Origin of the sequence: Streptomyces sp. SudanB52_2052 (assembly GCF_964272415.1) — a bacterium.
Classification (GTDB): Bacteria; Actinomycetota; Actinomycetes; order Streptomycetales; family Streptomycetaceae; genus Streptomyces; species Streptomyces olindensis.
Window position 1 is genome coordinate 1,409,785 of record NZ_OZ186796.1, and the last position, 57,164, is coordinate 1,466,948.

A 57,164-nucleotide genomic window follows, 5' to 3' on the forward strand; every position below is an offset into this window, starting at 1 on the left:
GGTGCGTGTGCCGGAGGTGATCCAGGCGTGCGGGAGCCGGGCGCCGGGGCGGGAGGAAGGCTGGTGGTGCAGCTCGGGGTCGCGGGTGAAGCCGGGGTCGGGCGTGCCGTCCGGCACGATCGCGTCGGAGGCGTAGCGCTGGTTGAGGTCGACGCCGTGCGCGTTGAACTCGTACACCTTGAAGGCGATCGCCTCCCGTAGCCGGGTGCGCTGTTTCTCGGCGGCCTCGGTGGCGTCCTTGCGGGCGGCGATGTTGGCCCACAGTTGCTCGGGGGTCTGCGGGGAGAGCCCGTCGAGGGCCTCGAAGACCGGGGCGGTCTCGCGGATCGACTGGTTGGCGCGGGTGACGATCTGCCGGCCGACCGGGGCGCGCTCGGCGGTGTAGCTGTCGAGCAGCCGCGGGTGGGCGGTGCCGTCGAGGACGAGCCTGAGCTTCCAGGCCAGGTTGTAGGCGTCCTGGATCGAGGTGTTGGAGCCGAGACCGTTGGACGGCGGATGCCGGTGCACGGCGTCGCCGGCGCAGAAGACCCGGCCGTTCGCGTACCGCTCGGCGTACATCTCGTTGACGGTCCACGCCGACGACGACTTGATGGTCACCGGGATGTCGTCGTCGCCGACGAGCTTCCGGACGACCGACTCTGCGTACTCGGTGGTCAGGTCGGGCGCGCCCGCGTCGACGTCGTACCCCCAGACGATCAGCCACTCGTTCCAGGGGCGGACGCAGCGGACCAGGCCCGCGCCGATGCCACCGACCGTCGCGCCGGGGGCGAGGACCCAGTAGAGGGTCGAGGGGCGGTGGGCGGTGTACTTCGCCAGGTCCGCCTCGAAGACGATGTTGATGCTGCCGGCCACGCCCATCTGGCCGCCCATCGGCAGCCCGGCGTCCGCGGCGACCTTCGAGCGTCCGCCGTCGGCGCCGATCAGGTACTTGGCGCGGATCTCGTACGTGTCCCCGCGCAGCCGGTCGCGGACCGTGGCCGTGACGCCATGCGCGTCCTGGGTGTGGGAGAGGTACTCGGTCTCGAAGCGCAGGCGGGTGCCGCGGGCGACGGCCGCGTTCACGAGGACCGGCTCCATGAGGTGCTGGGGCATGTCGCACATGCGGGTGGGGCTGGCCAGTTCGTGCTCGGCCTGCACGAGCGGGTCGTTGCCCCAGGAGCGGACGCGGCCCAGTTCCTCGCCCGCCAGGCTGGTGCAGAAGGTGGTGTTGCCCATCAGGTGCTGCGGGGTCGCCTGGGCGACGACGTCCTGCTCCACGCCGAGGTCGCGCAGCACCTCCATGGTGCGCTGGTTGGTGATGTGCGCGCGGGGGGTGTCGGCGAGGCTCGCGTAGCGGGTGACGACGATGTTGGGCACGCCGTAGGTGCTCAGGGCGAGCGCGGCGGAGGCACCGGCGGGGCCGCTGCCCACGATCAGGACGTCGGTGTCGACGACGGTGGACACGGGGCGCTCCTGCGGGGGGAGGGGGACATGGGGTGGACGTCGAGCGTTCATGATCATGGGGTGGTGGGGTGGGTGGCGGGTGTCTCATTACGAGACACCTCGGAGGGCCGGGCCGGAGCCACCGGAGACGGGGACCAGGACACGGGTGGTTGCCCGTTCAACCGAACCCGCTACGGTGTGTATGCCGTGACCACGACAGAGCCCTCCGCCACAGCCGACCCCGCAGCCACCGCCCGGCCCTCGCTGCGTGACGCCCGCCAGCGGTTCCTGTCGGGGGATCAGCTGCCGGGAGGCGTGCCGGAGGAGGTCGTCGCGGCATGGCGGCGGGCCCGGTTCTTCGGCGTGCCGCACGACCTGGCCGAGCCGGCCACGGATCCGGTACGGCCGGTGGAGTCGGCGCTGCTCGCCGCCGCCCGGCCGGTGCTGGACCGGATCGTCCCCGCCCTGGGTGCCGGCCGCTCCCTGCTCGTTCTGACCGACGAGCGGCTGCGCGTGCTGTGGACGGCGGGGAACGTGCCCGGGCTCGGTCCGTGCCCCGTCCTGTCGGAGCAGGAGGTCGGCAACAACAGCGCGGCTCTCGCCCTGCGCGCCCGGCGGCGGTCCGAGGTGCACGGGCCCGAGCACTTCCTCGACCGCTGGCAGGACGTGTCCGCCGTCAGCGTCCCGGTGCTCGCCCCGGACAACGGCCAGGTGCTCGGCACGCTGACCGTAGCGTCGCGGCCGTGCGCCGCGCGTCCGCCGCACCCGCAGGCGGCGCTCGCCGAGGCCGCCGCCGCCGCGGTCGAGACGGAGCTGCGCGCGCGGGCGGGGCGGGCCGAGCGGGTGCTGCTGGACGCGTATCTGCGGGCGGCGCGGGGCAAGGACCGGGCCGTGGCCGCCCTCGACGGCCGCAACCGGCTGATCAGCGACGCGGCGCAGGAACTGCTGACGCCTGAGGTGCTCGGGGCGCTGGAGCGTACGGCGGTCCGGGCGCGACAGGCGGAGGTCCCGGTCTTGAGGGAGGTGGCCGGGGAGGCGGGGCGGTCCGCGGAGGCAGGGAGGGCCGTGGTGCCTGAGGGGGCCGTCGTATCGGAGGGGTCGGCCTCGGTGCTGCCCGAGGGGGCCGTGGTGCCCGAAGGGCCAGAAGTGATGTCCGACATCGGCGGGTTCCCGGAGCTGCCCGACAGCGCCGGATGCACCGCGCGGATCACTCCCGTGCGTCTGGACGGCAGTGTCATCGGGGTCGTGGCCGTCCTGGAACCGCTCAAGGCTCCGGCGCCCTCGACGTCGGGCTCGCCGTCCCCACCGGTCGCCCTGGCAGGTTCCTCGGTGCCGTGGCGGCACGCCGTCGGGCGTGCGGTGGAGCTGGCGCGTTCACGGGAGCCACTGCTGCTGACCGGTGAGCGCGGGACGGGCAAGTCCGCGCTGGCACGGGAGTTGCTGGGGCCGGGCGACGCCCAGGTCGCCGATGCCGCGCAGGACGCCGGGCTCGACCGGGCGCTGCCCGCGTGGCAGGCCGACCGCCCGCTCCTGCTCCGGCACGCCGAGCGCCTCACGCAGCCCGGCGTGGCCGCGCTCAACTCCCTGCTCGACACCCACCCGGACGCCCCACTGCTGATCACCCACACGCCCGGCGCGCCGGCCGGCCCCTGTCTCCAGCGCCTGCTGGACAAACTGTCCGCCCGTTCGGTGACCTTGCCGCCGCTGCGGGAACGCTCCGAGGACATCCGGGAGTTGCTGTCGGCGCTGGTGCCCCGCCCGGCGCCGGGGCAGCCGCCGCTGACCTGGACCCTGGACGCCCTGCGCGCGTTGGAGCGGTACCCGTGGCCGGGGAACGTCACCGAGCTGGCCCACGTCGTCCGGGCCCTGGCGGAGCACCGCCGCGCCTCCGGTCCGGTCCGCCGCGCGGAACTGCCGGACGCCGTGCGGGACGGACCGGCCGCGCGGCCCCTCAGCCCGATGGAGCACGCCGAGCGCGCCGCGATCCTGGAGGCACTGCGCCGCCACGGCGGCAACAAGGCCCGCGCGGCGGCGGCGCTGGGGATCGGCCGGGCGACGCTGTACCGGAAGCTGCGGGGGTACCGAGGGTGAGGGGCCGTTTGACGGACTCCACCGCCAGGGGCGTGGGTGTGACCATCAGCGACCCCGGCCGGCACGGCCCGTACGGCCCGCACGGCTCGCACGTCAGAACCGGACCTGCCCGTGATCCATCCGGTTCCTCCCGAAAGGCAACCCGCGCATGAGCGACGACAACTCCATACTCGCGTTACAGCAGCCCCACTCCGAGCGGCGGCGGATGCCGGGCGGGCTTGTCGCGCTGGCGCTCGGGGGGTTCGGCATCGGGCTGACCGAGTTTCTGATCGCCGGTCTGCTGCCCCAGGTGGCGTCGAGTTTCTCCGTGTCCGAGGCGGCTGCCGGCTGGCTGATCTCCGGGTACGCCCTGAGTGTCGCGGTCGGAGCCATCGCGCTGACCGCGGCCACGGCCCGGCTGCCCCGCAAGCAGGTGCTGATCGGCCTGGTCGCGTTGTTCGTCATCGGCAACCTGCTGTCCGCGGTCGCGCCGAACTACCCGGTGATGCTGCTCGGGCGGATCGTCGCGGCGCTGTGCCACGGTTCGTTCTTCGGGATCGGCTCGCTGGTCGCGCGCGGTCTGGTCGCGCCGGAGAAGAAGTCCCAGGCCGTGGCGATCATGTTCGCCGGACTGACGCTCGCGAACGTGCTGGGCGTGCCGTTCGGGGCGCTGGTCGGTGAGCGGTGGGGCTGGCGGGCCGCGTTCTGGGCGGTGACCGCGATCGGTGTGCTCGCGCTGGCCGGTATCGCCGCCCTGGTCCCCGCGTGGGCGGGACAGGCGCCGCCGGGGAGGACGCGGGACGGCGCCAGCCCGGTACCGCCCCTCGGCCTGGCGGCTCAGTTCCGGGCGTTCCGGTCCTGGCAGGTCTGGCTGACCCTCATCGCCACGGCGCTCGGTTACGGCGGGATGTTCGGCGCGTTCAGCTACATCGCCTACACGTTCACCGAGGTCAGCGGCTTCACCCCGGCCGATGTCGCCTGGCTGCTGATGGTGTACGGCGTCGGTCTGGTCGTCGGGAACCTGGTCGGCGGGCGCGCGGCCGACCGCGATCGCGACCGGGCCCTGGTCCTCGCCCTGCTGGCGCTCACCCTCACCCTGATGCTGTTCGGCCTGCTGGCCGAGAGCGCGGTCGCCTCGGTGGTCCTGGTGTTCGTGCTGGGCGTGACGGGGTTCGCCAGTGTGCCGGGGATGATCACTCGCGTCACCGACTACGCCCACGGGGCGGCCTTGGCCGCCAGCGCCAACGTGTCGGCGTCCAACGTCGGCAACGCGCTGGGCGCCTGGCTCGGGGGTCTGGCCATCAGCGCGGGCCTCGGCTACACCTCACCGCTGTACGTCGGCGCCGGCATCGCCCTGGTGTCCACCGTCGTCATGGTGATCGCCGCGCGCCGGGTCGCCGGGCGTGACGGATCGGGTACGTAGCGCGCGTCGACCGCACGAGAAAGGGTGCCGACCATGATCTGGTCGGCACCCTTCGTGTCACTGGTGTCCGAGGGGGGACTTGAACCCCCACGCCCGATAAAGGGCACTAGCACCTCAAGCTAGCGCGTCTGCCATTCCGCCACCCGGACCAGGTGTCCGCCGCCTTGCCAGGGGTGTTCCCCGCGGCGACAGGGACAACAATACCAAGGTTTCGGAGTGCCTTTCACCTGCGTTTCCGTCCGCCGGGCGGGGGTCCGGGACCTCGGCGTCCGATGCGCCTAGGGTCGCACCATGAGTGACTGGATGGTTACGCCGAGCCCTTCCGCGGGGCGTCGCCCGCGTGCGCTGTCGCCGCTCAGGGAGCATCTGCGGGACACGTTCTGGTTCGCCCCCACCGCGGCGATGGCGGGTGTCTTCGTGGTCTGGGTGGCTGCGCAGGCGCTCGACACGGCCCTGGTCGACGCGCTCAAGAAGGACGGCGACTACGAGACGCTCGACGAGCTGCTGCGGTTCTCGGAGGACGCGAAGGCCGTGGTGAGCGCCGTCGGCTCGGCGATGATGACCTTCATCGGTGTGGTCTTCAGCATCTCGCTGGTGGCCGTGCAGATGGCGAGCGGGCAGTTCACGCCGCGCGTGGTGCGCCTCTTCGTGCGGAGCCGGATCACCAAGGCGACCTTCGCGGTCTTCCTGGCGACCTTCGTGCTCGCCCTGCTGGTCCTGACCTCCTTCGACACGGCCGACGACCCCCGTGCCGTCACGTCGGTGCCGCTGGTGCAGTCCGTCCTCACGCTCTGCATGGTCGCGCTCAGCCTGCTGCTCTTCGTGCTGTACGTGAACACCACCCTGCGGCTGATGCGGATCAGCCAGGTGATCGCGCGGATCGCCACGGAGTCCTTCCGGGTGGCCGCCTCGATGCCCGCGCCGGAGGGCGGGCAGGACGCCGCCCCGCTCGGTTCCGCGACCGCGTGGGTGGCGCACGAGGGCCGGGCGGGGGTGCTGCGGGACGTGCACATCGCGCGGCTGGTGCGGGTGGCGCGCACGCACGGGGTCGTGCTCCGGCTGATCCCGCGGATCGGGGACTTCGTGGTGCCCGGTACGCCCGTGCTGGCGGTGCACGGCGGGCCCGCTCCGCCGCGCAGGGCGCTGCGCTACACGGTCGCGGTGGGGGTGGAGCGGACCTACCACCAGGATCTCGGCTTCGGACTGCGGCAGTTGTCGGACATCGCGCTGCGCGCCCTGTCGCCCGCGATCAACGATCCGACGACCGCCGTCCAGGCACTGGACCGTGTCGTGCAGTTCCTTGCCGCGCTGAGCCGGCATCCGCTGGAGGCCGTGAAGCACCGGGACCGCGGTGGAACGGTGCGGCTGGTGCAGCCCGTGCCGGGCTGGACGGAGCTGGTGGATCTCGGGTTCACCGAGGTGCGGGGGTGCGCCGCCGGGAGCCCGCAGGTGTCACGGCGCATGCTGGCCGGACTGGACGACCTGCTCCTGCTCGCGCCGCCGGAACGGCGCGAGCCGCTGTTGCGCCACCGCGAACTGCTCCGCCACGCGGTCGACCGGGCCGCGCCGACCCCGGCGGACCGCGCGTTCGCCCTGCGCCCGGACCGGCAGGGCATCGGCTGAGCCGCACATCAGCGGTACGAGCCGCACCTCGGCGGCGCGCCCTCCCCCAGCCCGACCGCGGCCACACGCCGGGAGGCACACGCCGGGAGGCACGCGCCCGGACGGCCGCCGCGTCGAACGCACCGTGTGGCGGCCGGTGTCGGAAGCACCGCGTGGCGGCCGGTCCCGGACGCACCACGTGGCGGCCGACCACACACGCACCCCCCTTTTCTCACGGCACGAGCTGGTACTCCGGGAAGTTCCCCGGAAGTCGCTCCCCCTCCGGTCCCCGCGTCACCGCGCGCACCAGCAGTTCGCCGCCGACGAACGCGCCGCGCCAGGACGCGCCGAGTCCGCCGAACAGCTCGTCGCGGTCGCCACGCGAGCGGGGCCGGCCGTGGCCGACCTTGAACGCCCGGATGTGCGGGACGAGCCGCTCGTAGGTGGCCCGGTCGTCCGTGGACAGCGTGGCCACCAGCGCGCCGTTCGAGGCGTTCATCGCGGCCAGCAGTTCCGCTTCGGTGTCGACCAGCACGATCGTGTCGACCGGGCCGAACGGCTCCGCGTGGTGCAGCGGGGAGGACGAGGGCGGGTTGAGGAGGGTGACCGGCTGGACGTAGGCCGAGGTGTCCTGGCCGGGCAGGAAGCGGGCGTCGGCCGCACTGCCGCGGTGCAGGGGCACGGCACCGCGCTCGATCGCCTCGGCGACCTGGTCCTGCAGTTCCTTCGCCTTGGCCGCGTTGATGACCGGCCCGAAGTCCAGCTCCGGGTACGGGTCGTCCTGCTTCTCGACGGCGAGCGGGTGGCCGACCCTGAGCGTGCGGACCGCCGGGAGGTACGCCGCCAGGAACGCGTCGAACAGCTGCCGCTGGACGACGAACCGCGGGTACGCCGTGCAGCGCTGCTTGCCGTAGTCGAAGAGCTTGGGGATCACCGCGGTGAGCGCGTCCCAGTCCGAGTGGTTCCAGATGCCCCAGGTGTTGAGTCCTTCCTGTTCGAGTACGTGTCGCTTGCCGAGGTCGGCGACGGCCGTGGCCACCGCGGCGCCGGTGTCGCGGCCGCCGACGAAGGAGACGCAGCCGATCTCAGGCGCCCGCACCAGGGCCTGGGACAGCTCGCCTCCGCTGCCGCTGACGAGGGTCGCGGGGATCCCCTCGCGGGCGGCGAGCGCGCAGGCCAGGGTGAGACAGGCGACACCGCCGTCGGTCGGGGTCTTGGCGATGACCGCGTTGCCTGCCAGTGCCTGCACCAGCATTGCGTGAACGAGCACACTCATCGGGTAGTTCCAGCTGGCGATGTTGGACACCGGTCCGTCCAGCGGGGCCCGGTCGGCGAGCATCGGCTCGATGCCGTCGACGTACCAGCGGACGCCGTCTATGGCCCGGTCGACGTCCGCCTGGGCGAGCCGCCAGGGTTTGCCGATCTCCCAGACGAGCAGCAGCGCGAGCAGCCGCCGGTGTTCGGCGAGTGCGTCGAGGGCGGCCGCCACGCGGGCCCGGCGCTCCTCCAACGGGACGTGTCGCCAGGCCCGGTGCTGGTCGAGGGCGGCGCGCACGGCCTGCCGCGCGGTCGTACCGTCCAGGCGGGGCGGGCCGGCGATCGGGCTGCCGTCGACCGGGCTGACGGCGGGCAGGACCCGGCCGTCCGGCTGCCAGGCGGCGTTCCAGAGGTTGAGGACCCGGTCGTCGCGGAAGGCCTCGGGGGCGACGGTGAGGCAGCGCCGCCACGCGTCGGGCCAGGACGTACCGGATTTGGGGGTGAGGGTGGGTGCTGGTGCCATGGGGTTGCTCCGCTCTCGGTGCACGGTCGGAGGCGGGAAGAACCTCGGAAGCGGGAAAAACCTCGGAGTTGGAAACCTCGAGTCGGGAAAACCTCGAGTCGGGAAGACCTCGCGGGCGGGAAGACCTGGCTCGCTACCGCTGCCCTTCGAGCCGCGTCAGCACGAGTTTCGCGGTCTCGGTCGGTGTCCTTCCCACGCTCACCCCGACCGCCTCCAGGGCTTCCTTCTTCGCCTGGGCCGTACCGGAGGAGCCGGAGACGATCGCGCCCGCGTGCCCCATGGTCCTGCCCTCGGGCGCGGTGAACCCGGCGATGTAGCCGACGACGGGCTTGGTGACGTGCTCGCGGATGTAGGCCGCGGCGCGTTCCTCGGCGTCGCCGCCGATCTCGCCGATGAGGACGATCAGTTCGGTGTCCGGGTCGTCCTGGAAGGCGGCGAGGCAGTCGATGTGCGAGGTGCCGACGACCGGGTCGCCGCCGATGCCGACACACGTCGAGAAGCCGATGTCACGCAGCTCGTACATGAGTTGGTACGTCAGCGTGCCCGACTTGGAGACCAGCCCGATGCGGCCGGGCTTGGTGATGTCGGCCGGGATGATGCCCGCGTTGGACTGGCCGGGGGTGATGAGACCCGGGCAGTTGGGGCCGATGACGCGGGTGCCCTTGTCCCTGGCGTGCGCGGTGAAGGCGACGGAGTCGTGGACCGGGATGCCCTCCGTGATGACGACGGCGAGGCCGATGCCGGCGTCGGCGGCTTCGACGACGGCCGCCTTGGCGAAGGCGGGCGGCACGAAGACGACGGTGACGTCCGCCCCGGTCGCACGCATGCCGTCGGCGACCGAGCCGAAGACGGGCACGGCACGGTCGTCGAAGTCGACGGTGCGGCCCGCCTTGCGCGGGTTGACGCCGCCGACGACGTTCGTGCCGGCCGCGAGCATCCGCCGGGTGTGCTTCATGCCCTCGCCGCCGGTCATGCCCTGGACGAGGACCTTGCTCTCCTTGGTGAGGTAGATGGCCATGGTGTTCCCTCTCCTCAGGCCGTGGTGGCGAGTTCGGCGGCACGGGCGGCGGCGCCGTCCATGGTGGTGACCTGCTCGACGAGCGGATGCGCGTGCTCGTCGAGGACGGCCCGACCGCGGGCCGCGTTGTTGCCGTCGAGGCGCACTACGAGCGGCTTGGTCAGCCGGACGCTGTCGAGCGCCTGCACGATGCCGTCGGCGACCGCGTCGCAGGCGGTGATCCCGCCGAAGACGTTGACGAAGACGGACTTCACGTCCGGGTCGGAGAGGATGACCGACAGTCCGTCCGCCATGATCCGGGCGCTCGCGCCGCCGCCGATGTCCAGGAAGTCGGCGGGCCGCGCGCCGCAGCCCGCGACCACGTCGAGGGTGGACATGACGAGGCCCGCCCCGTTGCCGATGATGCCGACCTCACCGTCGAGCTTGACGTAGTTGAGGCCCTTGGCGGCGGCCACGGCCTCCAGCGAATCGTCGTGCTCCACGTCGTCGGCGCCCCACCGGGTCTGCCGGAAGCGGGCGTTGTCGTCGAGGGTCACCTTGCCGTCCAGGGCGAGGATCTGCCCCTGCCGGGTGCGCACGAGCGGGTTCACCTCGACGAGGAGGGCGTCCTCACGGACCAGGACTTCCCAGAGCCGTACGAGGACGTCGACGGTCTGCGGCGGCAGTCCGGCGGCCTCGGCGATCTCCCCCGCCTTCGCGGAGGAGACGCCCAGGGCGGGGTCGATCGGAATGCGGGCCACGGCCTCGGGACGATCGGCGGCGACCTCCTCGATGTCCATGCCGCCCTCGGCCGAGGCGATGGCGAGGAAGCGGCCGGCCGCGCGGTCGAGGACGTAGGACACGTAGAACTCGGTCTCGATGTCCACGGGCTGGGCCAGCATCACCGTGCCGACCGTGTGGCCCTTGATGTCCATGCCGAGGATCTGACGTGCGGTGAGCTCGGCGGCGGCGGGGTCGGCGGCGAGCTTCACCCCGCCCGCCTTGCCCCGCCCGCCGGTCTTCACCTGGGCTTTCACCACGACTCGGCCACCGAGCCTGCGCGCGATGTCGCGTGCCTCCTTGGGCGAGTCGGTGACCTCGGCCCTCGGCACCAAGATGCCGTGTTCTTCGAAGAGTTCCCTTGCCTGGTGTTCGTACAGGTCCATTTCGGCTCCTGACTGAAAGTGCCGCACGCCCCCTGGACACCACCCACCGGATGCGGGATAACAAGCTTCATACAGTATTCGTCGACTGTATGCAATGTACCGCGAGCCGCTCCAACCCCCTACGAAGGGACAGGACTTCGCCATGCCCGACGACACCCAGGACGTGATCTCCGGTGGTCATCTCGTAGCCAAGGCGCTCAAGGCCGAGGGGGTCGAGCGCATCTACACGCTGTGCGGCGGCCACATCATCGACATCTACGACGGCTGCGTCGACGAGGGCATCGAGGTCGTCGACGTCCGCCACGAGCAGGTCGCCGCCCACGCCGCCGACGGCTACGCGCGCATCACCGGCAAGCCCGGCTGCGCGGTGGTCACCGCGGGTCCCGGGACGACCGACGCCGTCACCGGTGTCGCCAACGCCTTCCGCGCGGAGTCCCCGATGCTGCTGATCGGCGGCCAGGGGGCCCTCACCCAGCACAAGATGGGGTCCCTGCAGGACCTGCCGCACGTCGACATGATGAACCCCATCACCAAGTTCGCGGCGACCGTGCCGGACACGGCGCGCGCGGCGGACATGGTGTCCATGGCGTTCCGCGAGTGCTTCCACGGCGCACCAGGCCCCTCCTTCCTGGAGATCCCGCGCGACGTCCTCGACGCCAAGGTGCCGACCGACAAGGCACGCGTGCCCCAGGCCGGTGCCTACCGCGCCTCGACCCGCTCGGCCGGCGACCCGGAGGCGATCGAGAAGCTCGCCGACCTGCTCGTGCACGCCGAGAAGCCGGCCATCCTGCTCGGCAGCCAGGTCTGGACGACCCGGGGCACCGAGTCGGCCATCGAGCTGGTGCGCACGCTGAACATCCCGGCCTACATGAACGGCGCGGGCCGCGGCACCCTCCCGCCCGGCGACCCGCACCACTTCCAGCTGTCGCGCCGGTACGCCTTCTCCCACGCCGACGTCATCGTCATCGTCGGCACGCCCTTCGACTTCCGCATGGGCTACGGCAAGCGGCTGTCGCAGGACGCGACCGTCGTGCAGATCGACCTCGACTACCGCACGGTCGGCAAGAACCGCGACATCGACCTCGGCATCGTCGGCGACGCCGGACTCGTGCTGAAGTCGGTGACCGAGGCGGCCTCCGGACGCGTCAACGGCGGGGCGTCGAAGCGCAAGGAGTGGCTGGACGAGCTGCGGGCGGCCGAGCAGACCGCTCTGGAGAAGCGGCTGCCCAGCCTGAAGTCGGACGCCTCACCGATCCACCCGTACCGCCTGGTCAGCGAGATCAACGACTTCCTCACCGAGGACTCGATCTACATCGGCGACGGCGGCGACATCGTCACCTTCTCCGGGCAGGTCGTGCAGCCCAAGTCCCCGGGGCACTGGATGGACCCGGGTCCCCTCGGCACGCTCGGCGTCGGCGTCCCCTTCGTGCTCGCGGCCAAGCAGGCGCGGCCCGACAAGGAGGTCGTCGCACTCTTCGGCGACGGCGCGTTCTCCCTGACCGGCTGGGACTTCGAGACCCTCGTCCGCTACGACCTCCCCTTCGTCGGCATCGTCGGCAACAACTCCTCCATGAACCAGATCCGCTACGGCCAGGCCGCCAAGTACGGCAAGGACCGCGAACGGGTCGGCAACACCCTCGGCGACGTCCACTACGACAAGTTCGCCCAGATGCTCGGCGGTTACGGCGAGGAGGTCCGCGACCCCGCCGACATCGGCCCGGCCCTCAGGCGCGCCCGCGAGTCGGGCAAGCCGTCGCTGATCAACGTCTGGGTCGATCCCGACGCGTACGCCCCCGGAACCATGAACCAGACCATGTACAAGTGAGGTGCCCCGATGACAGGTAGCAAGGCCCTCGAAGGCATCCGCGTCCTGGACATGACCCACGTCCAGTCCGGGCCCTCCGCGACCCAGCTGCTCGCCTGGCTCGGCGCGGACGTCGTCAAGCTGGAGGCGCCGACCGGCGACATCACGCGCAAGCAGCTGCGTGACCTGCCGGACGTCGACTCCCTCTACTTCACGATGCTCAACTGCAACAAGCGGAGCATCACCCTCAACACCAAGACCGAGCGCGGCAAGGAGATCCTCACCGAGCTGATCCGGCGCTCCGACGTCATGGTCGAGAACTTCGGACCGGGCGCGGTCGACCGGATGGGCTTCACCTGGGACCGCATCCAGGAGATCAATCCGCGTATCGTCTATGCCTCCATCAAGGGGTTCGGCGAGGGCCCGTACACCAACTTCAAGGCGTACGAGGTCGTCGCTCAGGCCATGGGCGGGTCGATGTCGACCACCGGTTTCGAGGACGGACCGCCGCTGGCGACGGGGGCCCAGATCGGGGACTCGGGGACGGGCGTGCACGCCGTGGCGGGCATCCTCGCCGCGCTCTACCAACGGGAGAGCACCGGGCGCGGGCAGCGGGTCAACGTGGCCATGCAGCACGCTGTACTGAACCTGTGCCGGGTGAAGCTGCGGGACCAGCAGCGTCTGGCACACGGGCCGCTCGCTGAATATCCCAACGAGGACTTCGGCGACGAGGTTCCCAGGTCCGGGAACGCGTCCGGCGGCGGCCAGCCCGGCTGGGCGGTCAAGTGCGCGCCGGGCGGCCCGAACGACTACGTGTACGTCATCGTGCAGCCCGTCGGCTGGCGGCCGATCAGCGAGCTCATCGGCCGGCCCGAGCTGGCCGACGACCCCGAGTGGGCGACGCCCGAGGCCCGGCTGCCCAAGCTGAACAAGATGTTCCAGCTGATCGAGGAGTGGTCCTCGACGCTGCCCAAGTGGGAGGTGCTGGAGCGGCTGAACGCCCACAACATCCCGTGCGGGCCGATCCTGTCCACCAAGGAGATCATCGAGGACCGGTCGCTGGTGGCCAACGAGATGGTCGTCACCGTGCCCCACCCCGAGCGGGGCGAGTTCGTGACCGTCGGCAGCCCGCTCAAGCTGTCCGACTCGCCCGTCGAGGTGACCAGTTCACCCCTGCTCGGCGAGCACAACGAAGAGGTCTACGTCGGCGAACTCGGCCTCGGCGACGAGGAAGTGCGCCTGCTCAAGTCGAACGGAGTGATCTGACGTGATGGCCGAAGACCGGGTCCTGCGGGTGCGGTCCCTCCTGGAATCCGTGCGGGCCGAGGGCCGGACCGCGCTGACCGCGCCCGAGGGCAAGGTGATCTCCGACGCGTACGGGATCGCCGTACCGGGCGAGGAACTGGCGACCGACGTCGACGAGGCCGTGGCGTTCGCCGCGCGCTTCGACGGGCCCGTCGTCATGAAGATCGTCTCGCCGGACATCCTGCACAAGACCGACGCGGGCGGGGTGATCGTCGGCGTCGAGGGCGCGGCCGACGTCCGGGCCGCGTTCCACACCATCGTCGACAACGCGCGTGCGTACGACGCGAACGCCCGCATCTCGGGTGTGCAGGTGCAGGAGTTGCTGCCGAAGGGGCAGGAGGTCATCGTCGGGGCGGTCACGGATCCGACGTTCGGGAAGGTGGTCGCCTTCGGGCTCGGCGGCGTGCTCGTCGAGGTCCTCAAGGACGTCACCTTCCGGCTCGCGCCGGTCGACGCCGACGAGGCGCTGTCGATGCTGGACTCGATCCGGTCGGCGGAGATCCTGCGCGGGGTGCGCGGCCAGGCGGGCGTCGACCGGTGGGCCGTCGCCGAGCAGATCCGGCGCGTGTCGGAACTGGTCGCGGACTTCCCGGAGATCGCCGAGGTGGACCTCAACCCGGTGATCGCGACGGCGGAGGGGGCCGTCGCGGCCGACATCCGGGTCATCCTCGCGGAGTCGCAGCCCGCGCCGCGCCGGAAGTACTCCCGCGACGAGATCCTCGCCTCGATGCGCCGGCTGATGCAGCCGCGCGCGGTCGCCGTCATCGGCGCCTCCAATGAACAGGGCAAGATCGGCAACTCCGTGATGCGCAACCTCGTCGACGGAGGTTTCGCGGGCGACATCCATCCGGTGAATCCCAAGGCCGATGACATTCTGGGCCGCAAGGCGTACAAGAGTGTCACCGACGTTCCCGGTGAGGTGGATGTGGCGGTCTTCGCGATCCCCGCCAAGTTCGTGGCCTCGGCCTTGGAGGAGGTGGGACGCAAGGGCATCCCGAACGCCGTGCTGATCCCCTCCGGGTTCGCGGAGACCGGCGAGCACGAACTCCAGGCGGAGATCGTGGCGATCGCCGAACGGCACGGCATCCGGCTGCTGGGACCGAACATCTACGGCTACTACTCCACCTGGCAGGACCTGTGCGCCACGTTCTGCACGCCGTACGACGTCAAGGGCGGGGTCGCGCTGACCTCGCAGTCCGGCGGCATCGGGATGGCCATCCTGGGCTTCGCGCGCACCACCAAGACGGGCGTGTCGGCGATCGTCGGGCTCGGCAACAAGTCGGACCTCGACGAGGACGACCTGCTGACCTGGTTCGGCGAGGACCCGCACACCGAGTGCATCGCGATGCACCTGGAGGACCTCAAGGACGGGCGCGCCTTCGTGGAGGCCGCACGGGCGACCGTGCCGAAGAAGCCGGTGGTGGTGCTGAAGGCGGGCCGAACGGCGGCGGGCGCGCGGGCGGCCGGTTCGCACACCGGTGCCCTGGCGGGCGACGACGCCGTGTACGACGACATCCTCCGGCAGGCCGGGGTCATCCGGGCGCCCGGGCTGAACGACATGCTGGAGTACGCGCGCGCGTTGCCCGTACTGCCCGCTCCCCAGGGCGACAACGTCGTAATCATCACGGGCGCCGGCGGCAGCGGCGTGCTGCTCTCCGACGCGGTGACGGACAACGGCCTGTCACTGATGGAGATCCCGCCCGACCTCGACGAGGCGTTCCGGAAGTTCATCCCGCCCTTCGGGGCGGCGGGCAACCCGGTGGACATCACCGGGGGCGAGCCGCCGTCGACGTACGAGGCGACGATCCGCCTGGGACTGGAGGACCCGCGCATCCACGCGCTGGTCCTGGGTTACTGGCACACGATCGTCACTCCCCCGATGGTCTTCGCGGAGCTCACCGCGCGCGTGGTGGCCGAGTTCCGCGAGCGCGGGATCGAGAAGCCCGTCGTGGCGTCGCTCGCCGGGGACGTGGAGGTCGAGGAGGCCTGCCAGTACCTCTTCGAGCGAGGGGTCGTGGCGTATCCGTACACGACGGAGAAGCCGGTGGCCGTGCTCGGCGCGAAGTACCGCTGGGCGCGGGAGGCGGGGCTGCTGGGGGGCGGTACATGAGGTGAGGCAGCGGGGGGCCGGCCGACGGTGCGCGTCGGCCGGCCCCGGGACCCGCACGCGCACGAAAGGCATGGGACAGGGGGCGCTGGCCAGATCTTTCGACGCAAGGGGTGCGACACGACATGACAACGACCGATCTGCCCACCACGGTTCCCTACCGGGAGGTCACCGACGCGAACGGCCGCGTCTACCGCCTCGGTGAGACCGACATCGACATCATGGGGCGCAAGCGCAAGTGGATGGTGATCCTGCCCTGGATCGGCATGATGGGCATCTCCTCCGCCGAGTACGCGTTCGCGTCCGCCGAGGAGACCCTGCACACGGCGCACAGCTGGAACAGCATGCACATCTTCTGGATGATGACCGTGTGGGTCTTCTTCCAGGCAGCGGTGGCCTTCCCCGCGGGAAAACTGCGTGAGAGCGGAAAACTTCCGGCCCGCTGGGCGATGATGCTCGGCGCGACGGGCACCCTGCTGGGCTACCTGTCGCTGGCCTTCGCACCGCACGTCGTCTTCGCCTACATCGGCTTCAGCATGTTCAGCGGCATGGGCGCGGGCATGGTGTACGCGACCTGCGTCAACATGGTGGGCAAGTGGTACCCGGAGCGCAAGGGCGGCAAGACCGGCTTCGTCAACGGCGGTTTCGCCTACGGCTCGGTGCCCTTCGTCTTCCTCTTCAACGGCTACATGGACCTCACCAACTTCCGCTGGGTGCTGGTGTCGGTGGGTGTGTTCCTGGCCGGGATCGTCGCGTTCTCCGGCTACTTCTTCAAGGACCCGCCGAAGAACTGGTGGCCCGCCGACATCGACCCGCTCAACCCGCCGGCCGACCCGCGCGCGGCCCGCTCGCTGCGCATGAACCCGCCGGCGGTGCGCCAGTACTCCCCCAAGGAGGCCTGGAAGACCGGCCGGGTGGCCCTGATGTGGTTCTGTCTGGCCTGTACGTCCGGCGTGAACATCTTCGGCATCGCCTTCCAGGTGGAGATCGGCGAGGAGGCCGGGTTCGCGGGCGGGATCGTCGCCACGGCCATGTCCCTGAAGGCGATCGTCAACGGCACCGGCCGCGGTGTCATCGGCTGGCTCTCCGACCTGTACGGCCGCAAGCGCTGCCTGCTGGTGGTGTGCGTCATCCTGGGCCTGTCCCAGTACGGCATCCTCTGGTCGGCGAACGCCGAGAACCTCCCGCTGTTCCTGGTCTTCTCCTCGATCTCCGGCTTCGGCGGCGGTGCCATCTTCCCGATGTTCGCCGCGCTCACCGCCGACTACTTCGGTGAGAACAACAACGCGTCCAACTACGGCATGGTCTACAGCGCCAAGCTCGTCTCCGGTCTCGGCGCCGGCATGGGTGCCGTGGTCGTCGGCGCCTGGGGGCACTCCGGTGCCTTCATCCTGGCCGGTTCCATCTCCCTTTTCGCGGGCTGTGTGGCGCTGTTCCTGAGCCCGCCGGGACGCGACAAGCAGAGCCGCCGCATCGCCCCGAACCCGCAACCGCTCGGCGAGGACACGACCTGACATGACAGCAGACCCGCACGCGGCATCGTCCGCACCTTCGACGCCGCACACCGTCCCCAGCGTCGCATGACCGACTTCCACGGCCGCGTCCACCGCCTCGGTGGGACCGGCGGGCCCGTTCCGGTCCGGGCGCGGCCCGTGCCCTGACCCTGCCCCATGTGAGGAGGCCCCTCTCCGGCCGGGGAGGGGCCTCCTCATGCCGTTGCGACGGTCAGCACTTCTCCCTCAGCGAGTGCAGGTGCGCGCTGGAGCGGCGCGCGAAGGTGAAGGACTCGGCCGGGTTGTCGTGCTCGGCCTGCCAGTGGTGGGCCATGCGGTGGCCGCGCAGCCGGGTGACGGCGGAGATGAACCGCTGGTAGTCGATGTCGCCGTCGCCGACGTCGACCATGCGGTAGCCGTACGGGTTCGACGGGTCGCTCTCGCCGTCCTTCACGTGGAAGAGGGGGTAGCGGTCGGGCTGCCGGAGGACGTAGTCGAGGGGTTCGAACGGTGCGGGCGTGCCGTCGGGCCGCTTGGAGAACCGGAACTGGCCGACGTACGCCCAGTAGATGTCCATCTCCAGGTAGACGAGGTCGGGGTCGGTCTCCTTGAGCAGGACGTCGTAGAGGCGGACCTTGGGGTTGTCGGTGGCGAAGGAGAACTCCTCGGAGTGGTTGTGCTGGTAGAACTTCATGCCCCGGGCCCTGGCGGCCGCGCCGTAGGTGTTGAAGTCCTCGGCGGCGCGCTTCCAGGCGTCGACGGTCGAGCCGTAGCGGAACGGGCCGGCGGCCGTGCCGATGTGCTTGAGGCCCAGGGCCTGGGCGTCGTCGAGGACCTTGGTGAGGTTCTGGGCGAAGGTGTAGGCGTTCGGGTCGCTGGAGTAGTAGCCGACGTGGCTGCCGATCGGGTTGAGGCCGTGGCTGCGGGCCAGCCGCTTGAGCTGGGCGAGCGTGATGGGTCCGGCCGAGCCCTGGGTGTAGCCGGCGAACTCGACCTCGTCGTAGCCGTACTTCTCCAGTTCGGCGAAGACGGGGCCGAAGCCGAGGGTGGAGACCTTGTCGCGCAGGCTGTAGAGCTGGATGCCGAGGCGGCCGGGCGGCAGGACGGGCCGGCCGCGGCCCTTGGTCCCGGCGGCGGTGCCGGTGGTGGCGGATGCCGGCGCCGCGGTGGCGGGGGCCGCCGCGCCGAGCAGGGCGGCGGCGGTGGCACCGGCGGCCACGCCGAGCATGCCTCGTCTGCTGAGGCGGTGGGTGAGTTCGGGGTCGGGCTGGGAGAAGCGGCTCATGCGGGGAACTCCTCGTGATCGCGGGGCGTTGTCAGTGGTGAGTGCTTCACTTGTGACCAGTCGGGACCGAGGGCTACGGCCTCAGCCGAGACCGGCGAGTCGGAGCAGCAGTGACTTCACATCGGTGGCCGCGACGCGGTCGCCGACAGCGCGGGGGGTGGAGCAGATGAGGAGCGGACCGTCGTCGTCGCTCTGTGGAAGGCGGCCGTGGCTGCCGCGAATAGGCGAGGGGTCCAGGGGCACGACCGCCATGCGGTAGCGCATGCCGAGTTTCTTGCGCGCCAGCGCGGTGGCCGCCTTGACCTTGACGTAGGGGTCGAGGGGATCCATGAAGAGTTCGACCGGGTCGTAGCCGGGTTTGCGGTGGATCTCGACGAGCTGCGCGAAGTCGGGCGCGCGGTCGTCGTCGAGCCAGTAGTAGTACGTGAACCAGGCGTCGGGTTCCGCCACGGCGACGAGTTCGCCCGCGCGCGGATGGTCGAGGTGATGGGTCTTCTTGCCCTCGTCGTCGAGGAGTTGCTCGATGCCGGGCAGGCCGTCGAGGGCGGCGCGCGTGGCGTCGAGGTCCTCGGGGCGGCGCACATAGACGTGGGCGATCTGGTGGTCGGCCACCGCGAAGGCACGGGACGCCATCGGGTCGAGGTACTCCATGCCGTCCTGGGTGTGCACCTCCAGCAGGCCGGCGCGGCGCAGGGCGCGGTTGATGTCGACGGGCCGGTTCACGCGGGTGATGCCGTACTCGGACAGCGCGACGACCGTGCGCCCCTCGGCGCGGGCCTCGTCCAGGAGCGGCACCAGCGCGCTGTCGAGATCGGCGGCCGCTTTCAGGGAGCGCGGGTCGTCGGGACCGAAGCGCTGCAGGTCGTAGTCGAGGTGAGGGAGGTAGCAGAGCGTCAGATCCGGGTGCCGGGTGCGGATGATGTGGCGGGTCGCGTCGATGATCCACCGGCTGGAGACGAGATCCGCTCCGGGGCCCCAGAAGTGGAACAGGGGGAAGGTGCCGAGTTTCTCGGTGAGTTCGTCGTGCAGGGCGGCCGGCCGGGTGTAGCAGTCGGGTTCCTTGCGGCCGTCGGCGTAGTAGATCGGACGGGGGGTGACGGTGATGTCGGTGTCGGCGCCCATGGCGTACCACCAGCAGATGTTCGCCACGGTGTAGCCGGGGTGGGCGCGGCGGGCGGCGTCCCAGAGCTTGTCGCCGGCCACGAGCCCGTTGTGCTGGCGCCACAGGAGAACGTCGCCGAGTTCGCGGAAGTACCAGCCGTTGCCGACGATGCCGTGCTCCGAGGGCATGGTGCCGGTGAGGAACGTGGACTGGGCGGCGCAGGTGACGGCGGGCAGGACGGTCCCCAGGGAGGCGCGGGAGCCGGACTGGCCCAGTGCCTTGAGGTGAGGCATGTGGTCGAGGAGACGGGGGGTGAGGCCTACGACGTCCAGGACGAGGAGCGGGGTGGGCCGGTCGGCACCGGCCGGGGCCGGGTGCTCAGGGGCGCTCATGGCAACTCCTTCAGGCCGAGGTCCGTCAGCAGGTCGCGGGCCAGGGTGAGTTCGGCGGCGATGCCCTCGGCGAGCTGGGCGCGGCCCTTGGGGCGCAGCTCGGGCGGGAGCGCCTGCCAGGTGTAGGTCTCGACCTCCAGGTGGCGGGTGAGCGGGGCCGGGCCACCGACGAGCCGGGTCAGTGCGGCTTTCAGGACCGGGAGTGTGGAGGTGAGGGGTGCGGCGGGGGCCGCGTGCAGGGGGACGTGGAAGTGGGCGCGCCAGGGTGAGGCGTCCGGCAGGGCGTGGCCCGCGAGGGCCTCGTCGAGGTCGTCGGTGGCGCGCAGGCCGGCCGCGGTGGAGGTGCGGGTCTGGTGCAGGAAGCGGGGTTCGGCGAAGGCGGCGAGTGCCTCGCGGACCTCCGGCAGATGGGGGTGTTCGGCGTGCAGGGCGGCGGAGAGCTGGGATTTGACGACGGGGACGCGGGCGTCGGCGAGCGCGTCCAGGGCGGTGTGCGGGTCTTCGAAGGAGGTGGCGAGATGGCAGGTGTCGACGCAGATGCCGATGCGGTCGTGGCCGATCGCGGTGAGCGGGGCGATGGCGTCGCGGGTGGTCTCGACGACGCAGCCGGGTTCCGGTTCCAGGCCGACGCGGAGGGAGCGGCCGGTCAGCTCCTCGATGGCGTCGAGGCGTTCGGCGAGGGTGCGCAGTGCGGTGCGGGCGCTCCGGGCGCGCTCGTCGTCATAGGCGGTGCGCCAGGCGAGGGGCAGGGTGGAGATGGTGCCCTCGGTGACGTCGTCGGGGAGGAGTCCGGCGAGGACGCGGGCCAGGGCGGTCGTGTGCTCGAGGCGTTCCGGGTCGGCCCAGTCGGGCTTGTAGACGCGGTACTTGACCTCCTCGGCGCCGAAGCCCTCATAGGGGAACCCGTTGAGGGTGACGACCTCGAGGCCGCGCCGATCGAGCTCGGTGCGCAGCCCGCGCAGCGCGGACGGGTCGGTGACGAGGGCGTGGGCGGCGTCCTTGGCGAGCCACAGCCCGATGCCGAGCCGGTCGCGGCCGAGGCGGCGGCGGACGGGTTCGCAGTGGTCGCGGAGCTGGGCGAGGACCCCGTCGAGGGTTTCGGCGGGGTGGACGTTGGTGCAGTAGGCGAGGTGGACGGTGGTGCCGTCGGGGTGGCGGAAGCGCATGGCTCACGCCTCCGCGGCGGGGACACGGGCCGGCACTTCGGGGCCGGGGTCCGGCTCGTGCGGGTCCTTCGGAACCCCGCGCAGGATGGAGTTGCCCTCGTGCGTGGCCTCGGTGCCGGTGACGTCCAGGCTCAGTCGGCCGCTGAGCCCGTAGAAGGCGACCGGGTTGCGCCACAGCACCTGGTCGACGGTGTCCTCGTCGAAGCCCTCGGCGAGCATCAGGTCACCGACCTTGCGGGTCTTGAGCGGGTCGCTCTTCCCCCAGTCGGCGGCGGAGTTGACCAGGACCTGCTCCGGCCCGTAGGCGCGCAGGATCGCGACCATCCGCTCCTCGTCCATCTTGGTGTCCGGATAGACGGAGAAGCCCAGCCAGCAGCCGCTGTCCCTGGCCTCCTTGACGGTGGTCTCGTTGAGGTGGTCGATCAGGACGCGTTCCACGGGCAGGGCGGACTCCCGGACGACGTCGAGCGTGCGGCGCAGGCCGGCGAGCTTGTCGCGGTGCGGGGTGTGCACGAGGGCGGGCAGACCGTGGTCCGCGGCCAGCTGGAGCTGCGCGGCGAGGGCGGTGTCCTCGGCAGGTGTCATGGAGTCGTAGCCGATCTCGCCGACGGCGACGACGTTGTCCTTGACGAGATACCGGGGCAGTTCGTCGAGGACGGGCACACAGCGCGGGTCGTTCGCCTCCTTGGGATTGAGAGCGATCGTGCAGTGGTGGGCGATGCCGTACTGAGCCGCGCGGAAGGGCTCCCAGCCCAGGAGGGAATCGAAGTAGTCGCGGAAGGAGGCGGGCGAGGTGCGCGGCTGACCGAGCCAGAAGGAGGGCTCGACGACGGCGCGGACACCGGCGGCGTACATGGCCTCGTAGTCGTCGGTGGTCCGGGACGTCATGTGGATGTGGGGGTCGAAGATGCGCATCAGGACTCCTTGCCGTGGGGGTGGTCCGTGCCGGGTGCCGGGTTCACGGACTCGGTCAGGTCCAGGACGCGGTGCAGGTCCTCGGGGACGGGGCGGCCGGCGGCGGTGCGTTCGGCGGCGTAGTCGCCCAGCATGCGGGCGAGTTCGCCATCGCCGCGGGCACGCCCGGCCAGGTCCGCCACGTGGTCGACGGGGACACCGGTGAACAGGCACTTCAGCACGGCGTGGCGCCATGCGTGGGGGTCCAGGTGTCGCGCGGCGTACGGGCCGACGGCGGCCGTGAGGAGACGGGTGTCGTTGGTGCGCAGGGCGTCCTCGACGAGCGGGAGTGCGCCGGGGCCGGAGACGAGGTGGGGCAGGGCGTGCAGGACGGCCCGGCGCTCGTCGGCGGTGCCCTGGAAGTAGACCCGGGTCAGGGCGTCGGTGCCGGCGCGGGCCGCGTGGAGGATGAGCACGCGGGCGGCGTCGGCGTGCGCGGCGCCGCAGCGGCGACCGGCCTCGGCGAGGCGCAGTTCCCACACGGAGATGGGCCCGTGGATGCCGGGGTGCGCGGCGGCCTCGTCGAGGGCGTGCTCCAGCCAGGCGTGGGCGGCGGGGTCGAGATGGGTGGCGAGGTGGTGACGCAGGTCGGCGAGCGAAGGGACGGTGGTGAGGGTGGATGGTCCGGCGGGGGTGTCCCGGGCGTCCTGTATGGCGGGGCTCTCGCGGTCTTGGTCGGTGCCCTGGGTGTCCTGGGCCTGCCGGCTGTTCGCGGTGCCCTGGTTGTCCTGGGCGCTGCCGGCTCTCGCCGTCGGCGTGGCGCGGGGGTGGGTCATCTGGTGCTGCTCCCCTCAGGGGTGGCGGAGGGAGCGCCGTGGGGTGGCGCGGCCTGCTGGAGGGCCGGAGCGGGCCGCGGCGACGCGGTGGCCGCGGTCCGCTCGGCGTGGCGGAGGAACGGGAGGGAGTGGGCGGCGAAGTGCGGGCCGGCGTGGGAGTGGCGGGGCAGTTCGACGACGGTCAGGCCCTGGTAGCCGGTGGCGGCGAGGGCCGCCAGGACCGGCGGGAAGTCGATCTCCCCGTCCCCGAAGGGGAGGTGCTCGTGGACGCCGCGCCGCATGTCCTCGATCTGTACGTGCCGCAGCCAGGGGGCGGCGTCGCGTACGCAGTCGGCGGGAGAAAGAGGTTCGAGGCACTGGCAGTGGCCGATGTCGAGGGTGAGGCCGAGGGGCCGGGGGTCGCCGAGGGCGCGGCGGAGGTGGTGGAAGTCGGCCAGGGTGGCGAGGAGGTGGCCCGGCTCCGGTTCGATGGCCAGGGCGATGTCCGCGGAGGCGGCGGCGTCCAGGACGGGGGTGAGGGTCTCGGCGAGGCGCTTCCACGCGGTGTCCGTGTCGGTGCCCTCGGGGACGATGCCGCTGAAGCAGTGGACCGCGTGGGCGCCGAGGTCGGCGGCCACTCGCACGGCCCGGACGAGGAGGTCGACACGGCGGGCGCGGTCATCGGCGTCCGGGTCCAGCAGGGACGGGCCGTGCTTGCGGCGTGGGTCGAGCACATAGCGGGCGCCCGTCTCCACGGTGACGCCGAGGCCGAGGGCGTCCAGCCGCCGGGCCACCCGGCGGGTGCGGGCGGCGAGGTCGGGGGCGAGCGGGTCGAGATGCATGTGGTCGAGGGTCAGGCCGACGCCGTCGTAGCCGAGGTCGGCGAGGAGGGCGAGCGCGTCGTCGAGCCGGAGGTCGGCGAGGCCGTTGGTGCCGTAGCCGAAGCGGAGGGGGGTGGGAGCGTCGGATGCGGCGGGTGTCGTGGCCGCCGGGAGGTCGGCCGACGCCTGGGGTACCTCGTGGCTCATGTGACGCTCACCTTCTTCGCGAACTTCGCCCCGAGCGGGGCGAGGGCGGCGATGACAAGTGCGCCGGCCGTGCCCCGGGCGCGCGCGGTGAGGGCGGCCTGGAGGGGAATCGTGGCGCGGATACCGGCGCCGACGGCGCGTTGGGTGAGAGGAGGTGACGGGTTCAGGGCGGCGTGGACGTAGGGGCGGGCGGTGGTCGCGGCGTAGGCGGCCGCGCAAGCGGTGGTGAGCAGGGCCGCCACGGACGGGTGCCCGGGGTGATGTCGGGCGGGGCCGGGGCCCATCAGCCCGTGAGCGGCTGCCGGCCGGCGGCCGGTCGCCGACCCCGCGGGCCGGTGCGCCACCAGACGGGTCAGCAGGGCCGTCGTCGCGAGGGCCGCCAGCGGGGCCAGGGGGGAGCCGCCCCGGGCCTCATGGCGGGAGACCGTCGTCACAGCGACGGTGTGGGTGCCGAGGAGGGCGGCTGAGGGCAGGGCCCGGCCGGTGTGGCCGGTGGTGGCCGCGGCTCCCAGGAGGAGGTCCAGGCCTCGGGCAGTGCCCATGGCCACGGGTCCGGCCGGGGTGTGCTTCAGGCCGAGGTCGTACGCCCAGACGGTCGCGGCCAGGGGCGCGGCCACGGTCAGTGCCGGTCGTCCGGCGCGGGCGGCCAGGGCCAGTCCGGCCGCGGTGAGCGCACAGGCGGCCGTGAGTGCGGCGGACGGCCGGATGCGGCCGGAGGGCAGGGGGCGGTGTGGGCGTTCGACGGCGTCGACGTCGCGGTCCGCCCAGTCGTTGAGGGCCATGCCGGCTTCGTAGAGGCAGAGGGAGGAACCGATGGCGAGCAGGGTGCGGGCGCCGGGCCGCGCCCCGGACGCGGCCGCGCCGGCCAGGGCGTCGCCGGGGACGCTGAACAGGGCGGGCAGGCGCAGGAGTTCGGCCCAGGCGCGCCTGCGACGCGAGCGGCGGCGGGCGCACGCGCAGGGGCGAGCCTCAGCCTCAACGGCAGCCGCAGCCTCGGTCGTCGTGGTGCCCCCGGCGCATCCACAGGAGTTCGCGCGCAACCTCACAGCGCTTCTCCCGATGTGTCGGACCCCTCACCCGGCCGCCCTCCCCCGCCCCCGCCCCCGGCCTGCCCCAGGCCGCGCCCGAACCGGACCAGTGCCTCGTACTGCTCGGACAAGCCCGCGGGCCCCTCCCCCACCGGGTCCTTGAAGTAGAACCCGAGAGCGCCGAGCGGGCCGGACAGGCCCGTTTCATGGGCGCGGGCGGTGAGGCGGGCGAGGTCGAGCACCAGGGGCGCGGCGAGCGCCGAGTCGCAGCCCTGCCAGATGGTCTGGAGGATCATGCGGGTGCCGAGGAAGCCGTCGAAGGCGATGTGGTCCCAGGCGGTCTTCCAGTCGCCGAGGGCGGGGACGTCGTCGATGTGGACCTCGCCCTCGGGGACGCTGCCGAGGGTGTCGGCGAGGACGCGTTCCTTGCCGGCGTTCTTCGCCGCCGCGGCGGCCGGGTCGGCGAGGGCGGCGCCGTCTCCGCCGCCGAGCAGGTTCGTGCCGGACCAGGCCCGCACGTGCAGGGCCCGCTGGGCGAACATGGGGCCCAACACGGCCCGCAGCAGGGTCTGGCCGGTCTTGCCGTCGCGGCCGGCGTGGGGCAGTCCGCTGTGTTCGGCCTCGCGGGCGGCGACGGGGTGGTGCATGCCCTCGGAGGGGGTGAAGTTGACGTAGGGGCAGCCCGCGCGCAGGGCCGCCAGGGCGTACAGGGTGCTGGCCGGCAGCGGGGCGCCGGGGCCCTGGGAGGCGGGTTCGGTGGAGGCGACGTTCACCACCACGGTCCGCTCCAGCGCGTGCCGGCGCGTGAAGTCGCGGATGTCGTGGGCGAAGGCCGTGATCAGGTCGGCCTCGGTGCGGGTGTCCCCGGGTGTGGGGCCGCCGGGCCGGATCTCCCGGTCGGCGGCGGCGAGTTCCGCGGCGACGGCGGTCGCGACGCCGGGGGGCAGGACGCCGCCGGCGGTCAGGGTCTCGGCGCGTTTGGGCAGGGGGCAGTCGAGGGTGTCGTGGCCGCCGAAGACGAGGTCGGACAGGGCGGGAAGGCCGCTGCCGGTGAAGGCGGGGGTCTCGGTCACCATGCCGGTGGGCGGGTGCAGCCCCGCGGTGACGGCGGCGCACCCCGTGACGACGGTGGTGGCGACGGAGCCTCGGGCTCCGATCAGCCACACACCCACACGGGGTCGGGAGAGGAACGCGGACATGGGCAGCCTCCTGGTCGTGCGCGAACCCGGGGGGAGGGGGGAGACGGCGGGCGGGGGTCCGGCGTCCCCCGCCCGCCGCCGTTCACTGGCCCTGGACGGGCAGTTCCTTGAGCTGGATGTTGCGGAAGGAGACCTGGTCGTCGGCGCCGTGGTTCTGCAGGCCGATGTAGCCGTCGGTCAGGCTCCGCTGCGGGTCCTTGTTGGTGAAGTCATTGATCTTGACTCCGTTGAGGAACACCTGGAGGCGTTCGCCCTGGACCTTGATCTCGTAGGAGTTCCACTGGCCGGGCGGCCGCAGAACCTGGTCACGCGCCTTGATGTTGGCCGACTTGAAGGAGTAGACGGAGCCCGTGGTGCGGTCGGGCGCGTCCGTGGCGTCGATCTGGATCTCGTAGCCCTTGTTCACCGCGGACCAGGGGTCGTCGGAGGCCGGGAAGCCCACGAAGATCCCGGAGTTGTCGTCGCCCCGCATCTTCCAGTCGAGCTTGAGTGAGTACGACTTCAGCTCCTTGGCCTGGTACCAGAGCAGGCCCATGCCGCCCTCGGTCTCCATCACGCCGTCCTTGACGACGAACGTGCCGGGGCCGGCCTGCTTCCAGCCGTCCAGGGTCTGGCCGTTGAAGATCTTCCGGTAGTCCTTGCTCGGCTTGCAGTCCGCCTTCACCTGGCCGGTGGCGTACTGCAGGCCGCCGAGCAGGTGGGCGCGGAAGGCTTCCTCGGCGTAGGACTCCTTGGTGTGACCGCCACCGGTGTAGAAGGAGCGGCCGCCGCCGTAGCTCTGGCACCAGGCGATCGGGTGGTCGCCCTTCATGGTGCCGCCCTGGTAGGTGGTCTCGTCCAGGGTGGCGAGGACCTTGGCCTGCTCGCGCGGGTTGGTGCGGTAGTTGTACCACTCGTCGGTGCGCTCCCAGGCGTCGTCCAGGTGCGCGGTCGACGGGTGGTCGTGGTCCTCGACGCGGACGGTGGCCTTCTGGATGGCCGGGTGCGAGTGGAAGTAGGCGCCGACGAGGCCGCCGTAGAACTCCCAGTCGTACTCGGTGTCGGCCGCCGCGTGGATGCCCATGTAGCCACCGCCGCCCGCCACGTAGTCCTCGAACGCCTTCTGCTGCTCGGCGTTGAGCACGTCGCCGGTGGTGGACAGGAAGGCCACCGCGTCGTACTTGGCGAGGTTGGTGGTGGTGAACTGCCGGGCCTCCTCGGTGGCGTCGACCGTGATGCCGGCGGGGCCGCCGAGTTCCTTCAGCGCGGCGATGCCGGCCGGGATGGAGTCGTGGCGGAAGCCGGCGGTCTTGGAGAAGACCAGGACCTTCTTGCCGTTCTTGAACGGTTCCTTGGAGAACTCGAAGTCGTCCACGTCGAACAGCGCGCCCTCGCCGCCCTTGAAGACCAGGTAGATGTCGGTGGTCTTCTTCGGCAGGGACCGCAGCGGCACGTCGACGTTCTGGAACGTCTCCCAGCCGCCGGTCGGCGGGATGTAGGCCGAGCCGTGCAGCGGTCCCTCGGGCGAGCCGGTACGCAGCTCGACGAAGCCGCCCGCGCCGCCGGAGGAGGCCCGCACGGTCATCTTCTTCTGGCCGTCGAACCGGTAGGGGGTGAAGGAGATCCAGTCGCCGTCGTCGATGTCGCCGACGGTCTTGCCGCCGTTGGCGCCGGTCTTGTCGATGACGGACACGCCCGACTGGGTGGTGAAGTGCTCGCCCTGGCGGTGCAGCGGCTGCAGGACGGTGCGGGCGGTGCCCGTCAGCTCCTCCTGGCCGTTCGCGCCGCCGTCGGTGTAGGCGGCGCCGACGACGCCGTAGATGTTGGCGTTGGGGTCGTGGCCGCCGTCACCGGGGGGCGGCTTCAGGGTGCCCTCGCAGCCCATCTCGCTGGTCAGCTCGTGGGCGTGGGAGTCGTGGCCGAGGCTGTAGACGACCTTGACCTTGGAGCAGTCGACGGTCTCCTCGGGGTCGGTGACGGTCACCTTGAACGGCACGGGCTCGCCGAACTCGGCCAGGCTGCCGTTGCCCGGGATGTCGATCCGCACCTTGGGCTCGGTGTTGCCGACCACGATCCGGACGCTGGCGTTGCCGGTGTTGCCCTCGGGGTCCTTGGCGGTGAAGGTGGCGCTGTAGGTGCCGACCTTCTTGTACCGGTGGGTGGGGTTGAGGCCCTCGCCCTTGGTGCCGTCGCCGAAGTCCCAGCTGTAGGTGAGGTTCGTGGAGTCGGCGTCCTTGGCGGAGCCGGTGAAGGTGACCTTCAGGCCGGCCGCTCCGGACGTCTTGTCGGCGCTCACCTCGGCGATCGGGGAGAAGCCGTCCTCGGCGTTCTCGATCCGGTACAGCGCGGAGTGCTCGTCGCCCTGGAACCAGGAGACGCCGTAGTCGAGGACGTACAGGGCGCCGTCGGGGCCGAACTCCATGTCCATGATCTGGGTGCCGGTCCACGGGAAGTCGTTGATCTTCGCGACGGACCCGTCGTCGTTCTGCTCGATCCGCTTGATCCAGCGGCGGCCGAACTCACCGGCGAAGAAGTCGCCGTCGTAGGCCTCGGGGAACTTCACGCTGGAGTCGAGCTCGGGGTCGTAGCGGTAGACCGGGCCGGCCATCGGGGACTCGGAGCCGGTGCCGAACTCGGGCACGGAGCCGCCGTCGTACGGGATCCACGCGGCCTGCGCGGGCGGCAGGTCGACCAGGCCCGTGTTGTGCGGGGAGGTGTTCTTCGGGGCGGCGCAGTCGAACGTCTCGCCGGACTCCTTGGTGGCGAAGTCGTAGTCGACGTAGGCGTCGTTGTTCCCGGTGCAGAACGGCCAGCCGAAGTTGGCCGCCTTGGTCACCTTGGCGAACTCGACCTGTCCGGCCGGGCCGCGCTTGGGGTCGGCGGCGCCCGCGTCGGGGCCGTAGTCACCGACGTAGACGATGCCCGTCTTGTCGTCGACGCTCATCCGGAACGGGTTGCGGAAGCCCATCGCGTAGATCTCCGGACGGGTCTTCTCGGTGCCCGGGGCGAAGAGGTTGCCCTCCGGGATCGTGTAGGAGCCGTCCTCGGCGACCTTGATGCGCAGGATCTTGCCCCGCAGGTCGTTGGTGTTGGCGGAGCTGCGGCGGGCGTCGAAGGCCGGGTTGCGGTTCGGCCGGTCGTCGATCGGGGTGTAGCCGTCGGAGGCGAACGGGTTGGTGTCGTCGCCGGTCGACAGGTAGAGGTTGCCGTCGGCGTCGAAGTCGATGTCGCCGCCGACGTGGCAGCAGGTGCCGCGGGAGGCCGCGACGTCGATGACCTTCTTCTCACTGGCCAGGTTCAGGGTGCCGTTGGCGTTCAGCGTGAAGCGGGAGAGACGGTTGACGCCGTCGAACTTCTTGAAGTCCTCGGCGGTGCCGGTCTCCGGTGCGTCGCCCGCGGGGGTGTCGAGCGGCGGGGCGTAGTACAGGTAGATCGCCCGGTTGTTCTTGAAGTCGGGGTCGACGGCGACGCCCTGGAGGCCTTCCTCGTCGTGGGTGTAGACGGGGATCTTGCCGGCGACCTTGGTGACGCCGCCCTGGTCCGTGCGGCGCAGCGTGCCGTCGCGCGAGGTGTGCAGGACGCTGCGGTCCGGGAGCACGGCGAGCGACATCGGCTCGCCCATCTCGGGTTCGCCCTTGGCGAGCGGCACCTGCTGGAACTGCCCCTCGGCGGCCGCCGGTTCGTCGTGCTCCGGGTGACCGGGGTGGGCGCCGGCGACGGTGGCCGGGGTGCCCACGGCCAGGAGCAGACCGGTGAACAGGGCGATGGTGGTGCGCAGTTTGGAGCGTCTGGGGGTGCGGGTGCTTCTGAGGCTGGTTCTGTGCACGAAGTCCCTCCGGGAACGGGTGGGCCGTACGGGTGGGTACGAAGACGTGCGGTGCGGACGCCGGGGTGCGCCGTCACCCCGGAGGTGCGTGTGTCCTGAACACTTCAAGGACGGTAACCGCGTCCGTCCGGGGCGAACACCCCTTGTGCCAGGATCGGTTCAGCTTTCTCCCAGCACAGGACAAAGCGGTGTCCGGGCAGGTCGGAGTCGGGACCGGCAGGGGTGCCGGTCCCGGTCCCCGACCTGGGCCGGGTGTGCGGTTCAGCTGTTGAACGCGGCGTCGAAGGACGCGCTGGGCGGCTCGAAGTCGAAGGCCTTGAGGCGGGTCAGCGCCTCGGGCGCCCCCTGGAGCCGGTCCATGCCGGCGTCCTCCCATTCGACGGAGATCGGGCCCTGGTAGTCGATGGACCGCAGCATCCGGAAGACGTCCTCCCAGGGGACGTCGCCGTGCCCGGCGGAGACGAAGTCCCAGCCGCGCCGCGGGTCGCCCCAGGGCAGGTGGGAGCCGAGCCGGCCGTTGCGTCCGTCGAGGCGCTTGCGGGCCTCCTTGCAGTCGACGTGGTAGATGCGGTCGCGGAAGTCCCACAGGAAGCCGACCGGGTCGAGGTCCTGCCACACGAAGTGCGAGGGGTCGAAGTTGAGGCCGAAGGCGGGGCGCCGGTCGACGGCTTCGAGGGCTTTCTGGGTGGTCCAGTAGTCGTAGGCGATCTCGCTGGGGTGGACCTCGTGTGCGAACCGCACGCCCTCGGCGTCGAAGACGTCGAGGATCGGGTTCCAGCGGTCGGCGAAGTCCTGGTAGCCGCGTTCGATCATCGCGTCGGGCGCGGGGGGGAACATGGCGACGAGGTGCCAGATGGCGGAGCCGGTGAAGCCGATGACGGTGTCGACGCCGAAGGCCGCCGCGGCCCGCGCGGTGTCCTTCATGCGCTCGGCGGCCCGCTGCCTGACTCCCTCCGCGTCTCCGTCGCCCCAGACCGCGTCCGGCAGGATCGCCTGGTGGCGTTCGTCGATGATGGCGTCGCAGACGGCCTGGCCGACCAGGTGGTTGGAGATCGCCCAGCACTTCAGGCCGTACTTGTCGAGGAGGGCCCGGCGACCGTCGAGGTACCCCGGATCGGACAATGCCTTGTCGACTTCGAAGTGGTCTCCCCAGCAGGCGAGTTCGAGGCCGTCGTAGCCGAAGTCGCGGGCCAGGCGGCAGACCTCCTCCAGGGGCAGGTCCGCCCACTGGCCGGTGAAGAGCGTGAAGGTGCGCGGCATGGAAAGGGGCCTCCTCAGACCGCGATCGGAGTGTAGACGGAGTTCTTCTCGGCGCTCTCCTCCACCGCGGCGAGCACCCGCTGCACCTGGAGCCCGTCGGTGAAGGAGGGTTCGGGGCGGCGGCCCTCGGCGATGGCGTGGACGAGGTCGCGGGCCTGGTGGACGAAGGTGTGCTCGTAGCCGAGGCCGTGGCCCGGCGGCCACCAGGCCTCCAAGTAGGGGTGGTCGGGTTCGGTGACGAGGATGCGGCGGAAGCCCGCCTCCGTGCCCGGCTCGGTGCCGTCGTGGAAGGACAGCTCGTTGAGCCGCTCGAGGTCGAAGGCGAGCGAGCCGCGCTCGCCGTTGAGTTCGATGCGCAGGGCGTTCTTGCGGCCGGTGGCGTAGCGGGTGGCCTCGAAGGTGGCGATGGCGCCGGAGGGGAAGCGGGCCGTGAACAGGGCCGCGTCGTCCACGGTGACCTCGCCCTTGCCGGCGGCCGAGACGGAGGACAGCCCGCTGGTGGCGCCGGTGGGCAGCGGCCGCTCCCGCACGAAGGTCTCCGTCAGGGCGGACACCCCGGCCAGCGGCTCCCCCACGAGGTACTGCGCGAGGTCGACGATGTGCGCGCCCAGGTCGCCGAGCGAGCCCGAGCCGGCCTGCTCCTTGCGCAGCCGCCAGGTCAGCGGGAACTCGGGGTCGACCAGCCAGTCCTGGAGGTAGGTCACGCGCACGTGCCGCAGCCGGCCGAGCCGGCCCTCGGCGACCATCCGGCGGGCCTGGGCGGTGGCCGGCACCCGGCGGTAGTTGAAGCCGACCATCGCCACCTGCCCCCGCCCGTACGCCTCCTCGGCCGCCCGGGCCATCGAGGTGGCCTCCTCGACGGTGTTGGCGAGGGGCTTCTCGCACAGGACGTGCTTGCCGGCGGCCAGGGCGGCCAGGGCGATCTCGGCGTGGCTGTCGCCGGGGGTGCAGATGTCGACGAGGTCGATGTCGTCCCGGGCGACGAGGGCACGCCAGTCGGTCTCGACGGACGCCCAGCCGTGCCGGTCGGCCGCCGCCTGCGCGGCGGACCGGTCCCGGCCGCAGATCACGGCCTGCACGGGGTCCAGCGGCAGGTCGAAGACGCGGCCCGCGGTGCGCCAGCCCTGGGAGTGGGCGGCGCCCATGAAGGCGTAGCCCACCATCCCCACGCGCAGGGGTGGCTTGCCTGCCTCGGTCCCTTCTGGCTGCGCTTGCGGCTGTCCCATACGGGTGTCCTCCTCGTCCTGGTCGGTGTGGCGCACGTGGGGGGTGCGGGCGGGATCACTTGAAGCCGGTGGGCATGTACTGGTCGACGTTGGTCTTGTCGACGACGGCCGAGTAGAGCGTGATGGACGCGGGGATCTCGAACTCGGCCATGCCGCCGATGCCCTTGCCCTGGCCGAGGGCGCGGGCCAGGTCGATCGCGGAGGCGGCCATGGTCGGCGGGTACAGCACCGTCGCCTTGAGGACGCCGTCGTCCTGCTTGATGGCCTGGAAGGCGGAGAGCGCTCCCGCGCCGCCGACCATCAGGAAGTCGTCACGTCCGGCCTGCTCGATGGCGCGCAGCGCGCCCACGCCCTGGTCGTCGTCGTGGTTCCACAGCGCGTCGAACCTCGACTGCGCCTGGAGCAGCTGGGCCATCTTGGCCTGCCCGGACTCCACGGTGAACTCGGCGGCCTGGCGGGCGACCTTCCTGATGTTGGGGTAGTTCTTCAGGGCGTCGTCGAAGCCCTGGGTGCGCTGCTTGGTGAGCTCCAGGTTGTCGAGGCCCGCGAGTTCGATGACGCGGGCGTTCGCCTTCCCCTTGAGCTTCTCGCCGATGTAGTGGCCGGCGTTGAGGCCCATGCCGTAGTTGTCGCCGCCGATCCAGCAGCGGTAGGCCTGCGGGGTGTTGAAGATCCGGTCGAGGTTGACGACCGGGATGCCGGCGCGCATCGCCTTGAGTCCGACCTGGGTGAGGGCCTTGCCGTCGGCGGGGAGCACCACCAGGACGTCGACCTTCTTGTTGATGAGGGTCTCGATCTGGCCGATCTGCTGGGCGGTGTCGTTGGAGCCCTCGGTGATCTCCAGGGTGACGTCGGAGTACTTCTCGGCGCGGCTCTTGGCGTTGTCGTTGATGGCGTTGAGCCAGCCGTGGTCGGCCTGCGGTCCGGCGAAGCCGATGGTGACCTGCTTGCCGGGCTTGTCGTCGGCGGCCGGCTGGTTGTTGCCGGCCGGCTCGTCCTTGGAGTCGGACGGCTCGTTGCTGGTGCACCCCGTGAGGAGGGCACCGGCGGAGACGGCGGCGGCCCCGAAGAGCAGTCCTCTGCGGCTCGTGATCTCTGGCATGGCGGTGAACCCTTTCCTCAGGTCGTGCTCGCGGTACGGCGTTGGACCAGCACGGCGGCGACGATGATCGCGCCCTTGGCGATCTGCTGGACGTCGCTCTGCAGGTTGTTCAGGGCGAAGATGTTGGTGATCGTGGTGAAGATCAGGACGCCGAGGACGGAGCCGGTGATGGTGCCGCGGCCGCCGGTGAGGAGGGTGCCGCCGATGATGGCGGCGGCGATGGCGTCGAGTTCGTAGAGGTTGCCGTTGGTGTTCTGGCCGGAGCCGGACAGGACGATCAGCAGGAACGCGGCGATGCCGCAGCACAGCCCGGACAGCAGGTAGAGGTAGAGCCGCTGGCGGCGGACGTCGATGCCGGCGAGCCGGGCGGCCTCCGGGTTGCCGCCGACGGCGACCGTGCGGCGGCCGAAGGTGGTGCGGTTGAGCACCAGCCAGCCGATGACCGTGACGACGGCGAACACCATGACCAGCGGCGGGATGCCGAGGACGTAGGCGTCGCGTTCACCCAGGTCCAGTACCGAGGGCACGGTGACGATCTGCGTCTTGCCGTCGGTGATCTGCAGGGCGAGTCCGCGGGCCGAGGCCAGCATGGCGAGGGTGGCGATGAACGGCACCATCGCCCCGTAGGCGATGAGCACCCCGTTGACCAGTCCGCAGCCGACTCCGACGACGACCGCCGTGAAGAGGATCCCGGCGAAGCCGTACTCCTGGGTGGCGACGGTGGTGGCCCACACGGAGGCGAGGGCGACGATCGCGCCGACCGACAGGTCGATGCCGCCGGAGACGATGACGAAGGTCATGCCGACGGTGACGACGCCGATGACGGACGCCTGGGTGAGGACGAGTTGCAGGTTGCGGGTGTCGAGGAACTCGTCGGGCTTGGTGATGCCGCCGATGAGGATCAGCGCGGCGAGCACGCCGAGCAGGGACAGGGTGCGGACGTCGGCACGGAACAGCAGGCCGCGCCAGGCCGGAGGCTGAGCCTGGGGCACCTTGTCGGTGCTGCTGTCCCGGGGCGGGGAGACGGGCTGCGTCATGACGCCGGGCTTCCTTCCATGACCAGGTCGAGTACGCGGTGTTCGTCGAGCTCGCGCGCGGGTGCCGTGTGGACGACCCGGCCCTCGCGCAGCACCAGGACGCGGTCGGCGAGGCCGAGCACCTCGGGCACCTCGCTGGAGACCAGCAGCACCGCGAGGCCCTCGTCGGCAAGCCGGCGGATGACGGCGTAGAGCTCGGCGCGGGCGCCGACGTCGACGCCGCGGGTGGGTTCGTCGAGCAGCAGCACCTTGCAGCCGCGCAGCAGCCAGCGGGCCAGGACGGCCTTCTGCTGGTTGCCTCCGGAGAGGGTGCGCACGGGCACCGACGGGTTGTCGGGCCGGAGCGACAGCTCGCGGGTGGCGGCCCGGGCGGCGCCGAGTTCGGCGCCCCGGTCGATCCAGCCGCCGCGCGAGAAGCGGGACATGGAGGAGACCGACACGTTGCGGGTGACGGACTCCAGCATCAGCAGGGCCTGCGCCTTGCGTTCCTCGGGGGCGAGCCCGAGTCCGGCCCGGACGGCGGCCCGGACGCTGCCCGGCTTCAATGGCCGTCCGTCGACCAGCACCTGACCGGTCGTCGGTTTGCGGGCGCCGTAGACGGTCTCCAGGATCTCGGAGCGGCCCGAGCCGACGAGCCCGGCGAGGCCGACGATCTCGCCCGGCCGCACGTCGAGGTCGAGCGTCTCGAACTCGCCCTGCCGGGACAGCCCCTGGACCTTCAGCACGGGCTCCGCGGCCGGCGGGGAGTCGGGCCGGTCCGGGAAGACGTACTCGACGTTGCGGCCGGTCATCAGGGCGACGACCTCGCGGGTCGGGGTCGACTTCGCGGGGAGCCCGTTCGCCACGGCCCGGCCGTCCTTCAGGACGGTGACCCGGTCGCCGATGCGGCGGATCTCCTCCAGGCGGTGGGAGATGTAGACGACGGCGACTCCGGCGGCGGTGAGGTCGCCGACGATGCGGAAGAGGTTGTCGACCTCGTCCGGGTCGAGGGCCGCGGACGGCTCGTCCATCACGATGAGCCGCACGTCGTGGGAGAGCGCGCGGGCCATCGACACGATCTGCTGCTGCGCGGCGGAGAGTTCCCCGACCAACCGGCCGGGGTCGATCTCCGCGTGGCCGAGTCGTTTGAGCAGGGCGGCCGTCGACTCCTTCGCCGCCTTGCCGCGGACGACGAAGCCGGCGGTGGTCGGCTCGTGTCCGAGGTGGACGTTCTCGGCGACCGACAGGTGCTCCACCAGGTCGAGTTCCTGGTAGATGGTGGCGATGCCGAGGCGCATGGCGGCGATCGGCGAGCGCAGGGTGACGTCCTCGCCGCGCCAGCGGATGGTGCCGGTGTCGGGCTGGTGGGCGCCGGCCAGGACCTTGATGAGGGTCGACTTGCCGGCGCCGTTCTGGCCGAGCAGGCAGTGCACCTCGCCGGCCAGGACGTCGAGGTCGACGCCGTCGAGGGCCCGGACTCCGGGGAAGGACTTGGTGATGCCGGACATGCTGAGCAGCGGTGGTTCTGGTGCCATGAGGTCCCCTTGGCGGACGTGCGGGCCGGTTCAGGGCAGGGCAGGGCAGGGCTCGGTACCGAGAGCGTGGTGCCGACGTGCTGAGGTGCGCTTACGCGGGAGAGAACAGGTGGTCGCTGATGAGCCGGGCCGCGCCGATGACGCCGGCGGCGGGTCCCAGCTCCCCCAGGACGATGGGGAGGTTGCCGGTCGCGAGCGGCAGCGACTGGCGGTAGACCTGGGTGCGGATCGCGGCGAGCAGGGTGTGGCCGAGGCCGGTCACCCCGCCGCCGATCACCACCAGGCCGGGGTTGAAGAAGCTGACCAGACCGGCGATGACCTGGCCGGTGCGGTTGCCGCCCTCGCGGATCAGCTCCAGGGCGGTGGCGTCACCGGCGGCGGCCGCGGCGGCGACGTCGACGGCCGTCAGGTCGCCGTTGGTCTCCAGCCGTGACGCCAGTTCGGCCGAGAGCCCCTGCTGGGCGGCCTCCAGGGCGTCGCGGGCGAGGGCCGCCCCGCTGAAGTGGGCCTCCAGGCAGCCCCGGTTGCCGCAGGCGCAGGGACGTCCGTCGGGCACGGCCTGGATGTGCCCGATGTCGCCGGCGCTGCCCGTCGTACCGCGGTAGACCTCACCGCCGACGACGATGCCGCAGCCGATGCCCGTGCCGATCTTGACGCAGAGGAAGTCGGCGACGGTGCGGGCGACGCCCGCGTGCTGCTCCCCCATCGCCATCAGGTTCACGTCGTTGTCGACCATGACCGGGCAGCCGAGTTCCTGGCTGAGCGCCTCCCGCACGGGGAAGCCGTCCCAGCCGGGCATGATCGGCGGTGCCACCGGGATGCCCTCGGGGAAGCGGACCGGGCCCGGGACGCCGATGCCGGCGCCGTCGAACCCCTCCGCGAGCCCGGAGGCCCTCAGCTTCGCGGCCATGGCCAGGACCTGCTCGAAGACCGCGACCGGGCCCTCGCGCACGTCCATGGGGTGGTTGATGTGCCCGAGGGTCTCCAGCTCGGCGTTGGTGACGGCGACGTCGACCGAGGTCGCGCCGATGTCGACGCCGAGGAAGCGGAGTTCGGGGTTGAGCCGGATGTTGTGGGAGCGGCGGCCGCCGCGCGAGGCGGCGAGTCCGTCGGCCACGACCAGCCCCGTCTCCAGCAGCCGGTCCACCTCCACGGCGAGCTTGGACCGCGAGAGGTCGACCTGGTCGCCCAGCTGGGCACGGGAGTTGGGGCCGCCGTCGCGCAGCAGCTTCAGCAGTCGGGCCTGGTGGGCGTTTCCGGGTCGTGCGGTCATACGTCTCACGAGCCCCTCCCCGCCTCGATCGGCCTGTGCGCGCCGGTTTTCCGCCACATCGGTGGCTTGCTTTCGGAGGGAACGTAGCAGCGGCTGCCGAGGGTGGGAAGAAGTCGCGCAGGAATTGCCCCCTACTTTTTCCACTCACAGGACAAAGACGGGGGGTGTGTCCCTTACCTCGCAGGTAATCGACCGCGGGCGCGAGCCCGGGGCAGGCTGGCCCCCGTCCTGGTCGTCCCGTCGGGAGGTCCCGTATGTCCGACACCCCTGCCCTGGAAGCCCTGGTGCGGGCGGTGCCCTTCGCCGGTGAGCTGGGCATCGCCCTGGAGGAGGCCGTCCCCGCCCGGGTCAGGGCCGCGCTCGCCTGGGCCCCGGAGGTGTGCACGGTGGGTGGCGCTCTGCACGGCGGCGCGCTGATGGCGCTCGCCGACACGGCCGGCGCGGTGTGCGCGTTCCTCAACCTGCCGCCGGGCGCGAGCACCTCGACGGTCGAGTCGAAGACGAACTTCTTCCGCGCCGTACGGTCGGGCACGGTGCACGCCGAGGCGCACCCCGTGCACGTGGGCCGCTCCTTCATCGCCGTCCGGACGGACCTGCGCGACGAGAACGGCACCCTGGTGGGCCAGACCACGCAGACCCAGGCGGTGCTGACGGACACGGGCCGCACCGACGCCGGTGCGGCCCCCGCCGGATGAGACCCCTGCCGGACAGCGCCTCGCCGGACAGGGCCCCGCCGGATAGAGCCCCGCCGGATAGAGCCCCGCCGGATAGAGCCCCGCCGGATAGAGCCCTAAGAGCGTGCCCGCGCGTGGTACGAGCGCCGTGTGTGCTCGGTGTGTTCGCGCATCAGCTGGGTCGCCCGCTGCTCGTCCCGGGCGGCGACGGCCGCTATGAGTTCACGGTGTTCGATCCAGGACTGGTGGCCGCGCTGGCGGGCCACCGGCGTGTAGTACCAGCGCACGCGCCGGTCGACCTGGGCGGCCAGTTCGGCGAGGACGGCGTTGCCGGCGAGTTCCATGATCTTGGCGTGGAAGCGGGCGTTCATGGCGACGGCCCCGTCCACGTCGTCGGCCTCGACGGCCTTCTCGCCCTCCGCGCACAGGGCCTCCAGGGCGGAGATGCCCGCGCTGTTCGCGCCCGCCGCCGCGAGCCGGGCCGCCTCGGCCTCCAGCAGCGTACGGACCGTGAGGAGCTGGTCGGCCTCCTCTTCCGTCGGCTCGTGCACGAACGCGCCCTGGGCGGGCCGTAGATCGACCCACCCCTCGGTGTTGAGCCGCTGCAACGCCTCGCGCACCGGCTGCCGAGAGACCCCGAGGTGTCCGGCCAGCTCGCTCTCGACGAGGTGCTGTCCGGGCTGCAGCGCACGGGTGGTGATGAGTTCGAGCAGCGCCTCGTACACGCGGTCGCGCAGCGGTCCCGGGCGTTCCAGCTTGGGTACCGCCCCCTGGGGCAGGCCTGTCGACAGCATCGCGGTCCCCTCCTCGGCAGGGCCGTGCACAGCGCGGCGGAAGCCGGTGTCGCCGCAGAGTCAGTATTGATTGTCTTTCGTCTACAGTCTACGGCGCACAGGAGCCAGGGCTTCGGGGAGTTGACCGCGTCACACCGGGGGCGGAACCTGCCCGTTCAGGGGCAGCGGACGACCTGACCGGCGTAGGAGAGGTTGCCGCCGAAGCCGAACAGCAGGACCGGGTCGCCGGTGGTGACCGCGCCCCGCTCCACCAGCTTGGACAGGGCCAGCGGGATGCTCGCGGCCGAGGTGTTGCCGGACTCGGTGACGTCCCGCGCGACGACGGCGTTCACGGCGCCGATCTTCTCGGCGAGGGGTTCGATGATGCGCAGGTTCGCCTGGTGCAGCACGACCCCGGCCAGGTCCGCGGGCTCCAGTCCGGCCCGCTCGCACGCCCGGCGCGCGATGGGCGGCAGCTGGGTGGTCGCCCAGCGGTAGACGCTCTGCCCCTCCTGGGCGAAGCGCGGCGGCGTGCCCTCGATCCGCACGGCGTTGCCCATCTCGGGCACGGACCCCCACAGCACCGGTCCGATGGCCGGCTCGTCGGCGGCCTCGACCACGGCGGCCCCGGCCCCGTCCCCGACGAGCACGCACGTGGTGCGGTCGCTCCAGTCGGTCACCTCGGACATCTTGTCGGCGCCGATGACCAGCGCCCGGCTCGCGCCCCCCGCGCGGACGGCGTGGTCGGCCGTGGCCAGGGCGTGGGTGAAGCCGGCGCACACCACGTTGAGGTCCATGGTGGCGGCCTGCGGGATGCCGAGGCGGGCCGCGACCCGGGCGGCCGTGTTGGGCGAGCGGTCGACGGCGGTGGAGGTGGCGACCAGCACCAGGTCGATGTCGGCCGGTGCGAGTCCGGCCGCCGCGAGAGCCTTGGCGGCGGCGTACGCGGCCAGTTCGTCGACCGGTTCGTCGGGGCCCGCGATGTGGCGGGTGCGGATCCCCACCCGGCTCCTGATCCACTCGTCACTGGTGTCCACCAGGCCCGCCAGGTCCTCGTTGGTGAGCACCTTGGCGGGCTGGTAGTGGCCGACGGCGGCGATGCGCGAGCCGTTCATGTGGGCGGGTCCCCCTCGTTGCCTTGGGTAGCGGATCCACCAGTCTGATCAGTGACTCGCGGGTACGACGGCAGCCAAGGTGACAGGAAACGGACGCCCGTGTTGTCACCTTCCGTCAGCGCCCCCGGCACGCGGCGGGCCCTCGGGCACCTGGCCGGGCACCTAGCCGGTGAACAGCTGCGTCGCCTTCCGGACCAGTTCGTACAGCCCGTAGGCGAGCGGTACGCCCACCCATGTCCAGGCGAAGGCGATGAGCCACCGCCGGTCCGGGCTAAGCGGACTCTGACTGCTGGGGCTGGACATGCGGGGCCTCCTTCGGTGCCGGGACGTGGTGACGCGGGTGGACGGGCCGGACGAGTTCGTTGGCGACGAAGCCGACGACGAGCAGCCCGATCATGATGACGAAGGACAGTCCGTACAGGGACGCGCCGTGCCGGCCCGCCTCCTCCTGCCGGTCGGCGATCCAGTTCACGATCAGCGGGCCGAGGACCCCGGCCGTGGACCAGGCGGTGAGCAGCCGCCCGTGGATGGCGCCGACCTGGTAGGTGCCGAACAGGTCCTTCAGATACGCCGGGACGGTCGCGAACCCGCCGCCGTAGAAGGACAGGATCACCAGCGCGCACAGGATGAACAGCGGCTTGGAGGAGTCGCCGAACAGGGCGATGAGGGCGTACATCAGGGCGCCGACGCCGAGGTAGACGCGGTAGATGTTCTTGCGTCCGATCAGGTCGGAGGTCGACGACCAGCCGATGCGGCCGGCCATGTTCGCGGCCGACAGCAGCGCGACGAAGCCGGCGGCGGCCGTCACCGACACCGGTGTGGAGGTCTCCGCGAAGAAGTCGGTGATCATCGGCGCGGCCTTCTCCAGGATGCCGATGCCGGCGGTGACGTTCATGCAGAGCACGATCCACAGGCACCAGAACTGCGGGGTGCGGATGGCCTGGTTCGCGGAGACCTGCGGTCCTGTGAGGGCTTGTCGCGCGGTTTCCCGCGTCCCCGGGGCACTGCTCGGAACCCGGACCAGGAGCACACCCAGCAGCATGAAGACGGCGTACGACAGGCCGTGCACCAGGAACGCCAGCGCGATGCCGGAGCTGTCGGAGCCGAAGGACTCCAGCATCTGGGCGCTCCACGGCGAGGCGATGAGCGCGCCGCCGCCGAAGCCCATGATGGCGATGCCGGTGGCCATGCCGGGCCGGTCCGGGAACCACTTGATCAGGGTGGAGACGGGCGAGATGTAGCCGATGCCGAGGCCGATGCCGCCGACGAAGCCGTAGCCGAAGACGATCAGCCAGTACTGCTCCAGGGCGGCGCCCAGAGCGGAGAGCAGGAAGCCGGACGAGAAGCAGACCAGGGCGACGGTCATCGCCCAGCGCGGGCCCTTGCGCTCCACGAGCGTGCCGCCGAACGCGGCGGACAGGCCCAGCATGACGATGCCCAGCTGGAAGGGCAGCGCGCTCTGCGTGCCGCTGAGGCCGAGCGCGGATTCGAGCGGCGGTTTGAACACGCTCCAGGCGTAGGCCTGGCCGATGGAGAGGTGTACGGAGAGAGCGGCGGGCGGGACGAGCCAGCGGCTCCAGCCCGGGGGTGCGACGGGGGGACTCATGAACCCCGGACGGTAGGGATCCGCAACGGAGTTGAGAAGGCGGCGCGTCGACCGTATGCGGTGAGCGGTATCCGGGATGCGCCGAACGGTCGGCGCACGGCCCCTTGCCGCCCCAACCTCCATACTGTAGACAATATTTCGTCGACACAAGCCGTACGTGAGCCAGACGCGAACCGCGCGGCCGCCCTCAGACAGTCACCTCCGCGGTATCCCTCAAACCGAACGGAGTGTTCCCGTGAAAGTCGCAGTTCTCGGCGCCGGTGCCATCGGCGCCTACGTCGGCGCCGCGCTCCATCGCGCGGGCGCCGACGTGCATCTCATCGCCCGTGGACCGCATCTGGCGGCCATGAGGCAGTACGGAGTCCGGGTGCGCAGCCCGCGCGGCGACTTCACCGCGCACCCCCACGCGACCGACGACCCGGCCGAGGTCGGCCCGGTCGACTACGTCTTCCTGGGCCTGAAGGCCAACGCGTACGCGGCGTGCGGGCCGCTGATCGCGCCGCTGCTGCACGACACCACGGCCGTCGTGGCGGCCCAGAACGGCATCCCCTGGTGGTACTTCCACCGGCACGGCGGCCCCTACGACGGCCACCGCATCGAGAGCGTGGACCCGGACGGCGCGGTCAGTGCGGTGCTCGCGCCCGAACGGGCCGTCGGATGCGTGGTCTACGCGGCGACCGAGCTCGAAGGCCCGGGGATCGTACGGCACTTGGAAGGCACCCGGTTCTCCATCGGCGAGCCCGACCGCAGCCGCTCGGCTCGCTGTCTGGCCTTCGCCGAGGCCATGCAGGCGGGCGGCCTGAAGTGCCCGGTCGAACCGGATCTGCGGGGCGACATCTGGGTCAAGCTGCTCGGCAACATCTCCTTCAACCCGATCAGCGCGCTGGCCCGCGCGACCATGCGGCAGATGTGCCTGCACGGCGGCACCCGCAGGGTCATCGAGATCATGATGACCGAGACGCTGGCGGTGGCGAACGCCCTGGGCTGCGAGGTCGGGGTCTCCATCGAGCGCCGGCTCGCGGGCGCCGAGCGGGTCGGCGACCACCGCACCTCCACGCTCCAGGACCTGGAGCGCGGCAAGCCGCTCGAACTCGACGTGCTGCTCGCGGCGGTCGTCGAACTGGCGGAGATCACCGGCGTGGAGGTGCCCACCCTGCGCACCGTGCACGCCATCTCGGACCTGCTCGCGCTGAGGAGCGCCGCATGAGGAAGCGTGAACCGAAGACCTACACCCGACTCACCCACCCTCTCGTGCGGGACTCCCGGGACGAGCCGTTCCGGCGGGCGACCTGGGAGGAGGCCCTGGACCGCGCGGCCCGGGGGCTGGAGCGCAACCGCGGCGCCTTCGGCATGTTCAGCTGCGCCCGCGCCACGAACGAGATGAACTACGTGGCGCAGAAGTTCGCCCGGGTCGTCATGGGCACCAACAACGTCGACTCCTGCAACCGCACCTGCCACGCCCCGAGCGTGGCCGGGCTGTCGGCGGCGTTCGGCTCGGGCGGCGGGACGTCGTCGTACGAGGAGATCGAGCACACCGACGTCATCGTGATGTGGGGTTCCAACGCCCGGTTCGCGCACCCGATCTTCTTCCAGCACGTGCTGAAGGGCATCAGGAACGGCGCCCGGATGTACGCGGTCGATCCGCGCCGGACGTCGACCGCCGAGTGGGCGGAGAGCTGGCTCGGGCTGAACGTCGGCACGGACATCCCGATGGCGCACGCGATCGGCCGCGAGATCATCCACGCGGGGCTCGCCAACGAGGCGTTCATCGAGCGGGCGACGACCGGCTTCGAGGAGTACAGGGCGCTGGTCGAGCCGTGGACGCTGTCGCTCGCCGAGAAGGTGACGGGCGTCCCGGCGGCAGCCATCAGGGAGCTGGCGCACGCCTACGCCCGGGCCGAGCGCGCCCAGTTGTGCTGGACGCTCGGCATCACCGAGCACCACAACGGCACCGACAACGTCCGCGCCCTGATCAACCTGTCCCTGCTCACCGGGCACGTCGGCCGGTACGGCTCGGGTCTGCAGCCGCTGCGCGGGCAGAACAACGTGCAGGGCGGCGGCGACATGGGCGCGATCCCCAACCGCCTGCCCGGCTTCCAGGACATCCTCGACCCCGACACGCGGCTGAAGTTCGAGTCGGCCTGGGACACCGTCATCCAGCCGCACTACGGCCTGAACCTCACGGAGATGTTCGAGGCCATGGAGGACGGCTCGCTCAAGGCCGTCTACTGCATCGGCGAGAACCCGGCCCAGTCGGAGGCCGACAGCGAGCAGGCCGTGCGGCGGCTGAAGGCGCTCGACTTCCTGGTCGTGCAGGACATCTTCCTGACGAAGACGGCGGAGCTGGCGGACGTCGTGCTGCCCGCGACGGCCGGCTGGGCGGAGACCGAGGGCACGACCACCAACAGCGAGCGGCGCGTCCAGCGCGTCCGCAGGGCCGTCACCCCGCCCGGCGAGGCCCGCGAGGACATCGACATCATCTGCGATCTCGCGGCCCGCCTGGGCCACGACTGGAAGTACGCGGACGCCGAGACCGTGTGGAACGAGCTGAGGTCCGTCTCGCCCGACCACTTCGGCATGACGTACGAGCGTCTGGAGGAGCACCAGGGCATCCAGTGGCCGTGCCCCAGCACCGAGCGGCTCGAACCGACCTTCCTGCACGGCCGGTTGTGGGACCCCGTCCCCGCGCGGCGCGGCCGGCTCGCGCCGTTCGGGATCGTGCAGCACGACCCGCCCGTGGACCTCACCGATGAGCGGTACCCGATCCGGCTCACCACCGGGCGGCGGCTCGATTCGTACAACACCGGTGTGCAGAGCGGCGGTTACGCCTCCCCGCTGCGGCGCGGCGAGTACGTCGAGCTGAGCCCGGAGGACGCGGAGCGCTACGGGGTGGTCGTCGGCGAGGAGGTCCAGGTCACCTCGCGGCGCGGGTCGGTGACGGCGCCGGTGTGGGTGGACCCGGCGCTGCGGCCCGGGCTCGCCTTCATGACCATGCACTTCCCCGACGAGGTGGACACCAACCAGCTGACGATCGAGGCGAACTGCCCGATCGCGGGGACGGCGGAGTTCAAGGCGTCGGCGATCCGGATCGAGAAGCTGCCCATCGCGACCATCGTGGGGTGACGCACCGTGGACCTGCACTTCGGCGACAGCAAACCGACGGACGAGGAACGGGCGGCCGTGGACGCCCTGCTCGGGCCCCCGGAGTCCTCCTGGGAGGGCGCCGCCCGCGATGAGATGCGGGCTGCCGATCTGAGGTGGGCCCGTGGCGGACGTGCGGCCCGGGACCGCCGCGACCTGCTGTTGCCGGGGCTGCACGCGATCAACGACCGGGTCGGCTGGATCAGCGACGGCGCCCTCGACTACCTGTGCCGGCGGCTGACGGTGCCGCCGGCGGAGGCGTACGGGGTCGCCACCTTCTACGCCCTGTTCTCCGTCAGGCCGCGCCCGGCGACCGTGCTGCACGTGTGCACGGACCTGGCGTGCGCGGCGGCCGGGGCGCCGGAGCTGTGCGCGGGGATCGAGGAGCGGCTGGGCCCCGGCAGTGGGGTGAGCGTGCAGCGCGGCCCGTGCCTGGGCCTGTGCGAACGCGCCCCGGCGGCGCTCGCGATCAGGGCCGGGGACCCGGTCCGTACGGCGGTGTCGGCACCGGCGACCGTCGCGGAGGCCGTCCTCGCCGCGAGCGCCCCCGACTCGGCGCCGGAGGAGCCCCCGGCCGCGCTGGCGGTCCCCCAGGCCGGGCAGGACGGCCTGATGCTGCTGCACCGCGTCGGCGTGGTCGACCCGGCGTCCCTGGACGACTACCGCGCCCACGGCGGCTACACGGCCCTGCGCCGGGCCTTCGCACTGGGACCGGCGGGGGTCATCCGCGAGGTCACCGACTCGGGCCTGGTCGGGCGCGGCGGCGCCGCCTTCCCCACCGGCCGCAAGTGGCAGGCCACGGCGTCCCAGCCGGACCGTCCGCACTACCTCGTCTGCAACGCCGACGAGTCCGAGCCGGGCACGTTCAAGGACCGCGTGCTCATGGAGGGCGACCCGTACGCGCTCGTCGAGGCGATGACGATCGCCGGGTACGCGACCGGCGCCCACCAGGGCTACCTCTATCTGCGCGGCGAGTACCCGCGCGCTCTGCACCGCCTGGAGCACGCGATCGGGCAGGCACGCGCGCGTGGGCTGCTCGGCGACGACATCCTCGGCCAGGGCTACGCCTTCGACATCGAGATCCGGCGCGGCGCGGGCGCCTACATCTGCGGCGAGGAGACGGCCCTGTTCAACTCCATCGAGGGCTACCGGGGCGAGCCCCGCTCCAAGCCGCCCTTCCCCGTGGAGAAGGGCCTGTTCGGCAAGCCGACCGTCGAGAACAACGTGGAGACGCTGGTCAACGTCCTGCCGATCCTGACCATGGGCGCCCCGGCGTACGCGGCGATCGGGACCGGGCGCTCGACCGGACCGAAGCTGTACTGCGTGTCCGGGACGGTGGAGCGGCCCGGTGTCTACGAGCTGCCCTTCGGCGCGACCCTCGGTGAGCTGCTCGCGCTCGCCGGGGTACGGGACGGGCTGCGGGCGGTGCTGCTGGGTGGGGCGGCCGGCGGTTTCGTCCGGGCCGACGAGCTGGACATCCCGCTCACCTTCGAGGGCACGCGCGAGGCCGGCACGACCCTGGGCTCCGGAGTCGTCATGGCCTTCGACGACACCGTGCCCCTCCCCCGGCTGCTGCTGCGCATCGCCGAGTTCTTCCGCGACGAGTCGTGCGGGCAGTGCGTGCCCTGCCGGGTCGGGACCGTGCGGCAGGAGGAGGCGCTGCACCGGATCGCGGAGCGCACGGGTGCCGCCGCCGCGGGCGACATCGCCCTGCTGAGGGAGGTCGGCCGCGCGATGCGGGACGCCTCGATCTGCGGTCTCGGGCAGACCGCGTGGAACGCCGTGGAATCCGCCATCGACCGTCTGGGGGCGTACGAATGACCGTCACACCGCTGGGGATCCCGCGCCGGCTGCTGGAGTTCACCATCGACGGCGAACAGGCCCGGGTCCCCGAGGGCTCGACGATCCTCGACGCCTGCCGGGCGGCGGGCAAGGACATCCCGACCCTGTGCGAGGGCGACACCCTGCGGCCGAAGAACGCCTGCCGCGTCTGTGTCGTCGAGGTCGAGGGGTCCAGGACCCTCGTCCCGGCCTGCTCCCGCAAGGCCGAGCCGGGCATGGAGGTCCGCACGGACACCGAGCGCGCCCGGCACAGCCGGAAGATCGTCCTGGAGCTGCTGGCGTCCTCCGTCGACCTGTCGACCACGCCCCGGGTCGCCGAGTGGCTCAAGGAGTACGAGGCCAAGCCGGACCGCTTCGGCCCGGACGCGGCCCGGCTGAACGAGGAGCCGAGGGTCGACAACGACCTGTACGTGCGTGACTACGACAAGTGCATCCTCTGCTACAAGTGCGTCGACGCCTGCGGCGACCAGTGGCAGAACACCTTCGCGATCTCGGTCGCCGGGCGCGGTTTCGACGCCCGGATCGCCGTGGAGCACGACGCGCCGCTGACCGACTCGGCGTGCGTGTACTGCGGCAACTGCATCGAGGTGTGCCCCACGGGCGCGCTGTCCTTCAAGTCGGAGTTCGACATGCGCGCGGCGGGTACGTGGGACGAGTCGCGGCAGACGGAGACGACGACGGTGTGCGCGTACTGCGGAGTGGGCTGCAACCTGACGCTGCACGTGCAGGACAATGAGATCGTGAAGGTCACCTCGCCGCACGACAACCCGGTGACCCACGGCAACCTCTGCATCAAGGGCCGCTTCGGCTACCAGCACGTACAGAACCGGGGCTGATCAGGACATGGGACGAGTCACGGAACGACGCAAGGTGCTCCGCATCCGGGACGGGGCCGTCTCCAGCCGCCCGGACACCCTTGTCGCCGAGGAGCCCCTGGAGATCCGGCTGAACGGCAAGCCCCTGGCGATCACCATGCGCACCCCGGGCGACGACTTCGCGCTCGCGGCGGGCTTCCTGGTGAGCGAGGGCGTGCTGGGCGGGCAGCAGGACCTCAGGAACATCGTCTACTGCGCCGGGGCCACCGCCGACGGCTCGAACACGTACAACGTGGTCGACGTGCAGACGGCCCCGGGCGTGGTGATCCCCGACATCACTCTGGAGCGCAACGTCTACACGACGTCCTCCTGCGGCCTGTGCGGCAAGGCGTCCCTGGACGCCGTGCGGACGACGGCCCGCTGGCCCATCGCCGACGCTCCCCCGGTCCGGGTCACGCCCGAGCTGCTGGCGAGCCTGCCCGACCGGCTGCGCGCCGCCCAGCGGGTCTTCGACCGGACGGGGGGCCTGCACGCGGCGGCCCTGTTCTCGGAGGAGGGCGAGCTGCTGGACGTCCGGGAGGACGTGGGACGGCACAACGCGGTCGACAAGCTGGTGGGCCGTGCCCTGCAGAACGGGCAGCTGCCGCTGTCGCGGGCGATCCTGCTCGTGTCGGGCCGCGCCTCCTTCGAGCTGGCGCAGAAGGCCGTGATGGCCGGCATCCCGGTCCTGGCGGCGGTGTCGGCGCCGTCCTCCCTGGCGGTGGACCTGGCCGCCGAGACGGGCCTGACGCTGGTGGGCTTCCTGCGGGGCAGCTCCATGAACGTGTACGCGGGTGAGGACCGCATCGCTCTGCGGGCCGCGGCCGCCCAGGGCTGAGCAGTCCTTCCGCGACACGGCGGCGGGGCCCCGACCGGCGGGGAGCGCCCCCTGCGCCGCAAGGGGCCCCGTCTCAGTCCGCCGGGGTGCGGGGTGCCTGGTCGGCCGTGCCGGATATGCGCAGCAGCATCCCCGTGAACTGCTCGCGCTCGGCAGGTGTCAGCGGCGCGAGCAGTTCGTCGTTGGCGGCGCGGGCCGCCTTCTCGCAGCGCTTCAGCAGCCGGGCGCCCCGCGCGGTGAGGGACACCGCGTTCTTGCGGCGGTCCCTGGGGTCCGGCTCGCGCACCACCAGGCCGGCCGCCTGGAGGTCGTCGAGGATGCCGACCAGGTCCTTGGGGTCCAGCCTGATCGCGCGGCCGAGGTCGGCCTGGGCGACGGGCGCGAGGTCCCGGACGGCGGACAGCACCACGTGGTGCCACATCCGCATGTCCTCCTCGGCCAGCGCCTCGGCCACCAGGGCCCGGCCGCGGGCGGCGGCGCGGCCGAGCAGCCAGCTGGGCAGGGAGCGGATCGCGGGGAGGGGGGCTTCCGACATGGCCGCACCCTAACCAAGAAATCGTTGGTGCACCCTATGATCCTCCTATACCGTTGGGCTCCCCAACGAATCCGTGGGGATCACCGACGACTCCGGAGGTGCGATGCGCCGCGTCCGCTACGAATCCCGAGGCGGCCCCCTGTTCGTCGAGGAGGCACCGGTCCCCGAGCCCGGCCCCGGAGAGCTGCTGGTGCGCGCGGAGGCGATCGGTGTCACGCTCCCGGTGGTGCGCAAGGTCACCGAGGCGGCCGAGCCGGTCCCGCTCGGCGGGGAGATCGCCGGGGAGGTCACGGCGGTCGGCGAGGGCGTGACCCGCTTCGGCACCGGCGACCGGGTGACGGGGCTCTGCTTCGGGCACGGCTACGCCGACTTCGCCCTGCTGCACGAGGCCATGGCCTCCCCCGTGCCCGCGGACGCCGGCGCCGTCGACGCGGTCGCCCTGGTCCGCAGCGGCCTGGTCGCCCTCGGCGCCCTGGAGGCGGCGCGTCCCGAGCCGGGCGAGGCGGCCCTGGTCACGGCGGCGGCCAGCGGTGTCGGCCACCTGGCCGTGCAGCTGGCCCGGACCCGCGGCGCCGGACGCGTCGTGGGAGCCGTCTCCGACCCGGCCAAGGCCGGCTTCGTCCGCGGCCTCGGCGCCGACCACGTCGTCGCGTACGGCGACGACAGCTGGGGGGCGCCCGTCGACTACGCCCTGGACGCGGTGGGCGGCGAGCTGCTCACCCCGGCCCTCGCCGCGCTCGCCCCGGAAGGGCGGCTCGTGGCGTACAGCTCGGGCGGCGGCACGATCCAGGCGTACGACCTGCTCGTGGGCGCCAAGTCGGTGATCGGGTTCCAGATGGCCCGTGTCGCCCGCGGGAAGCCGGAGTTGTACGAGCTGTGGCGCGGGGAGCTGTGGCGGCTGTTCGCCGCGGGAGAGATCGAGCCCGTCGTGCACGGGCGGTTCGCCCTGGAGGACGCGGTGAAGGCACACGGGGAGATCGAGGCGCGGTCCAACCTCGGAAAGGTCGTGCTGATCCCCTGACGCACGCTTCTTGTGGGGGGTCTGTGCAGCCAAGTACCGTCTGTGGCCCACACATTGGACGTGGGATGTCCGAATGACCGGATGTCTGTTCCCCCGTCCCGGTGGTCCAGCCGACAGACGCATGAAGGGCAGGTCGCACCATGCCGTCAAGTCTTCGCACCCGTCTGAGATCCACCCTCACAGCCGTCCTCGCCGCCGCGGCGCTTCTCGCGCCCACCGGCCCGACCCATGCCCGGACCACCACGGCGTTACCGGAGTTCGAGCAGCAGGTCCTCTTCAAGGCCTCCCAGGACCCCGGTTACGCCTGCTTCCGCATCCCGGCGATCGTGCGGACCACGTCCGGCACGCTGCTCGCCTTCGCCGAGGGCCGCGTCCTCAACTGCGGTGACGCCGCCGACATCGACATCGTCCTCAAGCGCTCCACCGACGGCGGCCGCACCTGGGGCCCGCTCCAGGTCGTCAACGAGGGCGCCGGCGACACGCACGGCAACCCCGCGCCCCTCGTGGACCGCAGGACCGGCCGCATCCTGCTGGCCGAGACGTACAACACCGGCCGCACGGACGCCGGCAACTGCCAGATCCCCTGCGACCGCACCCCGCACCTGCAGTACAGCGACGACGACGGCCGCACCTGGTCCGAGCCGCGCGACCTGAGCGACCAGATCCTCCCCGACGACTGGAACTCCTGGTACGCGACGGGCCCCGTGCACGGCATCCAGCTGACCCGCGGCGAGCACGCCGGGCGGCTGGTCTTCGGCGTCAACACCGAGACGTGGAACGGCAGCCGGGTCTCCGCGAACCACGCGGCGCTCATCGTCAGCGACGACGGCGGCGACTCCTGGCGGGTCGGCGCCACGGACACCTGGCCCATAGCGCAGGACGGCACGTTCCGGCAGAAGCCGTCCGAGGTGACGCTCACCGAACGCGCCGACGGCGCCCTGCTCGTGAGCGGACGGGAACAGGACGGCACCGACCTCGGCCACCGGGCCCAGACCTTCAGCCTGGACGGCGGCGACAGCTTCACCACGCCCTTCCGCGCCCTCCCGGACCTCTACACCCCGCAGGTCCAGGGCGCCACGCTGCGCCTCGGCGACCGCATGCTGCTGTCCGCCCCGGCCGACCCCGACCGCCGCCGCACGATGATGGTCCGCTCCTCCTACGACGGCGGGCGCACCTGGGAGAGCGTGGACCGGGGCACGGTCGTCACGACCGACTGGTCCGGCTACTCCGACATGGCGGCGATCGACCGTACGACGGTGGGCCTGCTGTACGAGGGCGGCGCGGCCGACGCCCGCGACGAGATCCGCTTCGCCCGGTTCACCGAGGACTGGCTGAAACCCCGCCGGGGCGCCGACCCGACCACCCGTGACGCCGCGGCCGGCGCCAAGCCCGCGGCCGTACTCGGCGGTGCCGGGCGGACGGCCGGTGTGCGGGGCAGTGCGATGTCCTTCGACGGCACGGACGACGCCGTACGCCTGCCGTACCGGTCCGGACTCCCCCTGGGCGAGGGGGACTTCACGGCTTCGCTGTTCTTCCGCTACACGGCCACGACCGGCGAGCAGCCGTTCCTGTGGATGGGCGGCATCGGCAGCACCCAGCCGCAGATCTGGCTGCGCGGGGAGCCGGCGAGCGACCGGGTCCGGGCGCTGATCACCACCCGGTCGGGCGCGACGACCGTCCGGAACGCCTCGGTGTCGACCGCCGGCGCCCACAACGACGGCCGCTGGCACCATCTCGCGCTGCGCCGCGGCGGCGGCACACTGACGCTCTTCCTCGACGGCAAGGCGCTCACCACCGCGGACGTGCCGGGCTCGGTCAGCCGCAACTCCCCGTTCGGCGTGCACATCGGCCAGCGCATGGACAGCCGGGCCTACTTCACCGGGGCGATCGACGACGTCCGGGTCTGGAACCGGGCCCTGTCCGACCGGGAGTTGGCCTCCGGCGCGTCGGGGGCGGCCGCCAAGGGCACGGTGCTGTGGCTGCCCATGGACCAGGTGAGCGGCAGCAACTAACGTCACGGAACGTGCCCGACGACGCATCCGCAGCACGAGCACGACAGCGCACGGGAACCGGGATCGGCCTGCTGCTGGTCCTGGTTCTCGGGGCCGCGCTGCTCATCGCCCTGCCGGACGACGACGCGGACCCCGACGGCGGTGCCTGCCGGGCGCGCACGGTCGGCTCCTGGCAGGCGGACGAGCGCCTCACCGCCGAGTTCGCCCGCTACGGCGACGACGCGTCCCGCGACGACGACTGGACCGGCGGCGACGGCACCCACTCGGTCCGGCTGCCGGACGGCCGTGTGCTGTGGCTGTTCTCGGACACCTATCTGGGCCGGGTGTACGGCCCGCCCAACCCGCACGGCGAGTCCTACGCCTGGCGGGACACCACCGCCCCACTGGTGCGCAACTCGGCCGTGCTGATGCGCGACGGGCGGCTCCACTCCACGCTGCCCGCCCCGCTCTTCGCCGACCCGGCGCCGAACCAGTGGCGCTGGCCGGTCGCCGCCCGCGTCGAACCCCGCTCCCCCGGCTCCGCCGAGAAGGTCGTCCGCGTGCTGCTGTGGGTGCGCACCGCCGGGCCCTCCCCGTGGATCTACGGCGTGCCCACCGCGACCGAGGTCGCCACCCTGTCCCTGCCCGAGCTGCGCCTGGAGTCGATCGTCAAGGTGCTCGACCAGCAGCTCGTCCCCGACCCGTCCCGGCGCGTGCTGTTCGGCACCACCCTGGTCGAGGAGGACGGCTGGACGTACGTCTACGGCGGCGACGACGGCCAGGCCGCCTCCCGCCCGGCCTCGCACGCCTACGTGGCGCGGGTGCCGGAGGGCCGGCTCGCCGATCCGGCGGCCTGGCGGTACTGGAGCGGCTCGGCGTGGGTGCCCGGCGCCCGGCCCCGGCCGGTGCTCGGGGACGGGCAGCGCAGGGGGGTGGGCAGCGCGTTCTCGGTCGTCCGGGACGATGGGACGTACGTGCTGTTCACGATGGCCACGGGCACGAAGGGCCTGACCACCGTGGCGTCCTACTGGGCCTGCTCGCCGGAAGGGCCGTGGCACGGTCCGGCGAAGGAGTTCAGCCCGTCGCTGCCGCAGGGCCAGGTGGCCGCCTACAACCCGCAGACGCATCCGGTGCTGAGCGGCGACGGGCGTCTGGTGCTGAGCTACGACGTCAACTGGCTGGAGACGACGGGCGCCGCCGCCCAGCTCAGCCGGAACGTGTCCCTGTACCGACCGCGGTTCGTGACGCTGCGGCTGGCTCCCGCGGGGTGACGTCGGCCACCGGGTCCTGCGCACGCCGCTTGGCGATCACCGCGCACACGATCAGCTGCATCTGGTGGAAGAGCATCAGCGGCAGCACGGCGAGGGCCGCCTGCGGGCCGAACAGCACGCTGGCCATGGGCAGTCCGGAGGCGAGGGACTTCTTCGAGCCCGCGAACTGCAGGGCGATCCGGTCCTCCCGCCCGAAGCGCAGCGCCTTGCCGCCGTACCAGGTCAGCAGGAGCATCACGGCGAGGATGACCGCCTCGACGGCGAACAGCCCGCCGAGCCGCGCGGGACTGACCTGGTGCCAGATGCCCTGGACCATGCCCTCGCTGAACGCCGTGTAGACGACCAGGAGGATCGAGCCGCGGTCCACGAGGCCGAGGACCTTCTTGTGGCGGGTGACGAAGCCGCCGATCCAGCGGCGCAGCAGCTGTCCGGCGAGGAACGGCACGAGCAGTTGCAGCACGATCTCCAGCAGGGAGTCGGCCGAGAACCCGCCGCTGCTGCCGAGCAGGGAGGCCGCGAGCAGGGGGGTGGCGATGATGCCGACGAGGGAGGAGAAGGATCCCGCGCAGATCGCCGCGGGCACGTTGCCGCGGGCCATCGAGGTGAAGGCGATCGACGACTGCACGGTCGACGGGACGAGCGTGAGGAAGAGCAGGCCCTGGTAGAGGGGGTGGGTCAGGATCACCGGCACGAGTCCGCGTGCCGCGAGGCCGAGCAGCGGGAAGATCACGAAGGTGCAGGCGAGGACCGTGACGTGGAGCCGCCAGTGGCGCAGGCCGTCCAGTGCCTCCCGGGTGGACAGCCGGGCCCCGTAGAGGAAGAACAGGAAGGCGATCGCGGCCGTGGAGGCGCCGGAGGAGACATCCGCTGCCGTTCCGCGTGCCGGGATCAGCGCGGCGATTCCGACTGTCCCGAGGAGGAGCAGGATGTAGGGGTCGATCGGCAGCCGGCTCGGCCAGCGCAGGCGTTTCACGGTGCTCCACTTGCTTGGTGCTTCGGTCGGTCGCGGGGCCGGGACGGCCCCCTTCCATCCTGCTCCCCCGTCCGGCGATCGGGAATCCCGTACACCGCTCTCACTGCTATCACGTATCGCGATAGCTTTGGTTCATGTACGACCCCTCCCATCTGCGCACGTTCCTGTCGGTGGCGCAGACGCTGAGCTTCACGCAGGCCGCGCGGCGGCTCGGGCTGCGGCAGTCGACGGTCAGCCAGCACGTGCGGCGGCTGGAGGACGCGACCGGGCGGACGCTGTTCAGCCGGGACACGCACTCGGTGGAGCTGACCGAGGACGGCGAGGCCATGCTCGGGTTCGCGCGACGGATCCTGGAGGTGCACGAGCAGGCGGCGGCGTTCTTCACGGGCACCCGGCTGCGCGGCCGACTGCGCTTCGGCGCCTCGGAGGACTTCGTGCTGACGCGGCTGCCGGAGATCCTGGAGGGCTTCCGGCGCGAGCACCCGGAGGTCGACCTGGAGCTGACGGTCGAGCTGTCGGGCACGCTGCACGAGATGCTGGCCGCCGGGAAGCTGGACCTCGTGCTGGCCAAGCGGCGGCCCGAGGACCCGCGCGGCGAGCTGGTCCGGCACGACCGGCTGGTGTGGATCGGCGCCGAGCGCCTCCGCCTCGACCCCGACCGCCCGGTGCCGCTCATCGTCTACCCGCCGCCGGGCATCACCCGCGCGCTCGCCCTGGAGGCGCTGGAGCGGCAGGGCCGCGAGTGGCGCGTGGTGTGCACGAGCGGCAGCCTGAACGGGCTCGTCGCGGCGGCCCGGGCGGGCCTGGGCGTGATGGCCCACTCCCGCGGCCTCATCCCGCCGGGCCTGGTCCGGGTCCCGGACCGGGCGGGGCTGCCGGAGCTGGGGCAGGTCGACTTCGTCGTGGTGCACGGCCGGCGCCGCCCCTCCGCCCAAGGCGCCGCGGACGCCCTGGCCGCTGCGCTCCTGGCGGGCGGGGACCGGCTGCACCGCAGCGGGCGCAAGGGCCTGTGACGAACCGGAGTGACGGAATCCGCAGCCGCCGCGCTGAGAGAAGTGGCACCCGCTCGGGCGCGTGACGTGCGACTCCTGGAGTCGTACAGATTCGGTGGAGATTACGGCACCGAAACTTACGCAACCGTCAGGATTCTGTCCGACCCTTCCCCATGTGAGCGTATTTTCCCTCGTTGACCAGCGCGGACGAGAGCGCTGCCCACTTCCGACCCCCCTCCCGCGCAGTGGTTGCTTGGGGTAGCTTTCACGGCGCTGTGCGGAGCGTCACTCAACCAAAGCGCTGAGGAGCGGGGAGCGGGGTTTGCGCGAGTTCACCAACCCTCCGTTGGCGTTGGCACCTCCGGTGGGCGGTCTGGCCGACGTGGTATTCCAGCATGCCCAGGAGGACCCGCTGCGCATCGCGCTGGGCCGCAAGGACGACTCCGGCCAGTGGCGGGACGTCACCAGCGCCGAGTTCCGCGACGAGGTGCTCGCCCTGGCCAAGGGCCTGCTGGCGAGCGGCATCCGGTTCGGCGACCGGGTCGCGATCATGTCCCGCACGCGCTACGAGTGGACGCTGTTCGACTACGCCCTGTGGACCATCGGCGCCCAGGTGGTGCCGGTCTACCCGACCTCCTCGGCCGAGCAGTGCTTCTGGATGCTGTACGACGCCGAGGTGACGGCCGCGGTCGTGGAGCACGAGGACCACGCGATGACGATCGCCACCGTCATCGACCGGCTGCCGCAGCTGCGCCGCCTGTGGCAGCTGGACTCCGGCGCCGTGCACGAGCTGTACGACGCGGGCGCCCACCTGGGCGACGAGGTGGTGCACCGCCACCGGCAGGCCGTCACGCCCGACTCCGTCGCCACGATCATCTACACCTCGGGCACCACCGGCCGGCCCAAGGGCTGCGTCATCACGCACGGCAACTTCATGTTCGAGGCGGACACCGTCATCGAGCGCTGGGAGCCGGTGTTCCACTCCAAGCGGGGCGACGAGGCGGCGACCCTGCTGTTCCTGCCGCTCGCCCACGTCTTCGGGCGGATGGTGCAGGTCGCCGGGATCCGCGGCAAGGTGAAGTTCGGCCACCAGCCGCAGCTGAACGCGGCGGCCCTGCTGCCGGACCTGGCGGCGTTCAAACCGACGTTCTTCCTGGCCGTGCCGTACATCTTCGAGAAGGTGTTCAACGCGGCCCGCCGCAAGGCCGAGAAGGAGGGCCGCTCCGGCCCCTTCGAGAAGGCCGTCGACATCGCCATCAGGTACGCGGACGCGATGGAGGCGAAGGCCTGGGGCGTCGGCCCCGGCCCGTCCGCCGGGCTGCGCATGCAGCACCAGCTGTTCGACAAGCTCGTCTACTCCAAGATCCGCGCCGCGATGGGCGGCCGCATCAAACACGCCATGTCCGGCGGCTCGGCGATGGACCGGCGGCTGGGGCTGTTCTTCGCCGGGGCGGGCGTGCACATCTACGAGGGCTACGGCCTGACCGAGTGCACCGCCGCCGCCACCGCCAACCCGCCCGGACGCACCCGTTTCGGCACGGTGGGGCAGCCCATCCCGGGCATGACGGTGCACATCGCGGACGACGGCGAGATCTGGCTGCACGGCGACAACGTCTTCCAGGGCTACCTCAACAACCCCAAGGCCACGGACGAGACCCTGCACGACGGCTGGCTCGCCACCGGCGACCTCGGCTCGCTCGACGAGGACGGCTACCTCACCATCACGGGCCGCAAAAAGGAGATCCTGGTCACATCGGGCGGCAAGAGTGTTTCGCCCGGTGTGCTGGAGGAACGCGTCCGGGACCACCCGCTGGTCAACCAGTGCATCGTCGTCGGCAACGACCGCCCGTACATCGCCGCGCTGGTGACGCTCGACCAGGAGGCCGTGGAGCACTGGCTGACGATGCGCAACAAGCCGCCGATGTCCCCGGCGCAACTGGTGCGCGACGCGGATCTGGAGACGGAGGTGCGCCGCGCGGTGGTCGCCGCCAACACCCTCGTCTCCCAGGCCGAGTCGATCCGCACCTTCCGCATCCTGGCCCAGCCGTTCACGGAGGAGCACGGGCTGCTGACCCCGTCGCTGAAGCTGAAGCGGAAGGCGATCGAAAAGGCGTACGAGAACGAGGTCGAGGCGCTGTACCGGGCGTGACATCCGCCCCGCGGGGCAGGTGTCGCTTCTGAATTCTCCCGTCCGGAATGCATCACGACTCGTGATCGTTGACGATGGGAGGACACCCTGACCA

General features: G+C 71.8%; 44 protein-coding genes and 1 tRNA gene (2 of these 45 only partly in view). 19 read left to right on the top strand and 26 right to left on the bottom strand.

The features are described 5' to 3' along the window. Positions 1–1,443: the 5' portion of an FAD-dependent oxidoreductase gene (locus tag ACSUPV_RS06220; RefSeq protein ID WP_436947085.1), read on the bottom strand. 297 nt of this gene lie to the left of the window's left edge; the window shows 1,443 of its 1,740 coding nt (coding positions 1–1,443); it begins with the start codon at positions 1,441–1,443; the stop codon falls past the left edge of the window. A gap of 186 nt (positions 1,444–1,629) precedes the next feature. Here ACSUPV_RS06220 and ACSUPV_RS06225 point away from each other — a divergent pair, with 186 nt between their 5' ends. Both ACSUPV_RS06225 and ACSUPV_RS06230 read left to right on the top strand, forming a co-directional pair. Beyond that, positions 1,630–3,513, top strand: a complete 1,884-nt coding sequence (locus ACSUPV_RS06225) for a helix-turn-helix domain-containing protein (RefSeq protein WP_436947086.1) — start codon at positions 1,630–1,632, stop codon at positions 3,511–3,513. A 205-nt stretch (positions 3,514–3,718) separates the two neighbouring features. Further along, the gene (locus ACSUPV_RS06230; protein ID WP_436949875.1) at positions 3,719–4,915 is read left to right on the top strand and encodes an MFS transporter; all 1,197 of its coding nucleotides are present in this window, start codon (positions 3,719–3,721) and stop codon (positions 4,913–4,915) included. Between the two features lie 61 nt (positions 4,916–4,976). Here the strand turns inward: ACSUPV_RS06230 and ACSUPV_RS06235 are convergent. Then, a tRNA-Leu gene (locus tag ACSUPV_RS06235) sits at positions 4,977–5,064 on the bottom strand. A 142-nt stretch (positions 5,065–5,206) separates the two neighbouring features. Here ACSUPV_RS06235 and ACSUPV_RS06240 point away from each other — a divergent pair. Further along, complete coding sequence (locus tag ACSUPV_RS06240; protein ID WP_051649409.1) at positions 5,207–6,538, top strand: DUF2254 domain-containing protein; 1,332 nt, start codon at positions 5,207–5,209, stop codon at positions 6,536–6,538. Positions 6,539–6,749: 211 nt separating this feature from the next. Here ACSUPV_RS06240 and ACSUPV_RS06245 read toward each other — a convergent pair whose 3' ends face one another. The 3 genes from ACSUPV_RS06245 to sucC form a co-directional block, all read right to left on the bottom strand. Then, complete coding sequence (locus ACSUPV_RS06245; protein WP_436947087.1) at positions 6,750–8,297, bottom strand: aldehyde dehydrogenase family protein; 1,548 nt, start codon at positions 8,295–8,297, stop codon at positions 6,750–6,752. A 133-nt stretch (positions 8,298–8,430) separates the two neighbouring features. Beyond that, complete coding sequence (sucD, locus tag ACSUPV_RS06250; RefSeq protein WP_031120141.1) at positions 8,431–9,315, bottom strand: succinate--CoA ligase subunit alpha; 885 nt, start codon at positions 9,313–9,315, stop codon at positions 8,431–8,433. A 14-nt stretch (positions 9,316–9,329) separates the two neighbouring features. Beyond that, positions 9,330–10,460: an ADP-forming succinate--CoA ligase subunit beta gene (gene sucC / locus ACSUPV_RS06255; RefSeq protein WP_037769520.1), complete on the bottom strand. Its 1,131-nt coding sequence runs from the start codon at positions 10,458–10,460 to the stop codon at positions 9,330–9,332. A 142-nt stretch (positions 10,461–10,602) separates the two neighbouring features. Between sucC and ACSUPV_RS06260 the strand changes: the two genes are divergently transcribed. The 4 genes from ACSUPV_RS06260 (at position 10,603) to ACSUPV_RS06275 (ending at position 17,190) form a co-directional block, all read left to right on the top strand. Continuing rightward, a complete protein-coding gene (locus tag ACSUPV_RS06260) occupies positions 10,603–12,285 on the top strand; it encodes a thiamine pyrophosphate-binding protein (RefSeq protein ID WP_037769522.1) in 1,683 nt (560 codons plus the stop codon). 9 nt (positions 12,286–12,294) lie between these two features. Continuing rightward, on the top strand, positions 12,295–13,530 hold the full coding sequence (frc, locus tag ACSUPV_RS06265; RefSeq protein WP_436947088.1) for a formyl-CoA transferase: 1,236 nt from the start codon (positions 12,295–12,297) through the stop codon (positions 13,528–13,530). A 4-nt stretch (positions 13,531–13,534) separates the two neighbouring features. After that, complete coding sequence (locus ACSUPV_RS06270) at positions 13,535–15,679, top strand: acetate--CoA ligase family protein (RefSeq protein WP_436949876.1); 2,145 nt, start codon at positions 13,535–13,537, stop codon at positions 15,677–15,679. 122 nt (positions 15,680–15,801) lie between these two features. Beyond that, the gene (locus ACSUPV_RS06275; RefSeq protein ID WP_382610385.1) at positions 15,802–17,190 is read left to right on the top strand and encodes an OFA family MFS transporter; all 1,389 of its coding nucleotides are present in this window, start codon (positions 15,802–15,804) and stop codon (positions 17,188–17,190) included. Positions 17,191–17,401: 211 nt separating this feature from the next. Here ACSUPV_RS06275 and ACSUPV_RS06280 read toward each other — a convergent pair whose 3' ends face one another. From ACSUPV_RS06280 to ACSUPV_RS06350, 15 genes are all read right to left on the bottom strand, one after another. Further along, entirely contained in the window at positions 17,402–18,454 is a 1,053-nt protein-coding gene (locus ACSUPV_RS06280; protein WP_031120147.1) for a sugar phosphate isomerase/epimerase family protein, read from the bottom strand. A gap of 81 nt (positions 18,455–18,535) precedes the next feature. Then, entirely contained in the window at positions 18,536–19,948 is a 1,413-nt protein-coding gene (locus tag ACSUPV_RS06285; protein WP_037769527.1) for a nucleotide pyrophosphatase/phosphodiesterase family protein, read from the bottom strand. Then, positions 19,945–21,114 (bottom strand): metabolite traffic protein EboE, encoded by a 1,170-nt coding sequence (gene eboE / locus ACSUPV_RS06290; RefSeq protein ID WP_037769530.1) that lies wholly within the window; start codon positions 21,112–21,114, stop codon positions 19,945–19,947. The genes ACSUPV_RS06285 and eboE overlap by 4 nt, the downstream gene beginning before the upstream one ends. Positions 21,115–21,117: 3 nt before the next feature. Next, on the bottom strand, positions 21,118–22,029 hold the full coding sequence (locus ACSUPV_RS06295; RefSeq protein ID WP_382610391.1) for a TatD family hydrolase: 912 nt from the start codon (positions 22,027–22,029) through the stop codon (positions 21,118–21,120). Next, positions 22,029–22,844: an EboA domain-containing protein gene (locus tag ACSUPV_RS06300; RefSeq protein WP_382610393.1), complete on the bottom strand. Its 816-nt coding sequence runs from the start codon at positions 22,842–22,844 to the stop codon at positions 22,029–22,031. Before ACSUPV_RS06300 ends, ACSUPV_RS06295 begins: the two co-directional genes overlap by 1 nt. After that, on the bottom strand, positions 22,841–23,851 hold the full coding sequence (locus ACSUPV_RS06305; RefSeq protein ID WP_051649410.1) for a sugar phosphate isomerase/epimerase family protein: 1,011 nt from the start codon (positions 23,849–23,851) through the stop codon (positions 22,841–22,843). The genes ACSUPV_RS06300 and ACSUPV_RS06305 overlap by 4 nt, the downstream gene beginning before the upstream one ends. Further along, entirely contained in the window at positions 23,848–24,897 is a 1,050-nt protein-coding gene (locus ACSUPV_RS06310) for an SCO3242 family prenyltransferase (RefSeq protein WP_051649411.1), read from the bottom strand. The genes ACSUPV_RS06305 and ACSUPV_RS06310 overlap by 4 nt, the downstream gene beginning before the upstream one ends. Continuing rightward, a complete protein-coding gene (locus ACSUPV_RS06315) occupies positions 24,894–26,078 on the bottom strand; it encodes an inositol-3-phosphate synthase (RefSeq protein ID WP_436947089.1) in 1,185 nt (394 codons plus the stop codon). Before ACSUPV_RS06315 ends, ACSUPV_RS06310 begins: the two co-directional genes overlap by 4 nt. Positions 26,079–26,160: 82 nt before the next feature. Next, positions 26,161–29,883, bottom strand: coding sequence for a ThuA domain-containing protein (locus tag ACSUPV_RS06320; RefSeq protein WP_436947090.1), 3,723 nt, complete (start codon positions 29,881–29,883; stop codon positions 26,161–26,163). A gap of 261 nt (positions 29,884–30,144) precedes the next feature. Next, complete coding sequence (locus ACSUPV_RS06325; protein ID WP_031120159.1) at positions 30,145–31,143, bottom strand: sugar phosphate isomerase/epimerase family protein; 999 nt, start codon at positions 31,141–31,143, stop codon at positions 30,145–30,147. A 14-nt stretch (positions 31,144–31,157) separates the two neighbouring features. Continuing rightward, entirely contained in the window at positions 31,158–32,369 is a 1,212-nt protein-coding gene (locus ACSUPV_RS06330) for a Gfo/Idh/MocA family protein (RefSeq protein WP_031120160.1), read from the bottom strand. Between the two features lie 55 nt (positions 32,370–32,424). After that, a complete protein-coding gene (locus tag ACSUPV_RS06335) occupies positions 32,425–33,471 on the bottom strand; it encodes a substrate-binding domain-containing protein (RefSeq protein ID WP_031120161.1) in 1,047 nt (348 codons plus the stop codon). A gap of 17 nt (positions 33,472–33,488) precedes the next feature. Next, positions 33,489–34,508 carry an ABC transporter permease gene (locus ACSUPV_RS06340; protein WP_037769542.1) on the bottom strand — a complete coding sequence of 340 codons (1,020 nt, stop codon included), beginning with the start codon at positions 34,506–34,508 and terminating at the stop codon, positions 33,489–33,491. Then, the gene (locus ACSUPV_RS06345; RefSeq protein ID WP_436947091.1) at positions 34,505–36,022 is read right to left on the bottom strand and encodes a sugar ABC transporter ATP-binding protein; all 1,518 of its coding nucleotides are present in this window, start codon (positions 36,020–36,022) and stop codon (positions 34,505–34,507) included. The genes ACSUPV_RS06340 and ACSUPV_RS06345 overlap by 4 nt, the downstream gene beginning before the upstream one ends. 91 nt (positions 36,023–36,113) lie before the next feature. After that, the gene (locus ACSUPV_RS06350; protein WP_037769547.1) at positions 36,114–37,295 is read right to left on the bottom strand and encodes an ROK family transcriptional regulator; all 1,182 of its coding nucleotides are present in this window, start codon (positions 37,293–37,295) and stop codon (positions 36,114–36,116) included. 254 nt (positions 37,296–37,549) lie between these two features. Here ACSUPV_RS06350 and ACSUPV_RS06355 point away from each other — a divergent pair, with 254 nt between their 5' ends. After that, complete coding sequence (locus ACSUPV_RS06355) at positions 37,550–37,990, top strand: PaaI family thioesterase (RefSeq protein ID WP_436947092.1); 441 nt, start codon at positions 37,550–37,552, stop codon at positions 37,988–37,990. A 95-nt stretch (positions 37,991–38,085) separates the two neighbouring features. On the opposite strand, the gene ACSUPV_RS06360 is transcribed toward ACSUPV_RS06355, so the two are convergent. The 4 genes from ACSUPV_RS06360 to ACSUPV_RS06375 form a co-directional block, all read right to left on the bottom strand. Next, a complete protein-coding gene (locus tag ACSUPV_RS06360) occupies positions 38,086–38,763 on the bottom strand; it encodes a GntR family transcriptional regulator (RefSeq protein WP_031120168.1) in 678 nt (225 codons plus the stop codon). A 155-nt stretch (positions 38,764–38,918) separates the two neighbouring features. After that, entirely contained in the window at positions 38,919–39,857 is a 939-nt protein-coding gene (locus tag ACSUPV_RS06365; RefSeq protein WP_037769553.1) for a beta-ketoacyl-ACP synthase III, read from the bottom strand. 162 nt (positions 39,858–40,019) lie between these two features. After that, the gene (locus ACSUPV_RS06370; protein ID WP_436947093.1) at positions 40,020–40,160 is read right to left on the bottom strand and encodes an MFS transporter small subunit; all 141 of its coding nucleotides are present in this window, start codon (positions 40,158–40,160) and stop codon (positions 40,020–40,022) included. Further along, complete coding sequence (locus ACSUPV_RS06375; protein WP_031120170.1) at positions 40,129–41,463, bottom strand: OFA family MFS transporter; 1,335 nt, start codon at positions 41,461–41,463, stop codon at positions 40,129–40,131. The genes ACSUPV_RS06370 and ACSUPV_RS06375 overlap by 32 nt, the downstream gene beginning before the upstream one ends. Positions 41,464–41,698: 235 nt before the next feature. On the opposite strand from ACSUPV_RS06375, the gene ACSUPV_RS06380 reads away from it, so the two are divergent. Genes ACSUPV_RS06380 through fdhD form a run of 5 tightly spaced genes read left to right on the top strand, consistent with a single transcriptional unit; the run spans position 41,699 to position 48,138 of the window. Further along, positions 41,699–42,670 carry a 2-dehydropantoate 2-reductase gene (locus ACSUPV_RS06380; RefSeq protein WP_037769556.1) on the top strand — a complete coding sequence of 324 codons (972 nt, stop codon included), beginning with the start codon at positions 41,699–41,701 and terminating at the stop codon, positions 42,668–42,670. Then, positions 42,667–44,586, top strand: coding sequence for a molybdopterin oxidoreductase family protein (locus tag ACSUPV_RS06385; RefSeq protein WP_037769558.1), 1,920 nt, complete (start codon positions 42,667–42,669; stop codon positions 44,584–44,586). The genes ACSUPV_RS06380 and ACSUPV_RS06385 overlap by 4 nt, the downstream gene beginning before the upstream one ends. A gap of 6 nt (positions 44,587–44,592) precedes the next feature. After that, positions 44,593–46,425 (top strand): NADH-ubiquinone oxidoreductase-F iron-sulfur binding region domain-containing protein, encoded by a 1,833-nt coding sequence (locus ACSUPV_RS06390; RefSeq protein ID WP_436947094.1) that lies wholly within the window; start codon positions 44,593–44,595, stop codon positions 46,423–46,425. Beyond that, on the top strand, positions 46,422–47,282 hold the full coding sequence (locus tag ACSUPV_RS06395) for a 2Fe-2S iron-sulfur cluster-binding protein (RefSeq protein WP_359792315.1): 861 nt from the start codon (positions 46,422–46,424) through the stop codon (positions 47,280–47,282). The genes ACSUPV_RS06390 and ACSUPV_RS06395 overlap by 4 nt, the downstream gene beginning before the upstream one ends. A gap of 7 nt (positions 47,283–47,289) precedes the next feature. Beyond that, a complete protein-coding gene (gene fdhD, locus ACSUPV_RS06400) occupies positions 47,290–48,138 on the top strand; it encodes a formate dehydrogenase accessory sulfurtransferase FdhD (protein WP_031120175.1) in 849 nt (282 codons plus the stop codon). 73 nt (positions 48,139–48,211) lie between these two features. On the opposite strand, the gene ACSUPV_RS06405 is transcribed toward fdhD, so the two are convergent. Beyond that, positions 48,212–48,673: a MarR family winged helix-turn-helix transcriptional regulator gene (locus ACSUPV_RS06405; RefSeq protein ID WP_031120176.1), complete on the bottom strand. Its 462-nt coding sequence runs from the start codon at positions 48,671–48,673 to the stop codon at positions 48,212–48,214. Between the two features lie 103 nt (positions 48,674–48,776). On the opposite strand from ACSUPV_RS06405, the gene ACSUPV_RS06410 reads away from it, so the two are divergent. The 3 genes from ACSUPV_RS06410 to ACSUPV_RS06420 all read left to right on the top strand — a co-directional run bounded on the left by ACSUPV_RS06410 (position 48,777) and on the right by ACSUPV_RS06420 (position 52,956). Next, positions 48,777–49,694 (top strand): quinone oxidoreductase family protein, encoded by a 918-nt coding sequence (locus ACSUPV_RS06410; protein ID WP_037769663.1) that lies wholly within the window; start codon positions 48,777–48,779, stop codon positions 49,692–49,694. A gap of 140 nt (positions 49,695–49,834) precedes the next feature. Then, the gene (locus ACSUPV_RS06415) at positions 49,835–51,706 is read left to right on the top strand and encodes an exo-alpha-sialidase (RefSeq protein ID WP_436947095.1); all 1,872 of its coding nucleotides are present in this window, start codon (positions 49,835–49,837) and stop codon (positions 51,704–51,706) included. Positions 51,707–51,717: 11 nt separating this feature from the next. Further along, positions 51,718–52,956, top strand: coding sequence for a DUF4185 domain-containing protein (locus ACSUPV_RS06420; RefSeq protein WP_037769564.1), 1,239 nt, complete (start codon positions 51,718–51,720; stop codon positions 52,954–52,956). On the opposite strand, the gene ACSUPV_RS06425 is transcribed toward ACSUPV_RS06420, so the two are convergent. Further along, positions 52,892–53,929, bottom strand: coding sequence for a bile acid:sodium symporter family protein (locus tag ACSUPV_RS06425; RefSeq protein ID WP_359792321.1), 1,038 nt, complete (start codon positions 53,927–53,929; stop codon positions 52,892–52,894). The two genes, ACSUPV_RS06420 and ACSUPV_RS06425, sit on opposite strands and share 65 nt — an antisense overlap. Before the next feature lie 134 nt (positions 53,930–54,063). Here ACSUPV_RS06425 and ACSUPV_RS06430 point away from each other — a divergent pair, with 134 nt between their 5' ends. The 3 genes from ACSUPV_RS06430 to ACSUPV_RS06440 form a co-directional block, all read left to right on the top strand. Beyond that, positions 54,064–54,942 (top strand): LysR substrate-binding domain-containing protein, encoded by an 879-nt coding sequence (locus ACSUPV_RS06430; RefSeq protein ID WP_436947096.1) that lies wholly within the window; start codon positions 54,064–54,066, stop codon positions 54,940–54,942. A gap of 301 nt (positions 54,943–55,243) precedes the next feature. Continuing rightward, positions 55,244–57,070, top strand: coding sequence for an AMP-dependent synthetase/ligase (locus tag ACSUPV_RS06435; RefSeq protein WP_037769567.1), 1,827 nt, complete (start codon positions 55,244–55,246; stop codon positions 57,068–57,070). Between the two features lie 74 nt (positions 57,071–57,144). Further along, positions 57,145–57,164: the 5' portion of an aldo/keto reductase gene (locus ACSUPV_RS06440; RefSeq protein ID WP_051649412.1), read on the top strand. Its footprint extends 856 nt past the window's final position; only the first 20 of its 876 coding nucleotides appear in the window; it begins with the start codon at positions 57,145–57,147; its stop codon lies beyond the right edge, outside the window.

What these genes read in the sequence shown, in the direction of transcription:
- ACSUPV_RS06230 (WP_436949875.1), top strand. Translation starts at nt 3,719, where the DNA reads ATGCCGGGCGGGCTTGTCGCGCTGGCGCTCGGGGGGTTCGGCATCGGG.
- ACSUPV_RS06240 (WP_051649409.1), top strand. Translation starts at nt 5,207, where the DNA reads ATGAGTGACTGGATGGTTACGCCGAGCCCTTCCGCGGGGCGTCGCCCG.
- ACSUPV_RS06245 (WP_436947087.1), bottom strand. Translation starts at nt 8,297, where the DNA reads ATGGCACCAGCACCCACCCTCACCCCCAAATCCGGTACGTCCTGGCCC.
- sucD (WP_031120141.1), bottom strand. Translation starts at nt 9,315, where the DNA reads ATGGCCATCTACCTCACCAAGGAGAGCAAGGTCCTCGTCCAGGGCATG.
- sucC (WP_037769520.1), bottom strand. Translation starts at nt 10,460, where the DNA reads ATGGACCTGTACGAACACCAGGCAAGGGAACTCTTCGAAGAACACGGC.
- ACSUPV_RS06260 (WP_037769522.1), top strand. Translation starts at nt 10,603, where the DNA reads ATGCCCGACGACACCCAGGACGTGATCTCCGGTGGTCATCTCGTAGCC.
- frc (WP_436947088.1), top strand. Translation starts at nt 12,295, where the DNA reads ATGACAGGTAGCAAGGCCCTCGAAGGCATCCGCGTCCTGGACATGACC.
- ACSUPV_RS06270 (WP_436949876.1), top strand. Translation starts at nt 13,535, where the DNA reads ATGGCCGAAGACCGGGTCCTGCGGGTGCGGTCCCTCCTGGAATCCGTG.
- ACSUPV_RS06275 (WP_382610385.1), top strand. Translation starts at nt 15,802, where the DNA reads ATGACAACGACCGATCTGCCCACCACGGTTCCCTACCGGGAGGTCACC.
- ACSUPV_RS06280 (WP_031120147.1), bottom strand. Translation starts at nt 18,454, where the DNA reads ATGAGCCGCTTCTCCCAGCCCGACCCCGAACTCACCCACCGCCTCAGC.
- ACSUPV_RS06285 (WP_037769527.1), bottom strand. Translation starts at nt 19,948, where the DNA reads ATGAGCGCCCCTGAGCACCCGGCCCCGGCCGGTGCCGACCGGCCCACC.
- eboE (WP_037769530.1), bottom strand. Translation starts at nt 21,114, where the DNA reads ATGCGCTTCCGCCACCCCGACGGCACCACCGTCCACCTCGCCTACTGC.
- ACSUPV_RS06295 (WP_382610391.1), bottom strand. Translation starts at nt 22,029, where the DNA reads ATGCGCATCTTCGACCCCCACATCCACATGACGTCCCGGACCACCGAC.
- ACSUPV_RS06300 (WP_382610393.1), bottom strand. Translation starts at nt 22,844, where the DNA reads ATGACCCACCCCCGCGCCACGCCGACGGCGAGAGCCGGCAGCGCCCAG.
- ACSUPV_RS06305 (WP_051649410.1), bottom strand. Translation starts at nt 23,851, where the DNA reads ATGAGCCACGAGGTACCCCAGGCGTCGGCCGACCTCCCGGCGGCCACG.
- ACSUPV_RS06315 (WP_436947089.1), bottom strand. Translation starts at nt 26,078, where the DNA reads ATGTCCGCGTTCCTCTCCCGACCCCGTGTGGGTGTGTGGCTGATCGGA.
- ACSUPV_RS06325 (WP_031120159.1), bottom strand. Translation starts at nt 31,143, where the DNA reads ATGCCGCGCACCTTCACGCTCTTCACCGGCCAGTGGGCGGACCTGCCC.
- ACSUPV_RS06330 (WP_031120160.1), bottom strand. Translation starts at nt 32,369, where the DNA reads ATGGGACAGCCGCAAGCGCAGCCAGAAGGGACCGAGGCAGGCAAGCCA.
- ACSUPV_RS06335 (WP_031120161.1), bottom strand. Translation starts at nt 33,471, where the DNA reads ATGCCAGAGATCACGAGCCGCAGAGGACTGCTCTTCGGGGCCGCCGCC.
- ACSUPV_RS06340 (WP_037769542.1), bottom strand. Translation starts at nt 34,508, where the DNA reads ATGACGCAGCCCGTCTCCCCGCCCCGGGACAGCAGCACCGACAAGGTG.
- ACSUPV_RS06345 (WP_436947091.1), bottom strand. Translation starts at nt 36,022, where the DNA reads ATGGCACCAGAACCACCGCTGCTCAGCATGTCCGGCATCACCAAGTCC.
- ACSUPV_RS06350 (WP_037769547.1), bottom strand. Translation starts at nt 37,295, where the DNA reads ATGACCGCACGACCCGGAAACGCCCACCAGGCCCGACTGCTGAAGCTG.
- ACSUPV_RS06355 (WP_436947092.1), top strand. Translation starts at nt 37,550, where the DNA reads ATGTCCGACACCCCTGCCCTGGAAGCCCTGGTGCGGGCGGTGCCCTTC.
- ACSUPV_RS06360 (WP_031120168.1), bottom strand. Translation starts at nt 38,763, where the DNA reads ATGCTGTCGACAGGCCTGCCCCAGGGGGCGGTACCCAAGCTGGAACGC.
- ACSUPV_RS06365 (WP_037769553.1), bottom strand. Translation starts at nt 39,857, where the DNA reads ATGAACGGCTCGCGCATCGCCGCCGTCGGCCACTACCAGCCCGCCAAG.
- ACSUPV_RS06370 (WP_436947093.1), bottom strand. Translation starts at nt 40,160, where the DNA reads ATGTCCAGCCCCAGCAGTCAGAGTCCGCTTAGCCCGGACCGGCGGTGG.
- ACSUPV_RS06375 (WP_031120170.1), bottom strand. Translation starts at nt 41,463, where the DNA reads ATGAGTCCCCCCGTCGCACCCCCGGGCTGGAGCCGCTGGCTCGTCCCG.
- ACSUPV_RS06385 (WP_037769558.1), top strand. Translation starts at nt 42,667, where the DNA reads ATGAGGAAGCGTGAACCGAAGACCTACACCCGACTCACCCACCCTCTC.
- ACSUPV_RS06395 (WP_359792315.1), top strand. Translation starts at nt 46,422, where the DNA reads ATGACCGTCACACCGCTGGGGATCCCGCGCCGGCTGCTGGAGTTCACC.
- fdhD (WP_031120175.1), top strand. Translation starts at nt 47,290, where the DNA reads ATGGGACGAGTCACGGAACGACGCAAGGTGCTCCGCATCCGGGACGGG.
- ACSUPV_RS06405 (WP_031120176.1), bottom strand. Translation starts at nt 48,673, where the DNA reads ATGTCGGAAGCCCCCCTCCCCGCGATCCGCTCCCTGCCCAGCTGGCTG.
- ACSUPV_RS06410 (WP_037769663.1), top strand. Translation starts at nt 48,777, where the DNA reads ATGCGCCGCGTCCGCTACGAATCCCGAGGCGGCCCCCTGTTCGTCGAG.
- ACSUPV_RS06415 (WP_436947095.1), top strand. Translation starts at nt 49,835, where the DNA reads ATGCCGTCAAGTCTTCGCACCCGTCTGAGATCCACCCTCACAGCCGTC.
- ACSUPV_RS06430 (WP_436947096.1), top strand. Translation starts at nt 54,064, where the DNA reads ATGTACGACCCCTCCCATCTGCGCACGTTCCTGTCGGTGGCGCAGACG.